We start from the raw sequence: 55153 nt of genomic DNA, 5'->3' as shown, positions 1-55153 counted from the left end.
GCCGCCGTCGAGCACCTCGTCGAGCAGGGCGCTGACCTCACGCCCACCTCCATCAGCTCGATGACCGCGATCGTCGCCGGTGTCATCGAGGAGACCGTCCGCACCCTCTTCGGCGACTCCTTCGACTGGGGTCACGGGCGCACCGGCCGTGTGCTCTACGCGACCCGAGAGTCGATGCGTGTCCGCCCCGCACCCATCCTGGTGCCGCTTCACGACCACGCCGGCAACCAGGTCGGCACCCGGCCGGGTACGCGAGCCGAGTGGGACGACTGGCGTGCCCGCATCGTCGGCCTCACCGCTGCGAAGGCTCGCACAGCGCTCTCCGTCGCCGACGGATCACTCGCCTCCGCGGTCCCCGACCCGATCAGCGTGTTCGCGTCGGAGCTGACCACGCCCGAGTTTCAGTCCGTCGGCGCCGTCGCCTGATCAGCCTGACCGAGAGAAGAGAGCACTCCTATGGCCTTCGAGCCCGCAGTCCAGCAGCAGATCGTCATCGCCGCGGCTACCGTCGCCGGCCCGAACGCGAACGACGGGGAGGTGAAGGCGCACGCCGAGCGCATCGCCGGCTACTGCATGGAGGGCAGCATCGTGATGCAGGCGTTCGCCGCTCTCGACCAGCGCGAGCAGAACACGAGTCAGGTCAAGAGCTTCCCCGCGACCATCCTCGGCGTTGACCGTGAGGTCACCTCCACCCGCGGCGTCGTCTTCCTGAAGACCCGTCCCAGCGACTACCACCCGAACGGGCAGGAGTTCTCGCGCACCGAGCGGACCGACAGCGAATCCGGCCGCCAGATGGCGCTGATGTTCCAGCGGCTCATCGGCCACAAGGTCTTCGTGACGGTGGCGGTGGAACGGGGAAACGGTGCCAACACGCGCGTGATCCGTTCCGTTGAGGACAAGGGCATCGATCCGGAGTACAACACCGCCGACCCGCGCTTCGTCTTCGACTACAACTCGCTCGACCACTGGATGCGCGCGAAGCTCGCCACCCAGCAGCAGCCCCAGCAGCCCCAGCCGCAGCCCGTCGCCGTGCCGGCGCAGCAGCCGCAGCAGCAGCAGTGGCAGCAGCAGCAGCCGGTCGCCATCCCAGTGCAGCAGTCGCAGCAGCCGCAGCAGCAGCAGTGGCTGCAGGCCCCGAGCTGACTCAGCGCGACGTCATCGTCGCAGCCCCGCGGCCACACCTCGGGTGGCGCGCACCGGTTCGATTCCGGCGCGGGGCGCGGACGGCCAACGCCGTCTTCCTCGTCCGCTCTCAAGCGGCTGCCACGCCGAGCGACCGGCTGTTTCGTCAGTCGTCGCAGGGTGCCTAGCGGACGCTCTTGCAAGTCATCCGGAAAGGAAATCGTGACCCACACCGATCTCAAGCCGCCCCCGCTGAGGGGCCGACGGGCTCAGCGAATCGCAGTAGCGATCGCGGCACCGATCGTCGTGCTCGGGCTGATCGCCGCATCGCCGGCTCAGGCCTTCGAGACACGAGCGTCGAAGGGCACCGACAACGGTGCTGGCGGGTTCGCCAGCACGTTCATCGGTGACGACGGCGCCCTCGCGGACTGCATCCAGCCCGGCAACCCGGACCCCTACAACCCGGGCGAGTTCGTCGCTGGCGCCCGCAACATCACCGTCCCCGGCAACCAGTGGGGCGGACCGGTGACGCTGACGGACAAGCAGCAGGCCCAGATCAACGCCATCAACTCGCTGCACAACCCCGGCCTCGCCGACGGCGGCGCCGAAGCACGCGCGCAGCGCGCCGCAGCGGCCATCGTCATCAAGAACGTCGTGAGCACGCAGTGGGAGTACAACGTGCTCCATTCCGCCGGCTACAACGGCGGCGCCAACGACGTGGGCGAGATGGCCCGCTGGGCGTCGTACACCGGCGGTGCCACGTTCGCTGACCGGGTGAAGGAGCTGGCGAACCAGTACTGGGCAGAAGCGCAGTCGGTGCAGGTCGGCTCCAACGGGGTCGACGGCAACCCGGGCACCCTCACCGGCTCGTTCGAGATCGATCCGAACAACAACTACGACGGCAAGATCAAGCTGGAGACCACGGGTGATACCGACGGCACCTGGTCGGTCGCCCTGGAGAACGGCAAGTTCAAGGACACCGGCGACGCCTCCGGGTCGTTCGCGGCGAACGGGTCGAGCTCCCTCGAGAAGCCGGTCATCGGCGTGCCGCCGTCGCCGGGCGCCCAGTACAAGATCAAGGCGAACTTCAGCTACACCGCCCCGGGGAAGCCGGGAGCGGACGGGTGGAAGCCGCTGCTGAACCTCACCCGGTCCGTCGACGGCACCCAGTGGGTCGCGAGCGGGACGGGGCGAGAGACCTCCGTCGGTCGCCCGGCTTCGGCCCGCGGCAGCGTCTCCGACCCCGCCAACCGCGCGTCCGTGTTCTCGCCGGAGGCGGTGACGAAGTCGGACGCGAAGTACTACGTCTCCGGCGACCGGCCGAGCGACAACATCCGCGTGCAGCTGGGCAAGAACGCCGACGGCACCACCAACCAGTGGCCCCGCTCGAGCAAGGGCGACTACGCGCCGATCACCCTGAACGGCACGCTCTACGGGCCGATGACGAAGAAGCCGGAGCAGTCGTCCTCGATCCCCGCGGGCGCGAGGATCGCCGGCACCGGCACCGTCACCGTCGGCGGCAGCTCGACTGACCCCACCAGCCAGAGCGTCAAGATCACCTCCGACAAGCCGCTCGCCGACGACCAGGAGCAGGCCTCCGGCTACTACACCTGGGTCGTGACCATCGACGGCAAGCAGCAGGCGGCGGCCGTGCGCCCGTGGCTCGACGGCGGCGAGGCGTACAAGTACGTCAGCGACTTCGGCATCGCCGACGAGTCGTTCACCAGCCCGCCGAAGGTCCAGACGAAGGCTCGCACGACCACCGGCATCTCCACGGAGATCGACGGCACTCAGGTGCCGACGACCGGGCTCGGCCTCAAGGTCAAGGACACGATCACGGTCTCCGGGGTCGCGGACAAGGCGTCCGGGTTCTACCTGGTGAACCGCTACTACACCTTCGCCGACACGATCGGCGCGAACGGCGACCTGGTCGCACCCACGCAGCCGCTCTGCGACGCTTCGACCCTCACCTACACCAGCAAGCAGGTGCCGATCGACGGCCCCGGCGAGTACGAGACCAGCATGAACTCCGACCACGTCGGGGTGGGAACCTGGGTCACCTCGCTGTACAGCCCCGACGGCAAGGAGCTCACGCGGGGATCCTGCGAGGATCGCTCCGAGTGGGCGGCCGTGAAGCAGCTGCTCGTGCAGACGAAGGCAAGCGAGCCGTCCAACGGCAAGGCCACCGACGAGGCGACTCTCTGGGGCACCGTCCCGGCGGGCTCGCAGATCGCGTCGAACCTGTACGAGCAGATCGGTGAGGTCACCGACTCCGACAAGCACCTCGCGACCGCCGGGCCGATCGGCCTGAACGAGGGCCTCGTGAACGGTGTCGTCGTGACGCTGCCGACGGTCTCCTACAAGATCAGCCCCGAGGCCGATGCCGTGTACTTCGTCGAGGTGGTCTACGACCTCGACGGCAACGTGATCGCGCAGGGCAAGCGCGGAGTGGAGTCGGAGACGATCCGGCTCACCCCGCCCACCCCGCCCGTCACCCCTCCGACCGGAGCAGGACGCAACGCGGCCGGCAACGGGGGCAACGGCGCAGCGGCCAACGTCCCGATCGTGAGCGGCTAGGCCCACGAACAGGTAATGCCCCGACCCCCACGGGTCGGGGCATTACTCGTACCCACCGACATCCGGGCCATAGGGCAAAGCGGAGGGGCGGCGACCGGCCGCCCCGCCTCCACGGAAGCGAGATCACCATGACCACTGAGCACACCGACGTCCCGCAGCCAGCCGACTCCTCTGCCGAGCAGAGCGCGCCCGCAGCGCGCATCAGCAGGATCCTGCAGTCACGGCCGAGTCGTCGCACGAAGATCGTCGCGGCCGCAGCCTGCGGCGTCGTCATCGTGAGCGCGGCAAGCTTCGGCGGAGTGCAGCTGGCGAAAGCCGACGCGCACGCGCGCCTGTACACCGCGCTCGCATCGGACGCTGCGGCACATCGGACGGCCACGAAGGCAGCGGCCTCCGCGGCGGCCGAACGCGCGGGCCTGGGGAAGACCGTCGAAGCGTGGACACCTCAGACGGGAGCGCTGGAAAGCATCGTCGGGAAGGACGCCGCGTCCGCCGTCGTCGCAGCGCTTGACGCCGCGCGAGACCCGCAGGAGATCGCAGCGGTGCCGACGATGAAGTCGCCGGACGCCGAGACGATCTCCGAGCTCCGTCTGGCTGCCGCGGCAGCGGACACCGACCGCCAGGTGCTGACCAAGCTCGCGCGCCGGATCTCCGCGCAGGACTCCTCCTTCGAGCGGCTCGAGGAGAAGCTGCAGGCGGCCATCGACGCAGCGAAGGCGGCCGTCTCGGACACCGTATCGGCGACGGCTGAGGCGCACCCGGCCGCGAGCGACGAAGCCAAGGCGGAGTTTGCCCGCGCGGCGGACGCCGCGTCGAAGGACTTCACCCCCGACAGCGTCGCAGCACTCGCGGGAGCGCGGACCGCGCTGGCGAACAGCCACGAGGAGGCTCAGCGCGCTGCCGAGGCCGAAGCAGCCGCCGCGGCTCCGGGAGCACCGGCGGGTCAATCCGCCTCTGGAAGCGCGGGGGCTGGCCGTACGACCGCTTCGGGCAAGGCGCCTGCCAACGCACCGTCGCGCGGAGGGTCGGGCGCGGGCGCGACTGGTGGCTCGAAGCCGGCGCCTTCTGGCGGCTCCGGCGGCACGGCGCCCGCAGGCGGATCCGGCGGCGGTGGTGGGGCGGGTTCCGGGGGCTCCGGGTCTGGGGGTGGCGCTGCGCCGTGCTCGGTGACGGTGGTGCCGGTGAAGTCGGGGGCGCCTTCCGGGCCCGGCACGAGTGGCTCTCAGTCCGGCACGGTCGGCGGCTGCAGCGGCCCGGTGACGGTCCGGCCGGGGATCCCGTCGAACGCGAGTGCGACGGTGTCGTCGTCAGGAGCGAACTGGACGGTCAACTGGAGCGTCCCCCTCCCCTCGGGCTGGGACTGAACGCGCCAGCTGGCGCACGGTGCATAGGACAGATCATGACCATCAACGAGACCGCCAAGCCCACGACCCGCAAGAAGCGCGCGCCGAAGGCCGCTGCGACACTCAAGGTAGACACGACTCGGAACGCGGACGCCGCCGAGGTCGCTGAGCTCGCCTGCAACATCGTCAGTGAGCTCCGGCCGGCCGATCGCGTTGCGGTACTCCTCGCGATGTCCGAGGCGTTCAAGGAGGCCGCGGACGACGCGAAGCAGGACACCCTGAACCTCGCCGAGCTCGCCGGCGCCAAATCGTTCCGGACGCCGCTCGGGACGATCAGTGTCACGCAGAAGGACGCTCCCATCCGGGTCAATGACGCGAAGCTGCTCGAGCACATGCGCAAGCATCACCCCGACGCGGTGGAGACCGTCGAGCAGGTCGTGCCGTGGAAGGGCAAGGCCCTTATCGGTCGACTGGCGGCGATCGACGGGAAGGTCTACGACACGCTGGACCTGCCGAAGGGCACTGAGTACACCGTCGTCGACGGGACGGTCGTGCGCGCTGACGGGCAGGTCGTCGAGCCGGTCGACTTCGCGGAGGTCGGTGCGCAGCCGGACCCGTACGTGTCGTGGCCGGCGTCGATCGAGAAGAAGTCCGCGCAGGGCGCCGTCCGGTCGTGGGTGCGGAACGAGCTGGCCTCGCTCACTTCGCGTGCCATCGAGGCCAGCAAGTGAGGCAGGGCAAGCGCGTGCGTCCTCTGCCCGCGGAGGCAAAGCTGCTGCGTGCCGCCTCGATCTCCCCCGACCGGTTCTTGGTCGCCGTTGCCGCGATCGCGCTCGTCGCGACGATCATGACCGCGTCCTACATCTTCAGCTTCGCGACCATCACGGAGGCCGGCGAGTGGACCGGTGCTCCCGAATGGGCGTACCCGCTCGCGGCCGTCTTCATCGATGGGCCGATCATCGCGTACACCGTGACGTACTCGATCTGGCGGTTCCGGGGAGAGAGCCCGACGCGGTCTCTGGTCTTCCTCTACGTCTTCACCAGCATCTCGACCGTCGTGAACGTTGCCCACTCGCTCGCGTTCAACGAGTACGCCTTCGGACGCCCGGAGACCTACTTCGGATCCGTGATCGCTGCGGCAGCACCGCTCGGCGCCCTCCTTGCGAGCGAAGAGGTCATCCGGCTCGTGCTGCGTCGCCCGCCGGAACGTCAGGCCGGCAGCCCGACGCTCGACGACGGCGTGCCCCCGAGCGCCGAGCTGCCGGCGCCGCCGGTCGCAGTCGATACCGCGTTCGACGCGCCGCCGCCGCCGAGCGCGGAGCGCCCCTGCGCCGCGGTAGCCGAAGAAGACCGCCTCCTGCCAGGCGATGCGGACGCGCCGTTCGATCCTGACCACGACCTCGTGCCCGACGAGACGTCGACCGCCGTGGAGGAGTCGGTCTGGTCCGAGCTGAGCTTCGACGACGTCCCCGTTCTCGACGTCGCGCCAGAACGCCAGGTGCACGCATGAGCTGCGCCGGCCGAATCCCCGCGGACATCCAGGGAACCGCCGACGCGATCGGGATCGTGGAGATCGCGCTCGGGACGAAGTACGCCGTCCCCGTCGCGGTCGCTCACGACGCACTGCACCGGTGGTATCGAGACGGCTGGGGAACCAGCCCGGCGCTCCTGGACATCCAGGATCGCTACCTTGGCCGCTTCGACGACATGGAAGGGCTCACACGTCGGATCGCCGAGCACGGCCAGACCGAGCCCGTCGACTTCGACCGATGGCCGTTCAACGCGATCGACTGGTCCGTCGCGAGCCGCCATGCCAACGAGTCGATCCTGGGCGGGCTGGTCGTCGAAGTGGGCGACCACCAGTGGTTCAACCGGGCGGGCGTCGCTCAGCGCTGAAGCGGCTCTGGGCGGGCGGCGGCGCGAACGCCCTCGAGCACCTTGCCGAGCGCCTTGGCGTACTTGCGCGCCTGCCGTTGCGACATGCTCACACCGGTGTTGGTGCGGACGTCCTGTGCGATCCGATCGACGCCGGGGGCTTGACCGTCCAGGGCCGAGATGCTGATCCACGCGTGCGCGTACGTCAGCAGCCCAACTTCGCCTGGTTCCGCGGCGAGGACGGCGCGCATCAAGTAGCGGGCGTACGTGACGAAGCCGAGCTCGCCCGGAACGGTCTCCTCAGCGACGATGAGGATGTCGCCTTCGGCACCGGCGCTGACGGCTGCGTCGAGCCGCGGATTCGCGACGATGATGTCGTGGTACCGCTGGGCGACGGCGTCCGTCAGCGCTGCGCGGCGCGCGATCCGCGCGAGGTCGTCAGGCTCGCCTGGGAACTGCTGGCGGAACTCAGCGGTCACCAGAGCGAACCAGAGCAGCCCTGTCATCTCGCGGTAGTCGGTGATGATCGTGTCGACGATGCTGGAGAGCGCGAACGTCGCCTCCACGGCCGCTTCGAGGCGATCGTCGTGATCGTCGCGCCGCATCGACTGACGCGCGATGCCCGCCTCCGCGGCAGCGCCCTCCCAGTCGGAGAAGAGCGCGCCCCCGGCCCTGTACAGCCCGGTCTCGTCGTCGACGAGGCGGGATCCTTCTCGCTCCTCTGCCGAGCCCGACTCGACGTGCGCTGCTCCGAAAATCTCTTCCTTGAGCGGTTCTCCGTCTCCGATGACACGCTCGACCTGGGCACGGGCGCGCTGGTAGGCCGCGGTACGCCGGAGCAGGCCCGTCACGCCGGACAGCCCCGTGTCGGCGCCCCGCGAGACGTGCCGGTGCACGGCGCGGACGCCGACCTGGTGGACCACGCCGACCGGGTTCGACGCTTCGAGGGACGGCAGCTCGAACAGCCACCGGAATATGGCTGCTTCGCAGATGGCGCCGAGTTCTTCGGCGGTGTCGGAACGGCCGCCGGCGTCCCTCGAGTACCGCCAGCACCACCGCGCGATGTCGCCCCCGCCTCGCAGGACCGCGACGAGCCGACCGATCGCGCGAGACCGCTCCGGCGTTGCGGGCTCGGACTCGAAGATGCTGGCCAGGAGCGGGTCGACCACGCGCCGGTCTGCCATCTACGCTCCTTGGTTCGGTCGTGGCGCGAGCGGGAATCCGGGCCAAGGTTCGTCGCCCTCGCCGGTCAAACGCCGACGCCTGCTGCGTGTGACGTCGGCGAAGGAGAGGAGCCGGGCTCGAGTCGCCTTGCGGTGGAACAGCCAGGTCAGTTTCACATCCTGAGGTGAAGTATCCCTGGCACCGGTGACGTCGAGCATGAGGGCGACGTCTCTCGCGGCCGCGGCGGGGTCGTGACCTGGCTCTTCGGCGAGCAGGTCGACGAGCGGGAGCGGCAGCAGCGCCTCGTTGCCGGGTTCCGCGGCCATCGCGACGACGGTGGCGGGCTCGAGGATGCCCTCCGCGACCAGCAGGAGGGTCTGTGCACGCCGACGCGCCCCAGCGGGGACTGCACGACTCACCGGCGGCCTTGCGTCGCGGTGGGTGCGCAAGCCTCCGCGGCCGCAGCGTGGAACTCGTCGCGGCCGATGTGCTGGTGGTCGCCGACGTCCAGCTGCCACGCGAGCCACAGCTCGTCCGGGTCCTGGAGCCCGACCCGGCGCTGATACCCGGCGACGACGTCGACGGTGTCGATCTGCTCAAACGCCAGGTCCGAACGCTGGTCCGGCACCTGTAGCTGGGGGGCGTCCTCATCGGCGTCCGGCATCGCGTGTGTCGGTACGAGCGAGCTGACGCGCAGCCGGGCTGTCAGGGCCTCGCGCACGCGTCGGATGCCGAGCGCTTCGGTGCCGCTGATGCCGATCTCTCGGCAGCGCTCCAGCACCTCTTCGGGCGTCGCGTCGGGGCGCAAGGTTGCGGCGACACGACGGATGCGAGGACCGAGCGAGGAGTCACCGATCGCGGAACGGATGCGGCCGTCGGCTTGCCGTCGCACGTTCGTTTCGAGGTAGGTCGTCAGCGGCACTCGGGCGACCGCCGACGCGTCGGAGGCGTACTTCCGGAGGAGGTTGCGGGTCAGCGGGGGGATGGACCGTCCCTCCTCGATCTGTCCGTAGAGCATGCTGACGGCGAGGCGGTCGATGGTGAGCCCGTCGACGACGCTGTTCTGGAACTGCGGATCGCTGTACAGCGTGATCGCGCCGGAGCTGCCGAGCTCGGTGCCGATCGACATGCTCACCAGGTGCAGCTGACGGCGCACGAAGGGTTCCAGCGCGTCCAGCATCGCCCATTCGGCGAGCTCACCGTCACCGACGACCGCGGACAGCGAGTCCGCGGCGACGGGTGCAAGAGCACCGTCCGGCCAGTCGCCAGTGACGACGACTTCCCCTGAGTGGGAGACGGTGAGCTCGGCGATCCGCGTGGTTTCCGATTGCTCCCGCTCGGCGGTACGCCACGAGATCGGCGTGCTGACGCCTCGGAGCACGCGCACCACCTCGCCGCCGCCCCAGATGATGCGTGACTCGACCCGGACGCCGTCGACCGTCACTGTGCCCCACAGGGGCAGCAGGACGGCAGCTTCTCGGCGCCCGAGCTCGTTTCCGTGATCGTGCTCGGCCGCGGCAGCCGCGATCGACCAGCTCAGCCGCGAAATCCAGGAGCGCATCAGTCGACGGTCGGGGCACCCTCCGCTGCTCGTGTCGACGGTGGACCGGCGCGTCATCGGCTCATCCAGCCGAACAGTCCGCGACGGCGCGACTGCCGACGGTCGTCGTCGGGTCGAGGGGCGAAGCGCTCCTGCCCGGTGACGGCGTGCAGCACGTGCCGGATGACCGGCCCCACCTCGGGGAGGTCGGTTCGGAAATCTCCGGTGTTGGTTGCCTGCCGGTAGGCCGGCTGGGTGAGGATCGCGCCGGCGAACATGCCGTTGGTCTGCAGCGCGCGCTCCGCTTCCTCGCGCGCCTCGGCCGGGAACTCCTTGAAGTCGCGCCCGACTACGAGAACACGAGATCGCGGCACGCCGTCGCGACCGACGAGCTCGTCGAGGCGTTCGAACAGATTGTCGGCGCTCGTGGCCTTCGAGTCGTAAACCCCGACGAGCCATCCGCCATCGCGGAGGCGTGGGATGAGCACCTCCGTGAAGATGTCGGACTGAGTCGACTCGAGGATCTGCGTATCGACCACCACGAGGTCGGCAAGGCCGAGCGCATGGTCGATGGCCTGCCCGTAGGCGGAGGCGGTGGTGCTCTCCGCTGCATCCGCGGGCGGACCGAAGATGGTCGCGAACGATAGCGGCGCGGCACCGGACGCGGCCCTGTAGGGGCTGTACTGCTCCGGCCGCACCAGGCCTGCGGAGGCAACGCCGGTGCGGACGACGTCAAAGACGGTGGGCACCGTTCCCTCGGGGATGCGCATGCGCTTGTGCACGTCGGGCTGGCCACGGTTCGCGTCGACGATCACGGCCTTGAGGCCGGCCTCGGAGGCGACCTTGACGGTGTCGATCGACGTCGAGGTCTTGCCGACGCCACCGGATCCGGCGATCACGACGACGAGCGTCCCACGGCGGGGGCCGAGGCCCGGCATGACCGCGGTCGGCGTCGCGGCCGGAACGCTCGACACGGTCGGAGCGGCGGGGACGACCGGCACGGTCGCCGGCACGGCCGCGGTAGGCCTGGAAAGGTCCGGGCTGTTCGCCGGTCCGGCCGCCGATGTCGCTGAGGGCGGCGTGGGCGGCGTGGGCTGCGGCGCGACGGGATGAAGGGCGGGCGCAGCGGGATCGGTCGGCACCGGCTCGGGCGCGATCACCGGTTGCGGCGTTGGCGCTGCCGGAACGTTGACGACGGGCACCATCGGCTGCCGCTGTGCCACGGGAGTGGGCTGCGCCTGCGGCTCGGTCGACTGGGGCGAGAGGAGGTCGCGGAGGAAGTCCGGCAGATCATCGTCCGGCCCCCGCTCGGAGCCCGTCTCCTCAGCAGCCGGGGTCGCGGCCGCTGGCGCCCCGGTCTCTTCAGACGGCGAGCTCGCGGCCAGCTCGTGCGTCTGCTCAAGTGCCCGCTTCGCTTCTTCGTCTGCCGCCGCCCAGGACTCAGCAAGTCGAGCGTCCTCGGCGGCGGCTGCCGCGACTCGAGCGGCCGCCGCCGCCGCCTGCTCTGACCCCTCACCGTCCGGCGCCGGAACCGCGACGGCCGCTGACTGCACCGGAAGCGGCGTGGGAAGCAGAACCGGGACCGGGACGGGCGCCACGGGTTCCGGCTCGGCCGAAGCGATCACGATGTCCGCGGCTGGGACCGCTGCTGCTTGAAACCCAGCGGCGAGCATGATATCGCGGATTGTCGCCGGCACCTGGACCACGACGGTCCGCGGGCCGACAGCTGAGGAGAGGGCGGCGTGTTGAGGACGCGTCGCGACGACGACGGTGTGCGTTCGCGTCGACAGCGACCGCAGGTAGAGGTCGAAGCCGTCAGCGTCGGCGTCCGAGAGGTCGGCGATCACGGGGGTTGCTGGTGCGGTCTGCAGCTCGGCGTTGATGGCGGCCGCTGCCGCACGGAAGTCCGGTCCGTGCACGGTGCGGAATCCGTTGTCGGCGAGAGCCTTGGCGAGCTCGGCGCTGCCGAGGACGGCGATGGTCGGTGGGGTGGTCACGATCTGTCCTTGATGTCGGTGGGGTCAGACAGGTGCTGGCTCAGGGGGTGATGGTCACGACCGTGCCGAGCGGCAGGGCGTTGATGGCTGCGACCGCGTCGTGATCGAGTCGGAGGCAGCCGTGGCTGACCGCACCAGATCGGACGTCGTTGTAGTGCGCAGCGATCACCCCTCCATCGCCCCCGGCCACCGGAGTGTCTTCGGTAGCTGCGTGCAGCGATGTCAGTTGGATCGGTTCGTCGCCGGTGCCCTGCTTCGGATCGACGTACCGAGCCTCCAAGTAGCCGGACACGGCGCTCGGCGTCGGGTTCTGCGCGGTTCCGATCGCGACGGGGAAGCTCTGTTCGGATCCGTCCTCGGCGACGGTCGCCAGCGTGCGGTTCGTCAGGTCGACTTCTACGCGCGAACGCACCTCATGCGTGTCGACGATCTGCTTTGACTGCACCCACGCCGCGCTCTGCGCCGGCGCGTCGCCGCCTCGTTGACTCGGCAGGGCGACCCGCGCGGGGGTCAGGATCTTCGACCACGCTCCACGGGTGTCGACCACCGTGATCACGGCGGGCTTGCCGAGGAAGTCTGTGCTGTCCAGGCGAGCGACGGCCCTCTTGCGGTCGGCGCCATAGAGCGGAACGGATGATCGGATCGTGCCGACGGAGACGGCCTCGGTCACGGTGCTGCTGAACGGCATGAGGCCGGGCACGACTGCCTTGTAGTCCGCTACGGGCAGCGCCAAGACGTCGGCGATGGTCTCCGCCGCGCGCTGCTGTGATGCGCTGTTCACGGATGCGGTCGGTGCCGGCCCGTCAGCTTGCGAGACGACGACCACAGCGGTGACGCCGAGACCGACGACGAGCGCCGAGCAGGTGAGCGTGGCGATGAGCTTCGTGCGCCGGCGGCTCCGGCTGGTCGTTGGGGACTGGGTCATGATGTGCTCCTCTGCATCTGCAGGTCGGTGAAGAAGGTGGCGCTGTCGAACGGCACGAGCGGCGCGTCCGCGTCGCCCCAGTCGGGGCTGACGGACCACACGGCGATGCGCACGCCGGGCACAACGAGCTCCCATGGGTGCGCGAGGGCCGAGTCCGGTTCGGCGTACCGCACGCGCGGGAAGAGGTCGGTGATCCGCGCGTCGTCTTCGTACGTCCCGGCTGCGCTCAGTGCGTCGCAGATGGCCCGGGTGAGCTTGTCGAGATCAGGCTTCGTGTCCGGCATGATGCGGCGCCGCTTCGGGGCGCGTTTCGGCTTCGCGACGTAGAACTCAGCGGCGATCACGACGGGCCCGGAGATGGGCGTCCAGGGCCTGAGGTTCGCGGCGGCCTGCGTCTGCATCGCGACGTGGCGTACGCGCTCCCGCCACGGTTTCAGGGCTGGGTTGTCGGACACCAGCTGCGTGTAGGACTGCCCTTTCCGCGGAACGGGCTTCATCGATCCTTGCGGAATCGGGTCGCCGTACACCTCGAGGACTACGGCCGGAGCGTGGGACGGCATGCGCGCCGCGCCGCTCGTTGCGCTGAGGGGCCGCTGCTCAATGGTCATGTCTCTCTCTATGCAACGCACGACGCAAGCTGCGACGCGGTGCACTGGGTCACTCTCCGTGCCCGCTGCGGCAGCTTCGAGTGTCGAAGTGGCGCGCGGCGCCTTGGACTACTGGCCGTATACCGGATCGGCCCTTGCGCCGTTTGCCGCGGGTTCGCCGCTTTCGCCGATACGGTCACGCCGCTGTCGGGGTCTCCGACCTTCTTGGCGATGAGGGGCGAGTACCGGGCGGTGCGGATCCGGCTCCGGGGTGCCGAGGCGAAGGAGCGCTACCTCGGGTTCGTCGGCGGCCTTCCCGGGTGTCTGCACGGCGACGCCGGTACTGCCGCGGCTTTCGCAGGGTCTTCGCGTTCGCGCCCCCGCAAAAGCGGCAGACGGAGCGGCCGGCAATCTCCGGCAGGGGTCACCGGCCCGAGTCGACGCGAAGCACCGCCCCGTGCCCTCCGGACTGGGGATGTAGACGATGCACTGCGGCGGTGGAGACTTCGCAGACACGTCGTGCTTGAGCCAGACGCGGGGACGACCAGGTGGGGAGGGCCGATGCCACTGCGCAAGCACGCCGCGCAGATGCGGGACATGTACGCCAACGAGATCGTCGCTGTCCTCTATGCAGGCGGGACGCCGACGCGCCAGCAGATCGAGGCTTGGGCGAGGTACAACGCCGCAGCACAGAGCGAGAACCCGGGGGCGGTCCTCGGCTCAGCATCCACTACTGGGGACTGACGCCAAGCTGTGAGCGTGAACCGACGACCGCTACAGAGCGCGGTCCTCGTCGGGGTCATGCTCGTCGGGGCGCTTCCGGTTGAGTCGTGGGCGGATGGCGGCGGCGATGACCACGAGCACGACTAACGCGCCAGCGAGGACGACGCCGGTCACGCGTTAGGCCCCTCGACGTCTCGCTTGCGTCGTCGTGCGCTGGTGAAGTCGTAGCCGAGCACCAGCGCGCCGCCCATGACCGCCAACATGGGGACGACCACGTTGTCGTCATGCGCGAGGCCGACGATGGCCAGCACGAGGCCGAGGATCACAGCGATAGAACCCGTGATTAGGCTCCTCGTGAAGAGGGCGCGACGCGCCGGCGTCTGCTCGCCGGGGACGTCGTCGTTGTGCAGCTCCACGAGCCGAACGTAGGACGCGCACGCCGCGGTGTCCGCCGACCTGCTGCGTCTCTCAGGAGCGGCCGGGCAGCCGATCCGGCTCAGGATCGACCCAGCATGATGATGCGGACGCATCGGCCTCGCAGCGAACCCGAATCGTCGGGAGGGCGATGCGCCCTAACCCTCCCGCAGGCGACTAGGCGCCCCCGTGTAGACCGTTCGACGCCGAGCGGCCTGCCGACTGCCCGATGCGGCAACCGGACAGCGTCGATACAGTCCCGTCATGAGCGACGACGGCCGACCGGGCGACGACGAGAAGCCTCGCCCCGCTCAGCGAGCGCAGTGGCTTTTCGGCAGACCGACAGTCGGATGGTCCATCGCCGGCAGCGCGGTCGGCGTGATCTGGGCGCTCGTGGCACTCCTCAATCACCACGGGCTGCTCGGCGTCATCGCAGCGCTCTACCTAGCGGTATCCCTCGCGCGACTGATCTACGCACTGCGCATCCGACACCGACGCTCCCGCGACTAGGCCTCCATGGGGTCGTGCACGGGCATGGGGTCAGTGCTGTCCGACCGTCACTCCACCCGGGTTCGCTTGAGCTCCTCGTAAGCACGGCGAAGGCGCTTCATGCACATCACCACGACTGCGAGCAGGTGAGCTGCCACGAGGACGAGGGCGGCTGCTACCACCGGCTCGGTCGGCACGAGCACGCCCTTCGCGTCGTGCGACTGTGTCGCAGCGATAACGAGAGCAGCGGCGGTCAGTGCGAACGAGACCAGGACGGCGTAGACGACGTTGGAGAATAGCTCGTCGATGAGCACCGGGAGCCGAGCCTGTCCCTGGACTCGTGGGTCGTGAACGAGGCTCTGCCGGAGCTGAAACACGTAGACCACGACGCCGAAGAGGAAGCCGGATAGCACCGAGGCGCCGCCGACGATTGCTGAGGCGTCGTTCACCCGACCGCTGAAAACAAACGTAGTGGCGGCAAGGGCAACTGGAGCACCGAGCTGCAGTGCGATCGCCTTCCACAAGTAACGGCCGTTCGCCGCGTTGCGGAGGGTTGCGAAGTGTGGGCGGATCAGTCCGTTGGTGCGGCGTGCGGCTCCAGTCTCACTGCTAGAGCGTCCGACGACCACTGTCCTTCCCGCCACTTGTCTTCCCATGTCAAACCCATGCCCTCGTAGTAGTCCTTCGCCTCGCTCTGAGCCTGGCGAAGGAACTCGGTGTCGGTGATTGCCGGGGAGCCGTCCTCGTTGAGAACGACGCGAAGGGACGGCACCTTCTCTTGCTCGAGCTTGAAGGTCTTCTCGCGCCCGTCCCGCCTGACGGTGACGATAGTCTCGTCCACCGACCTTTCGGAACCGAAGCCGATGAACTGCGACGTCGAGATCTTCCGCTTCCGAAGAGCGTCCCAGAACCACCTGGGAAGCATCCTGTCCTTGCCCTGGGGGACGACAGTGTGCTGCAACTGACCGATCGGCTGTGCCACCGCGCCGAGCTCATCGGCGATGTCGGGCACGAAGCCGTAGGAGACCGCGGTGACTGAGAGCAGATCCGCCGCCTCCGCCCACACGGCTGCCTCGAGGACCGTGTCTACGTCGAACATGAAAGTCCCGTGAGCAGCAGCCATTGAGCGCTTGAAGAGGTCGATCAGTTGCGTACCCGCACCGCCGGATCCTTGCCGTTCGACTGCGAAGACACCGGTCGTCGAGCCCGGTGGCACGGTGAACGCAAGCCTCGTCCTGACAGTCGCCGACTCAGACGTCGTGCGCCGGTGAGAGGTTTCGTGAGTCTCGACGTTAATCGTCTGTCCGGACTCGCCGTAGTACCCCGACTCCGCCACGATCAACACGGTCTGGCCGTACGTTGCGACTCGTTCAATCCGGAGGTAGCGGCTCTTGCGGTCATCCCGGAGCACGTCACGGTTCAACTCAACGAACAGTCCGTGGAAGGACTCAAGCGCGCCCACGCCGTCGATGTCGTCCAGAACGCCGAAGTTCTGCTTTCGGTTCCTCCCGGGCCGGCATCGGAAGGTCTCGAGTCCTAGCGTTCGACGTGGCACAGCGTTCCTCTCCGGCCCGAGCTTCGGGTCTCGAAGAAGATAACTCATCCTCAGGAGCTTCCAGGACACCTGAAGCAGCAAGTCAAGGTGCGGGGGCGCAGACGGTCGACGGGTTCGTGGATAGTGCGGCGGCCTTCGAGGGAGCGGAGGGTGCGGGTGTGCTCGCGGTACCCGACGACCTGCCACGCCTCACGTCGGCAGGTGACGGTGGAGCCGGCGGGGAACCGCACGGCTACCGGCGGGAATGCGATGACGCGACGAGCGCGAGCAGGAGGAAGCCGACCAGGACCACGAACCTGGTGCCGGGGCTCAGCGACGATGCCGTCCCGCCTATCCGCCCTGGATGAGCAGTTCCGAGCCGGTGATGCTCGCCAGGGCCTCGAGGTAGGTTCGCTCAGTGCTCGGGTCGAGGATCGTGACCGCGGCGCCCGTGGGCAGAGCGGTTGCGGTGTAGGGCGCGTAGCTGGTCGCCAGCAGGAGCAGCGGGGTCTGCTCGTCGCGCCATTCAGCGATCGCCACCGCCCGGTCCTTCTCCGTGAACATGGCTGTCAGCTCGTCTTCTGAGAACTTCCGGCCTGCCGCCGTCGCGTCGGCGGCCGCGATCGCCTGGGCGCCAGCGGCGTGTTCAGCCAGGGAGTCCAGGCGCGCGATCAGCGCCTCGTCGCTGTCGAGCGTCGGTCCGTCCGGATCGATCGCGATGGGGTACCCGTCGATGACCGCCGCGGTGATCTCGGTGAGGGTGTCGGCGAAGACCGCGGAGCCGTCCGAGCGGACGAATGCGCAGTGGAACGGCTCGCCCTCGTTCTTCGTGGGGACGAGCGCGGAGTCGGGTTCGGTGCTGATGAGGGCCATGAGGGTGTCCTTCTGGTTCCGGGGGTTCGTGTGTTCCTATGCAGCGTCGGTGAGCGTTCAGCGCGCGGAGGCGGCTTCGGCGTTGCGACGAGCGCGTTGAGCGGCGGCCTCTTCGACGGCGGCATCGTGCGCTGCCGCGGCGGCACCAGAGAGCCCGCGGACGTTCGGCGTACCGCCACCGGTACCCGCGGCACTTCGTCCGCGAGACGGCGGCGGCGGGGTGTCGAGGTCGTCCTCGCGGGTGGGATCGAAGCGCGCGATGTCTGCCGGGCTCGGTTCCTGGCTGTCCGTGGTCGGGACCCGCAGCTCCTCGAGGGCCGACTTGAGGGCGTCGACGGGCGCGTAGTAGCCCTTGTACACAGCGGATGCCTGCCCGCCGAGCTCGGCGCACCCGACGCCGCGGGCGGCCCCGGCGTCCTCAGCGATGTGCTGCGGGACCAGCGGCACCCGGTCTTCGCTGGAGAACGCTTGCGCACGCTGCGTCTTCGTCTGGTTCGAACCCTGCAGCAACACGTGGTTGATCAGCGCCTTCACGCTCGGCCCGATACCGGTGTTGTTGTTCGTCACCTGCGACGCGAGCAGCACGTGCATGCCCATCGCGCGCTGCTCTCGCATGACGCGCTGCAGCACATCCTCGATCGAGACGCGCACGAGGTTCGACATGATCTTGCGCTGCACAACCGGATTGTCCTTCGGGACGCCGGCGGGGAGACGCTCGGTCACGATGAGGCCGGAGAGCTCGTCGACGACGATGAGGATCGGCTTGTACCGCTCCCCCGGTCCCAGGTCGCGCCAGCCGAGAACACCGTGCTCCTCGTTGTAGCGCGCTCGGCGCTTGCCTTCCTCGTAGCAGAGCTCGAGGGCTGCCAGCGCTGCCAGGTCGGACTCGCAGCCCCACCCTCCGGGCCGGACCCAGGGCTTGATCCAGGTGAAGTCGTTCTTTTTGTCCGGGATGTCGACGATGACTAGTTCCCCGCCGGCGGCTTTCCAATCCGTGATGACGTCGTTGATGACGACGCTCTTGCCGCCGCCTTGAATGCCGGCGACCATCGCCATCTGCCCTGCGGTCCAGTCGATACCGACTTCGCTCAGCGTGTCCTCGCCGGGCGGAGGGAGCGCCACGCCGAACGGGGAGAACTCCGTCGTCATGGTCGACAGCCGCGGGACCGGGAAGGCCACGGTGTTCGGGAACGTCGGCAGCTCCCCCGGGATGATCGACGCGCTCCCTGCTCGCGCGTCGGTCCGCAGGTACCAGCCGGGCCGGCCGATGATCGCGGTGGCGACTTCTTCGAGAGAGGCGTTGTGCTTGCTCGGCTGGTAGCTGCCGGGAAGCTCGACGTCGAAGCCGCCGTCAGGGCGGTCTGCGACCTGAACCTCCCACGGCTTCACGCGGAGCGCAGTCGAGACGGCGCCCCTGCAGCGGCGAGCGGGGTCGCTCAGCCGGCTGAGGGTCGCGGTGCCGAGGTACGGGTCAAACTGCGTCATCACGAACCCGCGATGCTGCGGATCGGATTCGAGGCGCGAGGCGACCTTCTCGCCGTCTGCTGGCTTCGTCCCGCGTTCGAGCCCGACTCGGTAGGAGTCGCTGCTGTCGTCACGCAGCACTTCCGTGACCGCTGCCTGGCGGACGAGGGTGAGGTTCCCCGTCGTCGGGTCGAAGGACTGAACGGCCCACCCCGTGCCGTGCATCGGTTCGATCGCTTCGAGCACCTTCGTGCGATGCTCGTCGCGAGTGGGGTCGAAGCCACGTCCGGGTTCCAGGGTGAGCCGTTCAATCGCCATGTCTCACACCCTGCGACGACCGCGGTCCTCGCTGACGGTTCGTGCGGCGAGGGCGCCCTGCAGCAGCAGCTTGGCCCAGAGCTCGGATCGCTCGAGCGATCGCAGTGTCAGGATGTGGTCGTCGTTGAACACCGTCCACAGGTCGATGAGAGCGCTCGGCACGTCCGGGCCCTGTCGGACAACGTCGCCGCGACGTGCACGGGCGCAGGCGTTGAGTGACTCCATCACAACCTCGGGGCGGCGCGAGATCACCTCCTGAAGCACCTCGGCGACCTCGGCGCACAATCCTGAAGCGTCCAACTGCGGCAGGCCGAACGACTCAGCCGCGACCGCGGATTCGGCGATGAGGCGTTGCGGGCTCCCCGCAGGAGCGGCTCGGAGCGCCTTCGCCCGAGCGACGAGGATCCGGGAGACCTCGTTCCCGCGCGATGGGCAGCTCACCGCCTCGACGTCGAAGTGCACCAGCGGCGCAGCCGCGGGGTGGCCCGCCGCAGCTGCCGCCTCGAGGTCATCGATGGCGCCGGGGCGGGATCCGGCGACGCGAGATGCGATCTTGCCGGCGCCGTTCGGGCCTTCGAGGAACTTCCTCGCCCAGCCGACGATGCTCGTGCCGCTCGACGCGGCTCGGATCAGGCTGAGGCCGCCGTCCTCGACCGGACGCAGCACCTGCCACTCGAGCATCTCGGACAGTCGGCAGGCAGCGTCTTCGATGACGGTGTCCCGATGGAAGCGGCGGTGTGGGGACAGCGCGCGCTCGATGAGCGCGAGGTCCGGGTCGGAGAGGAGGTGGAAGATCCTGCGGCGGGCGAGGAAGACTGGGTGGGACTGATCGGCGACGACGGGTTCCATCCGGAATCCGGTCCCGAAGCTCGACCAGTCCTTCAGAATCTCGTCGACCGGGAAGGCGTCGATGCCGTCGTTGGCGATGAGGGCGAGAGCAGCGGTGTCGGTGATCTGCTCGTCGATTGCGGAGGCGATGTCGATCTTGGTGGAGACGGTCTGCCTGGTGAGTCGGTGGTACAGGTGCGTCATGCAAGGGGTGTGACCCGTGAGCCGAGATGTCTCGTGCATCCGGACACATATCGTTGGTCGCAGAGGAAAGCGCCCCTGCTCGCGACGCACCGACTACGTCACGAGCAGGGGCGCTCGGGGCCCCGGACGCCGCGCACCGACTACGCCGCGTCCGGGACGTTCAGGGCGCCGTCACGAGCGGAGGAGGCGCCGGAGCACGAGCGGGCTCGCCACCGCCTCGGATGCGTCGGCAGCGGCGATGCGCTTCTGCTCTTCGCGCGCGCGGATCTGCTCCGGCGCGGTGCCCGAGAGTTCAAGGAAGGCTTCGGGCAGGACGACCTCGACCGGCGCAAACCGGTTGTCGATGTCGGTGTAGTACACGATCGCGCCACGTTCCACGACGCGGGCGCCACCAGGCGCGCGGTGCCAACGCGCGCCCATGTAGTGCTCGGTACCGCGCTTGGCCATGATGCGTTCGACGACATCGGGGCTCTGGATACCGGCAAACTCGGCGCCCGCCTTCGCCTCGTCCTCGTCGCTGATCAGACCGTTCAGATGGCGACTCGTGTAGTTGCCGAGGCCCGACTCGAGCGGCCCGGACGGCGTCTGGTTGTAGATGGCGAGGAGCACGTCCTTCTGCCGCGCGAGACGCCCACTCGCTTCGAGTTCGTCCTGAGCGCTGTGCTCGGCCATCCACGCTTCGTCGAGGTGCAGCACCCCAGAACGACCGGAGAGCGCCATCACGGACCCGCGCACCATCATCCGCACGAGCGCGGTCGAGATCCGGACGCCCGGTTCGGCGCGCTCGATGTCGAAGCCGCGTTTCTGCTGAGGCAGCTGCATGGAGGCGCTGCCGACCTTGATGTAGGTCAGCCCGTCGAACCCGTGGAGGCTGGCCTCACCGGGTTCGCTGCCGATGAGGGTTCTCGCCATGACGTACGTGTCCAGGAACTGCCAGATCGGCCCGACGAGCTTGCTGGACACAACCCCGGCCTCCTCGGCCATGCGGAGCGCCTGCCCCGTGGCGCGGGCGCCGTTGCGCACGCCCCACATGATCGCGTTGGTGACGCTGGTCATCGCGCGGTCACGTCGGTCGTGAGATTCCCAGGGGTTGACGCTCCGCAGGAGCGAGCTCGCCAGCGCGACTCCGGTGTTGCTGTCGGGCACGATGCGAACTGGGTCGAGTCCGCCGTCGACGCCGATCACGGTGTCCATGGAGTACTCGCGGTACTGGTCGGCCGGCAGCGTGCGGAAGACCGGCGACATGTCCGAACCCTCCTTCAGGTCCACGACGAACTGCGGGACGCCGAGCATCCCCCACTGGTAGGCGGTGAACTGCAGCACCTGCGTCTTGCCCGAGCCGGTCGCAGCGCTCATCGCGAGGATCGGCAGCGTGTCGGAGTCGGACGCCGCCGTCGACGAGATGTAGGCGGGCTGGCGGTCGCGTTCGGTGAATCCGAGGAGAGCGAGTCGACCTCGGGAGTCGCCGACGGCGGAGAGGTCGGGGATGCCCGCGTGCGCGACGAGGGTGGCAGGCACGTCGTGCAGGTGCGGGTTCGCGCGGACCTGGGAGCACAGCATCGAGTCGATCCACGCCCCGGTCTGGCGGTCCTGCATCGGGTTCAGGACGAGGTTGCCGCCGAGGGTGGAGACGTCGTCGATCTGGCCCTCGAACGCGATGGTGACCGTCGTGTCGACGAGGGTCGGGGGCGCGGTGTTCTTCGCCACCCCGTAGCTGTCCTCCATCTCCTGGACGCTGCGCTGCATCTCGTCGTGCTCGGCTCGGGTGCGGCCCTTCTGCTGCGACTGCTCCTCGAGCGCGTTCTCGATGGTGCGTCGCTGCTTCGCGAGCTCCTTGCGTGTCACGCGGGGCGGTTCGATGAGACCGCGGATCGAGATCATCCGGGCGCCAGCGTCGAGCAGGCCGCATGCCCAGCGTGCGTGCTCGCTGGCGATGGACTCGAACCCCATGTCGAAATCTTCGACCGCGGCGAACGTGACGTCGGCCCGGTTGGTGCGCCCGTTCCAAGCGTCCGCGTCCGGCCATCCAGCGCAGCTGTCGAACTGTCCGCCGGTGACCCGGTGGACTTCCTTCATGTTCCGGAAGAAGTGCAGGTGGTCGGTGTGGGGAACGTACGGCGTCGCGGCGGATCGGCCGCCGTTCCACCAGGCGTTCGCCCATCGGTAGTCCTCGGAAGTGATGGGCGGGAGCCCGGATCGGTTCAGCGCTTCGTCGACGAGCCGGAAGTCGGCGTCGAAGTCCGTGATCGGCGCTTCCGACTCGAGGAAGGTGTCGGCGACGGAGTCAAGGAGCGTGCGCCACGAGCCGGCCTGAACGCTCGCCTTCAGCCGTACGCCGAAGAGCGCGATCCGTCGCGGTACGACGACGTCCCGGAAGTGCTGGTTGAGGTACGCCGCGGCGGAGCCCTCAGCGGCTTGGAACGGGGTGGGTACGTCGATGAGCTTGATCTGGAACTCCCGGTAGGAGCGCTTCGCGGTACTTCGCGAGCGGGCGACGCCGAGGCGAGTGAGCTCGCTCATCTCATAGAACGCGCGCTCGAGCGACGCGCCGGCGAGGACTGAGTCGCGCGGATCCCGGGTGTCTCGTATGGGCTGCATCGGGATCGAGCGGAACGCCCACAGCGCGCCGCCTTCTCCGGGCACGCGGCCGCGGCTGAGGGGGCGGCGGGAGCGGGTCTCCCAGATGGGCCGGTTGGGCAGGTTCTGCGCGCGTGGCATCAGCGGTCACTCCCGTCGTCGGAGGCCGGCGTTGTGTTACGGGCGCCGGCAGGTTCCTGGTTGTTCGTCGCGAGGGCTGCGCTGATCGCGTTGCTGTACGGCTTCAGCGCAGGGCCGGCGCCGGGGCCGCCCCAGGCCACGACACGTGGCGACGCGGTGTTCGCGGCGGCGATGAGGACGTCGTAGCTGACGACGGTCCGGGCGCTGTCGTCAGCGTTGCCACCCCACCGGGGCGTGAAGGTGACTCGCGCGATGAGGGTGGCCGGGTCGTCGTCGGCGCTTCCGTCGGCTGCGGGCTTCGCGGCGGCTGCGGTCACCTTCACGTCCGACGCGTCGGCGCCGCGCAGCGGCAGGTAGGCGTGCTTCTTGCTCGGGTCGCCGACGACGAGGCGCAGCGCGTCCGGGTCGTTCCCGGTGAACGCTTCCGCCCAGGCGCGGACCGAACTGCCGACCGCGTCGTTCGGCGTCACGCTCGGCCAGCCCGACCAGGTCTGGGCGCTCGAGGCGGCGCCGTCCTGCAGGCTTGACGTGGTCGGCAGGAGGGTCGGCGTCCCCGTCACGCTGGCGATGCCGGCTCGACTGATGCGCACCTCGACGCTCGATGAGTACAGCGTCGTGGTCTTCTCGTCCGTGACGGCGAGCGTGAACTGGTCGACCTCCGTCGTGGTCCCGCTGTCGTCGCCGGTGGTGCCCCGCTTCGTGGTCGCTGCGGCCTTCGGCAACGTTCGGTAGCCGTCCCAGCTGAGAAGTCGCGCCCCTGGCAGCGGTGCGGGCTTGCTCCCCAGCCAGGCCTGCATCGCGGCTGTCGCGGCGGCTTTGCCGGGCGAGGAGTTCGCGTCGGTGGAAGAGGCCTTGGCGGGTGCCGGGGCTGCCTTCTCGGCGGTGAGGTTCCCGACCAGCGAGAGGAGGATGAGCGGTGCGAAGACGAAGATCGCAGCCTTCAAGAGCCGGCGCTGCGCCTTCCGCCGGAAGGCGGAGTAGCGGACCACCGGTGCTGCTCGGTTCTCGGTGAGGCGGTCCTCGTCGGCAGCTCCGTCCGCGCCCCAGGCGCCGTTGTTCTTCTGCTTAGACATGTGGCCTCCTAGGCGTCCCACGGTGATGGCGTCGAAGCGGCCGCTCGGGCGGACGGCCCGCTTTCTGCGTGCGGCACGGTCTGACCCCAGGGCGCGCTGCGGACTGCTTCGATGCCGCCGCGAGCTTCGATGCGGCTTCGTGCGGTGGCTGCGACCACAGCATCTCCGTCCGTGCTCAGGGCGATCAGGGTGTCGCCACTGATCGCGGGGTCCGCCGCGAGGGCCGCTCGGATGGTCGGATTCGGGCTCGTGAGGAGGGAGCGGAGACAATCTGAGCACCGCAGCTCGCCGTCGGTGACCGGATTGCGGCAGGGGTGCCAGACGTCGTGGTCGCGACCGACCGGGAGGTGCCGGCCCTCCGGGATCTCGGCGCCGACGAAGCGCCAGGAGCGGCAGCGGGTGGGCATCAGGGTCTACTTCCGGAGGATGGCCCGGACGCGCTCCGTGGCCCGGAGCACCTCTGGAGCCTTCCCCAGCGCGGCACGAGCGATGCCCTTCGCGATGTCCGAGGTCTTGGGGGCCGCGCGGCCTTCGACGACGGCGAGCTCTCGGAGGAGCTCCCAGACTCGGCGGGCCTCGGCGCTGTCGAGCGCCATGACGGTCGACATCGCTTCGAAGGCGTCGGGAGCCGATGCGATCAGGTCGACCCGATCGAGCAGCCGCAGGTCGGCGCGCGCGGTGGTGGTGACGAAGACGGCGATGTCCGCAGCGTCGGCCTTCACGCCGCCGCCAACGACCAGCGCTGCGGCCGCAAGATCGGAGGACGGTTCTTGGGTGAGCCGCTGGTACTTTTCGATGCTCCGTCGGGCGACGAGGCGGGCGTTCACTGACCGAGCGCGTCCGCCGCGGCCGGCTTCGGCCTCGTCGTCGGCGCCCTCGCCAGGAAGCGCTTCTGCGCGTTCGGTCGGTTCGTCGCGGTCGCGTGCCCGCTCGAGGTCCTCGTCAAACACGGGCTCGAAGGTCTCGAGGTCGGCTGCGGTGTCGGTGGTCATGTCGTCTCCAGGGTGCGTGGCGCCTGCTGTCCAGCGCTTCCCTGAACACCCTGCGACGACTGCCGTCCGTCGCCGACTGGCACCTTCGAACCAGGCTTTCTCTGGCCGAGCCACATGGCCCTGAACAAACCTGGTCACCTCGGATCGGCGTCAGCTCGCGGATCGGCCTTCTACTAACCAGATAACCAACTTTCTTCTGAAGAAATGTATGTATATATGTATAGGCGCGAGTTGGCGTCCATCCATACGGGCGCATGGATGGACGGATACTCTGTCGCGCAATGCGTGTAGAAGGCATATGGGTGCGCGGAGAAGCCTGGTTTCCTGGTCTGAGCGGGAAACCCCAGTTCAGAAGCGCGAGTGCACCTCGGCGGTGATTTTGGCCAGCCAGAACATTCCCTGGTCCTCCAGTCGCTGAAAGCAACGAAGTCTCGGCGTCGTGTGCGCCGGCGGGTGGCCGGTGCATAGAGACAGTCGTGACCACGACGACCAGATCCGTACCGACGCCGATCGAGTTCCTCAGCGCGTACGTGCGCGAAGCGACAGGCCTTGACGACGCAGCACCTCGCGAAGGACAGGAGCTCGCTTTCGGCGCAGCCGTCGAAGCGCTGCAGGCGCGCGCCCACTTCGTCGGAGCACTGCCCACCGGATCCGGGAAGTCCGCCATCGGCCTCGCCGCCGCTGCGCTCCGGTTCTTCGAGGCAGGCGAGCGGACCGTGATCAGCACCGAATCACTCTCACTGCTGCAGCAGATCGTGCAGAAGGACGGTCCGACGATGTCCCGAGCGTGCGAAGCCCTCGGACTGCCGCCCCTGCGAGTCGCCGCACACATGGGGATCGGCAACTACCTCGACCCCAGGCAGCTGTTCAGCACCGCGAACCTGCTCGCCGGCAGCGAGGCAGTGTGGGACACCGCCGAGCTTCGCGAAGGCGTCGCCGCGGCCACCGCCGTGCCGTCGGCAATCAACAGCTCGCAGGTGTGCCTCGAGCGCCTGGTCGCGCTGGTGTCGTGGGGCCTTGACCAGTACGACGACGACGACGCTGCCGGAACCCGACACGAGTTCGACGGCGATCACACCGGAGACGAATGGGCCCTCGTCAGTGCGGGCTCGGCTAATCAGGCGTCGAAGGACGACGACACCCCCTACGTGCCGAAGGCGCTCCTCGCCCGTGCAGCGTCGTGCGACGCGGACGTCGTCGTGACCAACCACACGCTCCTGGCCCTCCAGGCCACCACAGGCCGCCCCATCGTTAACGGCAGCATGAGCTGCGGAGTGTTCGACAACATCATCATCGACGAGGCGCACGCCCTCGCGCCGGAGGTGCGCAAGCGCGGCGCAGCGGAAGTCTCCGGCCGCCTCCTCCACAGCCTGATCCGAGCCGTCGAACGCGTTGCCGACGGACCGGCTGTGACTTCGTGGAGCAGCGGCGGGGCGATCCTCGCCGATCGACTCGAGCAGAGCATCGCGTCGCAGCTCGACCGCGGCGGGAAGCCGCTCCGGATGGGCGAGCTCGACGATCCACTAGCGGCAGTCGGCGACCACCTCGACGCCTGGGTCGGCCAGGTGAAGGGCCTGGTGCGCAACGCATCGCAGTCTCCGCACACGGCGACGGCGATGGGCGCCATCCGGGCGCTGGAACGAGCCGAGGAGCTGCGGGAGGCCTGCGATGCTGTCCGCGAGCACCGGGTTGGTCGAGCACGCTGGGTGCAGGCTGATGAGCGCCCGCAGGCTTCCGTCCGCTGGAGCAGCGCGCAGGCGTCCCCCGTGGATGTGTCCGGCATGATCCGGCGCAACCTCCTCGTCGGGCCCTCCGAAGTCGGCGAGGAGCCTCCGGCACTCGGGGTGATCTTCATGTCCGCGACGCTGCCGGACAACTTTCAGTTCGAGGTCGGCGCGAACGTGCCCGCGATCGAGTACCCCTCGCCGTTCGCAGTGGCTTATCAGTCGTCGGCGCTCTACATCCCCGCGGTCGTCAGCACGAATCACGCACGGGAGGTCCCCCGCCTCACCAGCGAGCGATGGGGCAAGCGCAAGTTCGACACGCAGATGCACACGACGTGGGCGGCTGAGCAGATCAACGACCTCGTGGAGCGCAACAACGGGTCGGCTCTGATCCTCGCCGCGACGTCCGCCGCGGGGCGCGTGTACGCAGAGGCGCTCCGTGGTTCGCTGCCGACCGACGTCGACGTCTTCTCGCAGTGGGACGGAGCCACATCGGCTGCGCTACTGCAGCGCTGGCGGGAGAACACCTCCAGCGTCCTTGTCGGCACGCGAAGCCTGATGACCGGTGTCGACGCGCCAGGAGAGACCTGCTCCCTCGTCATCCTCGACCGGATCCCCCGGTCCCCGTCGAACCCATCGGACGATGCCCGCGCGGAGGCTGCAATGGCACGTCTGCAGTGCGACAAGTGGACCGCCGACCGGCTGATCTACGCCGCAGACGCGGCCCTGCTCGAGAAGCAGGCCGTCGGGCGGATGATCCGGTCAGCGTCCGACTCCGGCATGGTCGCTGTCCTCGACCCGAGGCTCGTCCGCACGCAGGTAGGAGCGGCGAACGGTATCGCCTACCCCGAGCCGACGCGGCAGGTCTACGCCAAGCCGCTGCGCGCGTTCTCCCGCCTGATCCTCGACCTCGACGAGGCGTGCGAGTGGCTGAGCGCACGTCGGGCCGGGCTTCGGAGCGAGCAGAGCGATGCCGCCTGACGCAGCAGTGACAGCGCGGTGCATAGAAGCAAGCATGACCCAGCTGCGCACGGCACCGTCCGAGTTCATCAGCGTCGAGGCCGTCCGGCCCGGGCGACTCACGCCGAACGATCGGCTCATCCGGCTCGCCGACGCACGCCGCGAAGCACTGACCAGCACCAGCGCCTCTCGGCTGGTGCGGCTACTCGAGATCCACGCTGATGGCATCGTGCAGGCAGTCCTGGACAGCCCCGCGTGCGACGACGAGGCGTTCGCCGCGGCCGCCCGCGTAGCTGCAGGGGCGCCGATGCTCGAACGAGCCGTGGAAGCCGCACGCCGAGTCAGGGCAGTCCGGGGGCGTCACCCCGCCTCGCTCACCGCCGAGGAGGCCGTTGCGGCGGCAAGCGACCGATCCCGTGCGTCGCTGGACCTGCGGATTATCCACCAGCGCTTCCGCCGGCGACTGACCGTTGGGATGGCGCTTGTCGGCAACCCGAACACGCCAGAGGACGTCGTGCATCGCCTCGAACGGGAAGGCGCGCCGATGGTGCGTCGGGCTGCTCGTCGACGCATCGACGGGGCCCGGACAGGCATCGACCTGGGCGCCGCTGAGTCCGCCCGACGAGGGGGCCTCCTGTGACGCCCGTCGCGCCGACGCAGGTTGCTGCGTTCACGACCGCTGCCCATTGGAACGACTTCTGGGCGAAGACGACGGAGAACGCGCCTCCGACAGTTCGTAGCGACGACGACATCAGCATTGGCTCGATCTCGCACCCGATCAGGGGCGAGATCCCCGTCGTGTCCGTTTGGTGCTACCTCCCCAAGCGGATTGACCGCGACGCGCTGGTTCGCAACGAGCGCGTCGAGCGCGCTCTGGCCTGCCGCGTTGGCGCAAGCGCGCTGGCTGTGACGCCCGGGAGCCGCAAGGACGTGATCCTCATTCGCTTCGTTCCCGGAGAAGCAGCGTGAAGGCGCTGGAGGCCCGTTCTACGATCGCGGCCGCGGCCGCAGCGCTCCCGCCGTCGATCGACGCCGCCGCCCCGGCTGCCGTCGATCGACTGAGCGAGGCGATTGCAGCCGGCCGGACGGCAGGCCTTCATGACTCGCACATGTACACGCTCATGGTCGCCGTGCTCGGCGTCCGGACCGCCTCCGAACTGCGCTCAGCCGGCTTGCTGTCGGGGTGACGCCGCGCTGAGCCGCGCGATCTCCGCGTCGACTTGACGCTGGTGGCGCTCCAGGATGATCCGCTCAGCCTGGCGCCGCAGATCGGCGCAGGTGCCGATCGCGGCGGTGTTCTGTGCACGGCCGCGTCGTGCGGCGATTTCCGCTCGCAGTGATTCCGACGCGGCGACGTTGACCCAACCGCGGCGTTCCCGTCCTCCGCGCGGCCACGACTCGATCTGCGCGCTGTCGGCGGCCGGAGACTTCCGGACCACGCGCAGAATGCCGTCGAGTTCGAGGGAGTCAAGCGTCGACCGCACGACCCGCTCGAGATCGTGCTCTGGGACACCTCGGCGCTGCAACAGCCGCTTCGCGGTGCTGACGGTGAGGACGGTTCGCCCGTCGCGTGACGCGGCGGTCAGCACCGCACGCGTGTCGATCGTCTGAGTGCTGGCCACGGTCTCTTCTATGCACCTCCCTGTCGGCCGCCGTGAAATACTGCGCTGATGCGTCAGTCCGTCTCGTCGCGAAGCGACGGTCAGCTCGCGCCTCGTGCTGCAGAGGAGCTGATCGCGCGGCTCCGCGCTGAAGCCGACGAGCACGCCGCTCACGCTCGTTCGGGCCGGACCGTTGAGCTCTACGCTGCAGACTTCCGGGCGTTCCGCTCCTGGTGCCAGCTCGTTGGTGAGCGGCCTTTGCCCGCATCTTCGGACACCGTCTCGGTGTACCTCACGCACCTGGCGTCGCTGGTGCGTGGCGACGGTGAAGCTCGGTTCAAGCCGTCGAGCATCGCACGCAAGGTCGCAGCGATCGCTGCGGTGCACCGTGACGCCGGCTACGCGTCGCCTACGGCCGATGACCGAGTGCGGCGAGTGATGGCAGGCATCCGGCGGTCGGGCGATGCCACGGTGCGGCGCATGCGTCCGGTCTTCACGGACGACGTGCGGGGCATCGTCGAGGCCATGCCCCACCACGTCTGGCCGGCGGGCGTCAAGGCGGCTCGTGACGCGGCAGCGTTCCTCATCGGGTTCGGTGCTGCGCTCCGACGAAGCAGCATCGTGTCGCTCGATGTCGGCGACCTGCAGCTCGTCGACTACGGGTTGGAGGTCCACCTCCGCCGTTCAAAGACCGACCAGGCGGGCGTCGGCGCGACGCTTCCGGTCCCGACCGGTACGCACATTGCCACGTGCGCGGCGTGCGCGTGGGTGCGTTGGTCCAGGATCCTCGAGGCGCTCGAGCGCGGCTGTGATCCGCTGGCGCTCGTCGTGACGACGTCGCCAGCGGCTGAGTGGGATGCGCGAGGTCACTGGTGCACGACGATTGCGCCTGGGAAGCCGGCGAAGTCGGCGCCGGCGTTCCGTCCGCTGACAGCCAGTGGCTCGGTCCTCGACCGCCGCCTCAGCGGGGACGCGATCTACCGAGCAGTGAAGACGCGCAGCAAGTCGGTTGATCTGAATCCGGTGCTCTACGGGGCGCATTCGCTGCGCGCCGGCTTCGTGACGCAGGCTCGCAGGAACGGTGCCAGCCGACGCCAGGTGCGGCTCCAGGCGCAGCTCGCGACCGATTCGATGATCGATGTCTACGACCGCGAGTACAACCCCCTCGCGGGAGGCAACGCAGTGACCATGCTCGGGCTGTGAGCGGCCGCGCACGCGACCGGCACCTGTTCGTCCGCTGGTGCGACGCGACAGGACGCGACCCGTTTCGGATCGCCGCGGCGGACCTGGAGGAGTTCTTCCGGCAGGTCCCGGCGCGCGGATCGACCGTCCGGCTGCGCCGTGCTGCAGCGCAGCCAGCGCTCACACCATCGGCGCCCACGCGACGACTTGAGCTGACGGTTCCCGCGATCGGCGCCGCCGCTCGCGCACCTGTGCGCGCGGTACGGGACCACGTCGTGCTGCGCCTGCTGGCGGAAGGCTGCAGCCGACCCTCGGTGGCCGCCTTCGGTATCGAGCCGGGCTCGTTGGCGCCACATGCTGTCTCGGGACACGGAAGCGCTGACCGATGCCTCCGGTGCGCGATGTCCGCTTGGGCGACGACCGCGCAGCCGCTTCTTCTCGGCCACCGCTCCGCGGCGCGTCGCGCGGCGACCGAGGTGCGCGACCTGATTCGAAGCGGGGATCACGTGTGCACGAGGGAACCGCCGGCCGTCCCGATCTCGGCCATCGACCGTCACGGATGGGCCGTGCCAGGCCGACTCAGCGTGCGATCGATCTCGCGCATCGTGGCGTCGAACCGGAGCAACGCCCGCCCGGACGCCCCGATCGAGCGACGAGCGGCGCAGCCTGCAGATCCCGCAGACCTCAGTGATGGCTTCGCTGCCGCGGAGGCGGCGATGGGCGAGCTCGAGGAGCGGATGGCTGCCTTGCAGGCAGAACTTCGGGATCTCTCTGGCGACCTGGACGGCTATCGGTAGCGGCCGCGCCCCGCGCCGGCACGGCCGCAGGCACAGTTCGGACGTGCGATGGTCAAAGGCAGTCCGAGCAACGGTCGCGGAGGAACCTCGGTTCTGGCTGCCGATCGCCTTCCTCCTCGTGGGCGTCGCGCTCCTCATCGTCGCGCTGCTGTCGCTCCGCGACAGCGGGACAGCGTTCGGGTGGGGCGGCTTCTCTTCAGGGTTCCTGACCGCTGGCCTCGTAGATCTGTTCGGCCTGCTGGAGAGCCGTCGACGGCGCCTCGACGTCGACCGCCGCCTTGCTCCCGTACAGCGCGTGATCGTGCAGCACCTGCAGCTGCAGCGGCGTGACCTGTTGGAGTCCGTCTCCGTCCTCTTCGACCTGGACGGGGACCCGCCCTCGTGGCTCGAGCGGTTGCGTAACGATGAGGTGGACATGGTGCCGCATGAGCCGGCCCCGATCTTCCCGCCACAGAACCGCGGCGCACGCGCTTTCGTCCTCTTGACCGAGGCGCAGGAGCGGCAGGCCCGCCTCGAAGCGCTGTCCGCGCACGGGCTCCTGACCGAGCAGGTCGCCGCGCTGGCGGAGCTGGTCGACCGTGGGCAGTGGCGCGCCGTCGTGTCGGCCCTCTACGCGACGCCGGGTCTGCCGATGACGGGCGCCGGACCTTCGGCCGCGCAGGTCGTAGAGGCTCTGATCGCGCTCGAGATTCCGGTCGACTGAGCGACCGGCGGGTCGCCGTAACGATTGACCCACGCATCGTGCTTCCTGCGATGTCGGGAGGGCGCTACCTCGAGCTCGTCAAAAGCTGACGGCGTCGTCGGATCGGCCTGGCAGCCGCGTGACGCCGAATGGGGCGACGCCGTCGCGTGCTCGCCAGACGTCGTCAACGATCATCGCTGCAGCGTCGGCGGCGTTCTGCAGCAGCGCCTGAGCTCTGACGAGCGCGACGTCCGCAGGCTCACCGTCCGGTCCTGCTACTCCGTGCGTCTGCAGGGACTGACGCAGGCCGTTACCGATGCCCCGCAGCGAGTCCGACATGCGAAGCAGCGTCTCGGCGACCTTCGAGAGGAGCATCGTCGCTTCCGGCGGCGATACCGAGCGACCGTCGCTGGTCGAGTGAGCGAGGGCGGACATCGCCCCGGCTGCCCGGCGAGCGTGCGCGTTGCGGATCGAGAGGGCCTCGTCTGCCATGTCAGGTTCCATCCTCGCCATGGTGTCATGCCTCCGCCGCGTCGCACCGTGCGCGGTTGACCTGACCGGTGCGATGCATAGGTACAGGTGCCGGTGTCGATACAGACTCCGGCCGCGGCCCCGGCTATCTGCGATCGGCTGCGTTACCGACACCAGCAGGAGCGCCTCGTGAGCACCCCATCCCCGTTCCCATCCGGACCTCGGCCAGACCAGACGCCGCGTCGCGACGCCCGGCCCGACCAGAGCACTGCCCCTGCCCCTGCCGAACCTCAGGGGCCGACCGACCCGTGGGCGACTCCCGCGCCGGTGTCGCAGCAGTCGTGGCCCGCTCCACCGGCACTGCACCCAGCCCAGGACTCGACGGCACCTTCGGCTCCGGTGATGCAGGACCCGTGGCCGGCTCCGCCCGGGCAGTACTCCCCCGCGGCAGCGTGGGCTACGGCGCCCACGGGGCTACCGCAGCCTGCGCCCCGTGCGTACGCGCAGTCCTACCCGCCGTACACGCCGCCGAACCGCACGAAGCACGTCTGGCAGATCCTCGCTCTCGCCGGCGCGATCCTGCTCGTCGTCGTGGGAAGCGCCTTCGGCTGGGCGGCCATCGGCGCGAGCGCGGCGGACCGCGCGCAGCAGGCGGAGATCCGCGACGCCGTGGAGAAGATCAAGGGCGAGCGGCAGCTGCCAATCGCCGTAGACAAGGTCACGACGTGGACCTCGGTCCGCGCGGAGCACGACGCGGTGCACTTCTACTACGACGTCGACGCCTCCTTCGACTCCTCGGACGTGACGTCCAGCACGATCCACACGTCCCTCCGCTCTCCCGCGTGTTCCCTGAGCGCGGAGCAGGAGGTGCTCGAGGACGGCATCGAGTTGCGCTTCACCTACCGGTTCAATGACGCCGACCGGCGGGTCACCACCACCTTCGATCAGGACGACTGCCGGTGATCGCCGTCGGTTGGCGCTGCCTCGAACTCCCGGCCACAGCGCCGATCGGCGGGCCACGGCGGTCCGGTGGTGCTCGCGTCACCCCCTGATCTGCAGACCTCGATAAGTGACAGTTATCGGAAGAGCGCTAGGCCGATCTGCTCCCGAAAAACCCCACTTATTACATGTGTTATGTTTAGAATATCTCGACGATCACGGCGGCGTACCGGTGGAACTCGGCGAACCGCGGCACGTCCCACATCGTCGCCCGAGATCGCTCCGCAGCTTCCTTTGGCAGCGGGCGGCCGTCGGACGGGTTCCACTCGTCGGTCTGCAGCGCCCGGGCGACGCCCTTCGCCTGCGTGTGGTTGGTGCAGCTCGGCGACGCCCAGAGAATCTTCGTCCGCGGGTAGCGGCGCGGGTCCACCTGCGACAAGTCGGCGATGTCGTGGTCGACGCCCGGGTGGTTCAGCTCGTGCGTGCTGATCGCGACGTCCCAGTGGTTCGCGGCCATCCGGATCCGCACGCCCGGGATCTTCGCGGCACCGCTGGAGGACCCGCCGGCGCCGCAGAACAGGTCGGTGACGGTGAGCTCGCCGGTCATCGCCGTGTCTCGCTCTCGTCGTTGCCGGCCGACGGGGGCGTCCAGCCGGCGTCGAGCTGCGCGTAGGCGGCGAGCTCATCGGCCGTCAGCAGGATCGCCCGGCCGGCACGCTCCTCCTCCGCGCGGAAGTCGGCGATCACTGCTGCAGCGTGTTCGATGACTCGTGCACGTTCGCGCGCCTCTTCGATGGTCATCACTCGTTCGCCTCGACGTCGTCCGGGTGCTTCCAGCCCTGCGGGGTCGCGACGTACGCGGCGGTCATCTGCCGGGCGTAGGACCCATCTCCGTCTCCGGTGACCTCGTAGTTGCCGCTGGTTCGCGAAACCGTGTAGCCGCGTGCGCGCCAGCGTTCAGCTGCTGCCGCTTCGAAGGCTTCGGCCGAAATCAGGTGCCTCGCACCAGCGGGTGACGCCTTCCTCGGCCTAAGGGGCTTCCACGCCTTCCAGTTCGGGTCGTGGTGCTCTGTGAGGAACGCGTCGAGGCGGGGGTCACCGGTGTTCGGTGTGTACGGGGCGGTCGCGGCGGTCTTCGAGGCGCGCGGCTTCGGCGACGGCCGGACACCGAGGCGTTGGTAGAGCGCCGTCCGGTCGGGCTCGCTGAGCTGGCCGATGAGGGCGGCGATGGTATCGACGTCGAAGCCGAAGTCAATCTCGGCCGCGGTGTGCGGCTCGGCGGTGGTTAGCATGCGTACCTCTCGAGATGTGGGCGATCCGTGGGCACTTGTTCCTATGCACCGGGGCCAGCGGGGCGCGCCCGAACTGCATCGCCGGACGGCGGCAGCGCGGTCAGTTCGTCGACGGCAAACCCCCAGTCGTCCGCTTCGCCGTCGAGGATGACGCGGTACTCGGCCAGCCGCCCGGGGAGGACGGCAACGACGGTGCCTGCCCGACCCGACCACGTCACCCGCACGCGGGCGCCGGGCTCATGCCGCGTCATCAGGAGCTTCCCCGGCTGGACGCTGCCGCTCGGCCTCGCGGAGGGCTGCGTACTGTCGGGTCGCGCTGCCGAGGGCGAAGCCCGCGAACGCGATCGTGACCAGCCGCGGCCAGGACGACGAGTCAGCGGCCCACGCTGTCCCCATCGCAACGAGCGCTGCGATCGATGCGACCGCTGTGACGGCGGCCAGCCCAAGAGCTGCTGTCGCGGCGACAGGGGCCCCGGGGCGGTACAGAGCGGTCAGGTGCACGGCGATCGCCACGAGCGCGAGGACGGCCGCCGTCGGGGCGAGGATCGCCATCCCGGGCTGGCCGATCATCCAGCTCGCGACGGCCAGTGCGACCGTTGCTCCGACGACGATGCGGTCGGCTTCCGGCCGGACGTCGGGTACGGAGGTACGGAGTCTGCATGTGGCCACGGGTATCTCCTGTCTGGTTCTGCGGCACGCGCCGGTACCTGTTCCTATGCACCGCGAGCCGGCGCGTCAGCCCGAGAAGACACGTCCGAGGATCGACGAGCGCACGCCGATGCGGACCTGCTCGGGGAGAGGTTGGACGGTGGTACCCATGGCGGCAGCCATTCCCGCGAGGACGTCGTCGGCTTCGCGCTCGGCTGCGGCGCTCGCGCTTGACCCGAGGTCGCCGTCCTGACCGTCGTGCCGTTGCAGCATCCGCCGGCGGTACGCCGCTTGCAGTTCGGATGCGTCGGTCCCCTCGGGCAGAGTCGGCAGGCGTCGACGGCGTTGCATAGGAACGGGTATGAGTACGCACCCCAGCAAGAGCACGCACCCCAGCAACACGACGCACTGCACCTGCGGTGCAAGCCGCGAAGGCACGGCACGGGAGGTCGTCGACGATCTCCGCCCGAGAGCGTCTCCCGAGATGTCCGATCCGGACCTCGAGCCCATGCTCACGATGGACGAGGTGTGCGAGCTGCTCCGCACGTCGAAGAGCACGATCTACTCGATGCGCTCCGAGGGACGCGGGCCGGTCGGAGTCAAAATCGGTCGGCGCGTCCTTTTCCGGCCATCCGACATCCGGCGCTTCTGCGAACGGAACGAGAGCGGCAACCGCAGTTGAGCGTCGAGAAGACGGCAGCAGGCTCGTACAGGGTTCGGATCTACCACCGCGGAAAGCAGGTCACCAGCCGAACCTTCCAGCGCAAGAAGGAAGCTGAGGCCTGGGAGCTCAGCCAACGAGCGCTTCTCGCAAGCGGCGCTTGGACCAACCCGAGGAACGGTGATGTACCTCTCGGCGAGGTCATCCAGGAGTTCCTCGAGGAGCGACGGGGCTTGGTCTCGCAGCACACCTTCGACACGGACGAGGCGAACCTGCGGCTACACGTTCCGACGGCCATGAAGCGGCGCCCGCTCGCGAGCCTGAATCGCCAGGTCCTTCGTCGATTCGTCAACGAGCTGACGCGGACGAAGAAGTACGGCACCGCGAAACGAATCCGTGAGTCGCTCAGCGCCGTACTCGCGTACGCGGTACAGATGGAGTACTTGCCGCACAACCCGATCACCGAGGTGCGACTGGAGCGGGGCGACGGCACGGAGGACCGGGAGATCCGGCCGTTCTCCGACGACGAGTTCGCCACGATGCTCGAAGCACAGCGGAGCGTCAACCGGCCCTACGCCGACATCGTCGAATTCCTCCGTGAGACCGGGCTCCGGTGGGGCGAGATGAAGGCGCTGCGCGTTGCCGACGTGCGCTCGGCACCCTTCCCGGCCGTCTTCGTTTCACGATCGAAGAGCGACGGCTACCCCGAGAAGCAGACCAAGGGCCGCCGATCCCGTACGGTCCCGCTGCTCGGACGCGCTGCGGACATCGTCAGCGCGCGCGCCGCGGGAACGGCCCCCGACGCGTTCCTCTTCCGCGCCCCAGGCGGCGGCGAGCTCAGCGGCCCGAACTTCACGCGCGACGTGCACTGGGCGGCAACCGCCGGCACCCACCGTCTCCACGACCTTCGGCACACAGCGGCCACCAGCTGGCTCCGGGACGGCATCGACGTCAAGACGATCTCGGTCTGGCTCGGCCACTCGACGACCCAGCAGACCGTCAACCGGTACTCGCACTGGATGTCGTCCGACAGCGACCTCGCTGCTGTCGCGAAGGCGCTCGACGCGCGTCGCTCACGAACCACAGACCGCTGAAGATCGGGATCAGCGCTGGACCGACGTGAGACCCGCGGCGAGGGCCGGCCAGCCGCGGCGGACCTGGTCCCGCGCCTCCGGCCCGCAGGCACTTCCGGCGGGGCTTACGTGTGCTCGCGTTCCTGAGCGAAGCGCGGGGCCGATTCGGGCGCTGAGCCGCAGATCGAGAGCTCCTCGGTGTCGCCCCGCCGCCTAGGCACGACGCCATGGAGGTCGCTCGCGGTCCCGGGCTCCTCAACAGACCCGTCGACGACGGCGGCTACACCGCGGACGAGCGCGCCCGTCTGTCGAACGCGCGAAGCGCGCCTGCCGGCGAGCCGCTGCTCCTTGCGCGACGGTGCCCGCCAGTCGTTACGTCGCGTCGGCCATGAGCTTGTCGAGCGCTGCTTCGTACTTGGGTCGGTCCGCTTCCGGCGTGCGAGCCGCGTTGTACGACAGGACGATGTCGCCCTGCATGTACGCGCCGTACTGCTCCATCTGCTTGAACTGCTCGGCGGAGGTGAACTTCCCGATGCTGAGGTTGTCCGTAGTCACCCACTCGGAGCACTTGTACGCACCGTCCGGGCCGCACTGGTTCGCCGTGTTGTCGCGACTGTTCGCCGCCGGGAGGCCTGCAGCCTGGAACGCGGCGACGACATCGGATGCCTCGAAGGAGGTCGTCTCGAGCCCTGCCGCTGTCGCCGCGGTCGTCGACGGGGCGGCGCTCGGGGTCTAGGACGCGGCGAGGGTGAGGACGACGGCGCCGGCGGTGACGATCGGCGCGACAAAGCGAAGGAGAGCAGACAGGGGTGGCCCTTCGGGTGGGTCGTGGACGCGAGGGATCCGCGCACCCTCAGTATCGCGGACTCACAGGTTCCCCGAAGACCGCACAGGTCTGGCGCGCATGTACGTCGTCCGCTGAGGCGAAAGGTCGCGCAGGGGCCACTCGGCCAGGTCGACAGTGTTCTGCAGTTGGCAGCCGCTTGCTCTCCTCGGTCGTTGCCTGGCAACGGGGCCGATCGGGGTACCGTCACCGGTGATGCTCCCGAAACCTGGTCGCTCCATCTCGCTCGCGTCGGACGCTGCTGACGCGGAGCATCTGCTGTCGGTGACTCGCGGGTTGGCGCGGATGACGAACCGGACGGCCGAGCGCATCCGGGTATTCCGGGGGGGGCGGTGTGGTTTCTGTGGGAGCGGCCTCGGTTGCCGAAGCCGCTCGTCCGGTCGAAATACCCGACGACGTACCCGTGAACTCCTGCGGCGGCCGCGAGGCACCAGGAGGGTCTTCGAGACGGACTGGTGTTCGAGCATCTGGAGCCGCGGGTGCTCCTGATGGCGGACCTGCTCGAACGCGCGGACGAGTGGAGCCCGGAGACGTTCGCAGCCGAGTTGCACCGACGCGCCGGCGCGGCCGTGGTGACGGTCGAGGACGACCGGTTGTTGACCGCATCCGGACTCGGTAGAACGATGCCGGCCACGAGCGCCGGACCGTGGGCCAGGTACGTTGCAGCCGGCATCGACGTCTCGACGTTCCAGCCGCTCGCTCCGACCACACCACCCGAATGAGACATGGAGTCGCGCCGGCGCCGATCGCCAGGCGACGGACTCCGGTTCGTGACCGTCGCAAGCAGCCCGAGGCGCGGCGTCGGCACCGCGGGCTCACGATGCATGCTCGGTCGCAGCCGCGGCGTCGCGAGGGCTTCTGGATTGGTCACCGGCAGCTCACCGGCAGCGACGCTCCGAGGCCCTCGCGCGCCCACCTTTGGTCGGCGCCTGAAAAGGCTCTGACCTGGGCTTTCTCCTGTGGGCCCTGCCGGGATCGAACCGACGACATCCACGGTGTAAACGTGGCGCTCTACCAGCTGAGCTAAAGGCCCCTGGAGTCGATCCTAGACGCTCGGTGGGAACACCCTGTCCACGGTCCTGCGGTGATCGGGGCGGTGTTCCTCGTCGTGGCCACGGCTGACGAGCAACGCCGCCGCCGGGCGGCGCCCGGTCCACGCGCCCGCTGACGTCGGCGACGGTCGGCCGCGAGCACGATCGCGACCGGTCCGGAGCGCGAGCCGCGCTCCGGACCGACGACCCCGCCGCGGGGCGCTCAGCCGAACCGCTCGACGAGCTCCCGCTTGAGCACCTTCCCGCTCGGCCCCAGGGGCAGGGCGTCCACCACGTGCACGACCCGCGGGTACTTGTACACGGCGATCTCGTCGGCGACGAAGCGGATCAGCTCCTCCGAGGTCACCTCGGCGCCCTGACGGAGCACGACCGCCGCGGCGACCTCCTGCCCGTGCACCTCGTGCGGGATCCCGAACACGGCGGCCATCGTGACGTCCGGGTGGGCGGCGAGGACCTCCTCCACCTGCCGGGGGTACACGTTGTAGCCGTTGCGGATGATCATGTCCTTCGTGCGGTCGACGATGGTGAGGTACCCGTCGTCGTCCTTCCGCCCGAGGTCGCCCGTGCGGAACCACCCGTCGACGATCGCCTCGGCCGTGGCCTCGGGTCGGTTCAGGTAGCCGTTCATCAGGTTGTGGCCGCGGATCACCAGCTCGCCGATCTCGCCGCGCGGCAGCAGGACGGTGCGGTCGGTGACCTCGGGGTCGGCGATCTCGATGTCGACACCCCAGATCGGCGTCCCGATGGTGCCCGGGCGCGGGGTGGCCCCGACGTGGTTGAACGACGCCACCGGCGAGGTCTCCGTGAGCCCGTACCCCTCGTGGACCGGCGCGTCGAACACCTGCTGGAACCGTTCGAGCACGGCGAGCGGCAGCGATGCCCCGCCGGAGATCGCGTACCGCAGGTGCGGTCGAGCCTCGGACCGGGTCGCGGCGTCGAGCAGCGCGATGTACATCGTCGGGACGCCCATGAAGATCGCCGTGTCGTGCTCGACCATGGCCGCGAGTGCGGCGTCGCCGTCGAACCTCGGCAGCATGACGATCGTCGCGCCGGCGCGGAACCCGGTGTTCATGGTGCAGGTCTGCCCGAAGGTGTGGAAGAGCGGCAGCGCACCGAGCAGGACGTCACCCCGACGCATGTCGAAGGTCGTGAGCAGGCACGTGTTGACCTGTTCGAGCAGGGCGAAGTGGGAGCCCTCGGCGCCCTTCGGCTTCCCGGTCGTCCCGCTCGTGTACAGGATCGTGGCGGTGTCGAACGGGTGGCGCGGGACGTAGGTGTCGAGCGGTTCGCTCGTCGCGGCGACGGTCTCGAGTCGGTCCGGAGCGCCCTCGGCGTCCGCCGGGGCGAGCACGCTGAGCACGTCGACGCCGGCGGCTGCCGCCCCGGCGCCACCCTCGCCGAGCAGGGGGGCCGCGCAGACGAGCAGTCGGGCGTCGCTGTCGCGGAGCACGAACTCGATCTCCCCGCGCTTGAGCAGCGCGTGCACCGGCACGACCACCGCGCCGAGCGCGAGGACGGCGTAGTAGACGCGCGGGAAGTCGGCGACGTTCGGCACGAGCATCGCGACGCGGTCGCCCTCACGCACACCGCGCGCGCGGAGGCCGCCGGCGTAGGCGAGGGTCTGCTGCCACAGCTCGGCGTACGTGGTCCGCTGGTCCCCCACGACGACCGCGACGTCGTCCGGGAACCGCGCCGCGGACTCGGCGAGGATCGCGGCGACGGAGGCGGTGGCCTGGGTCGTCCGGGCGCCGTGTGCGGCGCCGGGTGCGGGGTGGCTGCTGGTGGTGGTGCTGGTCATGCCGGCCTTCCGTCTCCCGTGACGAGTTCTCCTCACGGAGCCTACGGCGCTCGGGCCTCCTCGGTCCGGACGCGCGATCTCCGGCGCGCCCCGGCGACCGCGTGTCTGGACGTCGGCTGCACGCAGTGCGCGCAGCGGCTGTGGGCTTGCGCTCACAGCAGGATCGTGTTCAATCGAGACGTCGTGGTGCGGGTCAGGCACCACGGCACGGGCGGCCGGTCTGTGTTCGGGTCACGGATCGGCCGCCGCACCCGGTCCTCGTCCGTGCGTCGGGACGAGACCGCTGCGGGACGAGCCGCTCCGCGGCAGTGAGCCGGTGCGTGCCGGACGGGAGGCCCGTGCCCGACCCGCCTCGCGCCTCCCGTCCGACGCGTGGTCCGGTCGTGAGCGTCGCGACCGGTGACACGGGTCGCCGACCCTCGTCACGTACCCCGCTGCTCCCCGCGCGCCCGGACCGGCTCGGTACTGTCGGGCGGACGAGGTGAGGAGGCTGCGATGACCGAGGACGGCACGCACGGGACGTCCGGGTACTGGTACCCGGACCGGCCGGCGAGGACCGGTGTCGAACTGCTCACCGCGATGCGGCGCTACCGCGCCGCCGAGGTCGCGATGCGCGAGCGCAAGCGCCGGTCGATGGGGATGAACGCGACCGACATGGAGGCGGTCCGCTTCCTGCTGCGCGCCGCGGAGCAGGGCCGCGCGGTGCGGCCGGGCGACCTGACCGCGCACCTGGGGATCACGTCGGCGTCGACCACGGCCGTCGTCAAGCGGCTCGTCTCCAGCGGGCACGCCGAACGCCGGCCGGACCCGGCGGACGGCCGCGGCGCCCTGCTGGTCGCGACCGTGCACAGCGACGACGAGGTCCGGTCCGAACTCACCGACGTGCACGACCGGATGATCGCCGCGGCGGACCGGCTGTCGCCGCAGACGGTGGTCGAGATGCAGGCGTTCTTCGCCGAGGTGATCGACGCGATGGGCGCCGACTCACCCGCGGACGAGGCCGACGGCGCCGCCCGCCCGGGTGCGATGGCCGATATGCGTACGCATCCACTTCGGTAGTTAGACAAACTAGAGAAATCGGAGCAAGCTGGCCCCAGTCGCCGATCGGCGGCGACCCACAGCACGGGAAGGGCCGGCCATGAGCACCATCGACGCGACGCACTCGCAGTTCTCCGAGGTCCGGGAGGCAGCCCGTGGACGGGTCCTCGCCACCCTGGCGACCAGCCTCGGCATCGTCGCCGTGACCGTCGCCACCGCTGCCGTCACCGTCGTCACCCTCGGGGCGTGAGCACGGTGCGCACCGCGAACGACCTCCGCGAACTCCAGCGCCACCCCCACGAGTGGCACCGCCGCGGCCTGCGGCACCCCGACGAGATCGACGCCCTCGTGCACCACCGCACGCACGGCGACGTCCCGCCCGAGCCGACCTACGGCGACTTCTTCCGCGTCGCCTGAGCCCGTCCCACCGATCGGAGCTCCGGGAACTGGTCGTCCCGCCACTCCCCCTCGACCGACACACCGCCCGACGCCGCGGACTCCTCTCGCTCGCGGAGCTCGACCCGTCGGATCTTGCCCGAGATCGTCTTCGGTAGCTGCCCGAACTCGACCCGGCGGACCCGGGCGTACGCCGGGAGCGCGACCCGTGCGTGCTCGAGCACCGCACGAGCGGTCTCGGCCGTCGGCTCCCACCCGGCCGCGAGCGTGACGTAGGCCTTCACGACGTTCAGCCGTGCGTCGTCCGGTGCGGGGACGACGGCGCTCTCGGCCACGGCGTCGTGCTGCAGCAGGGCGCTCTCGACCTCGAACGGCGACACCTTGTAGTCGGAGGACTTGAAGACGTCGTCGGTCCGGCCGATGAAGGTCAGCTGCCCGTCCGCGTCGCGGACCGCGATGTCGCCGGTGTGGAAGAAGCCGTCTCGCATCGCGTCGGCGGTGCGCTCCGGGTCGCCGAGGTACCCGGCCATCAGGTTCGTCGGCCGCTCGGTCAGGTCGAGGCAGACCTCGCCCTCGTCCCCGACGCGCCCGGACAGCGGGTCGAGCAGCGTCACGGCCACCCCGGGCAGCGGACGACCCATCGCCCCGGGTGTCACCGCCCCACCGGGCACGTTGCCGATGATCGCCGTCGTCTCGGTCTGGCCGTAGCCGTCGCGGATCGTCAGGCCCCAGGCCGCCTGGACACGGGCGATCACCTCGGGGTTGAGCGGCTCGCCCGCGGACACCACCTCGCGCAGCGCGCGCGGCCTCGGTCCGAGGTCGGACTGCAGGAGCATCCGCCAGGCGGTCGGCGGCGCGCAGAACGTGTCGACGCCGGCCTCGTCGAGCTGCGCGAGGAGCCCGGCCGGGTCGAAGCGCGGCGTGTCGTACACGAAGACGGTCGCCTCGGCGATCCACGGCGCGAAGAAGCAGCTCCAGGCGTGCTTGCCCCACCCGGGTGAACTGATGGCCAGGTGCACGTCGCCGGGCCGGAGTCCGAGCCAGTGCATCGTGCTGAGGTGGCCGACCGGGTACGACGCCTGCGTGTGCACGACCATCTTCGGCCGCGAGGTGGTGCCCGACGTGAAGTACACCAGGCAGGGGTCGTCGGTGCTCGTGGTGACCACGGGCCGCACCTCGTCCGCCGGCGCCGGGGTACCGAGGTCGTCCGGGTAGGACGTCCAACCGTCGACCGCTCCCCCGACCACGATGCGCGACGGAGCACCCGTCACCCCGTCGAACTTCGGCGTCTCCCCGTGGTTCGTGACGACGTGCGCGACGCCGCCGCGGTCGATGCGGTCCTGCAGGTCGGCGGTGTCGAGCATGGTCGAGGTCGGCAGGATGACCGCGCCGAGCTTCATCACCGCCAGCATCGTCTCCCACAGCTCGAGCTGGTTGCCGAGCATCAGGAGCACGTGGTCGCCCTTCCGGACCCCGAGCCGGTCCAGGCGGACCGCGAGCCGGTCGGAGCGGGCGGCCATCTCGGCGTACGTCGTGCGCGAGCCGCCGTCCTCGTCGACGATCCACAGCGCCACGCGGTCGTTCCCACGGGCGACCACGTCGAACCAGTCGGTCGCCCAGTTGAAGGTCCGACCGAGGTCGGGCCAGCGGAACGCACGTCGGGCGGCCTCGGCACGCTCGGTGTCGTGCTCGTCGAGGACCGCGAGCAGTTCGTCACGGGCGGCGCGGTACACGGCGGTCGGGTTCAGGGAGGACACCGGTCGATCATGCCCCACCGGGCACCCCGCGCGCTCGCAGCGGACGGTCGTCCGTCGCGGGTAGCGTCGTCCTCGTGGACGGTGTCGGTGTGGTGGACGAGTCCGGGCGGCTGCGGCTCCTCGGCAGCGCCGTGGCCGGCGCGGCCTTCGGCGTGGTGCTCGCGGTGCTCGTCGCGTCGTCCTGGCTGACGACCACGACGGCGCTGCTCGTCGGGGTCGGTGTGCCCGCGGGGATCGCCGGTGCGGCCATCGGCGTCCGGACGCAGCTGCGGGCCTGGCGAGCCGCCGGCGGCTACGAGCGATCGGCGGCCGTGCAGCGATGGGTCGCGGAACAGCGTGTGCCGCCGGGGGTCACGGCCGACGAGTGGGTCCCGGCGCTGCAGGCGCAGGCCGACCGCGAGGGCGCCGGTTGGGGCAAGATCGTCCTCTGCGTGCTCTGGACCGCGATGACGCTCTCGATGGCGGACCAGCACGGCCCGCTCCTGACGGGGTTGCTCGTCGCGCTCTGGGTCGGGATCGGCGCGTGGTCCGCGCTCTGGGTCGTCCCCCGCGCCCGCGCCGCACGGGCACTGCTCCGTCGCGGGGTCGCGACCGAGCCGTACCCGACGGAGTCCCGACCGACCGAGTCCTGAGCCGGCCCTGCGCCCCGGGGATCGTCACGGGACGTCCGCGGCTGCCGTGACTACGCTCGTCCGCATGCAGAGTCGCACCCTCGGCCGCACCGGCCGCTCCGTGTCCGTCGTCGGCCTCGGCACCTGGCAGTTCGGCGGTGACTGGGGTCCCGTCAGCGAGCAGGACGCCGCCGCCGTGATGGACACCTCGGTCGAGTCCGGCGTCACCCTCTTCGACACCGCCGACGTGTACGGCGACGGTCGCAGCGAGCAGCTCATCGGGGCATGGCGACAGGCCAACCCCGACGTGCCGCTCACCGTGACGACCAAGATGGGTCGACGCGCCGACCAGGTCCCCGCGAACTACGTCGCGGCCAACTTCCGCGAGTGGGTCGACCGCTCCCGGCGCAACCTCCGGCAGGACACCCTCGACCTCGTGCAGCTGCACTGCCCGCCGACCGCGGTCTTCGAGGACGACGCCGTGTACGACGCCCTCGACGCCCTCGTCGCCGACGGGTCGGTCGCCGCGTACGGCGTCTCCGTCGAGACCGCGGACCAGGCGCTCACCGCGATCGCCCGCCCGCACGTCGCGAGCGTGCAGGTCATCCTCAACGCGTTCCGGCTCAAGCCGCTGGACCGCGTGCTGCCGGCCGCACGAGAGGCAGGGGTCGGGATCCTCGCGCGCGTGCCGTTGGCATCGGGACTGCTCTCCGGGAAGTACACGACCGAGACCACGTTCAGCGAGGGCGACCACCGCAACTACAACCGTCACGGCGAGGCCTTCGACCAGGGCGAGACGTTCAGCGGCGTCGACTTCGCGGACGGCGTGCAGGCCGCCCGGGCGTTCGCGGCGGCGCTGCCCGAGGGCATCTCGGTCCCGCAGGCGGCGCTCGCGTGGATCGTCGCGCAGGACGGCGTCACCGCCGCCATCCCGGGCGCCAGGAACCCCGAGCAGGCCCGCTCGAACGCCGGAGCACCGGACCTGGTCGACGGCGGCGCACTCGACCTCGGCGCCCTCGACAGCACGGTGCACGAGCTCTACGACCGGTGGTTCCGCGCCACCGTGCACGACCGGTGGTGAGCCGCCGGCCCGGCACGCGAACCGGCCGGGCCCCGCGGACGGGCGGTGCGCGGACGGCGCCCCGGAGCGTCGTCGTCACGCTCGTCGCGGCGCTGGCCGTCCTCCTGCTCGCCCTCTGCACGGCGCCGGCGGCGGGGACGACCCGCACCGCGCCTCCCTGGCCGGCACCGACCGACCTGCAGACGCGCGCCGAAGCGGCGGGCCTGCGGAACGTCTGGGGCGAACCGCTCGCCGAGCACGTGCACACGCACCTGACGATCCTGGACGGCTCGACACCGGTGACGGTCCCGGGCGACGTCGGGCACTCGTCGCGGGAGCGGTTCGCCGCCGAGCTCCACACCCACGACACCTCCGGCATCCTGCACGTCGAGTCGCCGACCCGGCAGACGTTCACACTCGGGCAGTTCTTCGACGAGTGGGACGTCTCGCTCGGCGCGGGGCACGTCGGCGGGCTGCACGGGGAGCTGACGACCTGGGTCGACGGACACCGGTACCTCGGCAACCCGCGGTCGATCGCGTTGACGAACCGTCGCGAGGTCGTGCTCGTCGTCACCACGATCGGCGAGGTGCCGCACCTGCCGGCGCCGTTCGACTGGCCGCCGCAGTACCGCTGACGGGGGTCGGCACCGGGGTCGGGGGCGGCTCGCGGCCACGCGGCGACGCGGCGACGCGGCGACGACGTGGTGCCACCGCGTGGCTGCGAGCCGTACGCTGCACCCGTGACGACGATCCGGACCGGTACCGACCTCGCGGCGGTCGAGGACGTCGTCGCGGGCATCGCCGCACACGGCGAGCGCTACCTGTCGCGGGTGTTCACCGACCGCGAGCGCGCCGACTGCGGTGACGACCCCGAGCGTCTGGCCGCCCGCTTCGCCGGCAAGGAGGCCGTGCTGAAGCTGCTGCGACCCGCGCCGGGCGACGCGGTCCCCCCGACGGACGTCGCGGTGGTGCTGGACGCCGCCGGCGCCCCGGTCGTCGAGCTCTCCGGCCGCGCCGCCGAGCTCGCCGCGGCGGTCGGCTGCGGACCGGTCGCGGTGTCGTTGTCACACGAACGGGGGCTGGCGCTGGCGACCGCCGTGGCGCTTTCCCGACGCTGACCGACCCGGTCCCGCGTTCCTTGCGGCGCACGTGCGGGATCACGCACGTGCACGGCGGTTTTCCGGGCCCGCATGCTCCCTATCGTTGCTCGCATGCACCAGGACCCGACCTCCGCACCCGCCCCCGTCGCCCTCGCCGCGCCCGGCGCCGAGCAGGCCGTCCGACGGGCCCTCGCCGACCACGGACACCTCACCGTCGACGCGTCCGACATCGCCTCGATCGCCGACCTGTACGCGCTCGGCCTGACCTCGCACGCCACCGTGAACGTGATGCTCGCGGTGGAGAACGAGCTCGACGTGGAGTTCCCCGACGCCGTGCTGCACCGCTCGACCTTCGCCACGATCGAGTCGATCGCGGCCGCCGCGGAGGCAGCAGCGTGAGCACCCCCGTCCTGGACGACCCGTCGGTCCCCGTCGGCCCGGACACGACCGGAGCGACCACGCCCGTCGACCGCTTCGCCCTCCGCGCCGCACTCGTCGCCGAGGTCGCCGCCCGGCACGCCGACGAGGTCGACCGCGACGCCCGTCCGCCCCGCGAGGCGATCGCGGCGATGAAGGAGCACGGCCTCCTGGCGGCCGCCGTCCCGACCGCACTCGGTGGCGAGGGAGCCACCCTCGCCGAGCTCTCGACGATCGCCACGGCCCTCGGGCGGGCGTGCGCCGCGACCGGGATGGTCTTCGCGATGCACCACGGACAGGCGATGGCGCTCTGGCGGCACGGCGGCGTCGGCCTCGGTGTCACCGCGATGACCGAGGCCGTCCTGGCCGGAGCGCTCGTGGCGTCCTCGACGACCGAGAAGGGCATCGGTGGCGACGCGCGCCGGAGCACCTGCGCCATCGAGGTCTCCACCGCTGGTCGCATCCACCTGCACAAGGAGGCGCCCGTCATCTCCTACGCGACCGAGGCCGACGCGGTGTTCGTCACCGCCCGTCGCGACCCCGACGCCGCGCCCTCGGACCAGCGTCTCGTCGTCTGCCTGCCCGAGGACACGACCCTCACGCAGACCTCGACCTGGGACACCCTCGGTCTCCGCGGCACCTGCAGCAACGGCTGGGTGCTCGACGCCGACACCCACGAGGACCGGGTGCTCCGCGACGACTACGCGACGATCTCGGCGCAGACGGGCCTGCCGGTCTCGCACGTGCTGTGGGCGTCGGTCTGGACCGGCATCGCCGCCGGCGCCGCCGAACGCGCCCGGCAGGCCGTGCGGAAGCAGGCGCGGGCCGCGGTCGGGACGACCCCGCCGGGAGCCCTCCGGCTCGCCGAGCTCCTGGTGGAGCTGCAGACCCTCGCGGACGCGGTCCGCCACGCCGCGGAGCGCTTCGACCGGTCCGCCGACGACGCGACGGTGCTCGGCTCCCCCGCGTACGCACTCGCCGCCAACGCCCTGAAGATCGCCGCATCGGAGCGGGTCGTCGACATCGTGACGACCGCGATGCGCATCGTCGGCATCGCCGGGTTCGCCGCGACCGGGCCGCTGAGCATCGCCCGACACCTCCGGGACGCCCACGGAGCCGCCGTCATGGTGAGCAACGACCGGCTCCTGCAGAACGACGCCGCACTGGCACTCATGAGCGGAGCACTCCTGTGACCATCACCGACCACACCACCACGTCCGACCTCGACGCCGCGCGCGCCGACCTGCGCGGACGTCTGCTCACCGACCGGGTCCTCGTCGACCTCGGCTCCCCCGGGCTCTACGGCCGCACCGGCGTCTTCGAGCGCGTGTACGGCGCGGTCGACGCCGCCGTCGTGCGGAGCCAGGCCGACCTCGACGCCGAGGTCCTGCGCTTCCCGCCGGTCGAGCCGCTCGCCGCGTTCGAGCGGACGGACTACATCGCGTCGTTCCCGGACCTCGCCGCGTCGATCTCCGGCTTCACCGGCGACGACCGGACGCACCGCGCACTGCTGGCCGCCCGGGGTCGCGGCGAGCGCTGGGAGTCGTTCCTCGAGCCCGCCGACCTCATGCTGACCCCGGCCGTCTGCCACCCGCTGTACGGGCTGATCGGCGACACGGTGCCGGCCGGTGGTCGGACGTTCGACATCGTCGGCGACTCGTTCCGCCGCGAGCCCTCGCTCGACCCGATGCGCCTGCAGGCCTTCCACATGCACGAGTTCGTGCACGTCGGCACCCCCGAGTCGGCGAAGGCGCACCGCGACGGCCGCACCCCGGGCATGCGCGCCCTGCTCGAGTCCTTCGGCCTGGCGATCGACGTCGTCCCGGCGAACGACCCGTTCTTCGGTCGTGTCGGCCAGATGCTCGCCCGGAACCAGGTCGAGCAGTCGCTGAAGTACGAGTTCGTCACCCCCGTGTACGGGCCCGAGCACGAGGCGACGGCGATCTCGTCGGCGAACCTGCACGAGGACCACTTCGGCACGTCGTTCGGTCTCCGCACCGCCGACGGCGAGGTGGCCCACAGCGCCTGCACCGCGTTCGGCCTCGAGCGCATCACGATCGCCCTGTTCGCCGCGCACGGCACCGACCCGGACCGCTGGACGACCGACGTCCGCGCCGCCCTGGCGCTGTGACCACCCACCACGGCTGGTCGGGGTCGCCCGCGCTGCGCCTCGCCGTGCAGCTCCCGCCGACCGCACGCGCCGGCGTGGTCCTCTGCCCGCCGCTCGGGCAGGAGGGCGTCATCGCCTACCGCACGCTGCGGCTGCTGGCGGACGGCCTGGAGGCCCGTGGCGTGGCCTCGGTGCGCTACGACCCGTCCGGACGTGGGGACTCCGCGGACGACGGCGACCCCGACGCGCAGGTGCGGTCCGCTCGCGCCGCCGCGGCGGTGCTGCGCCGGTCGGGGGTCGAGCGCATCGCGTTCGTGGGTCTCGCCTCGGCAGCCCTGGTCGCGGCCGCCGCCGTCGGTGACGACGACGCCCTGGTCGTCTGGGACGCCCCGGCGTCCGGACGTGCCTGGCTGCGACGGCAGCGGGCGCTCGCGACGATCACGATCGGCCCCGACCGGATCGTGGACGGGGTCGAGTCGCTCGTGGGCATCGACCTCGGACCCGCCGAGACCGCCGTCGTCGGCGCCCTGGCGTACGCGCCACGCTCCGCGACGACGGTCGCCGTCGTCCGCCCTGGTGCCGTCCCGCCGCGCGGACTCGGCCCGGTCGAGGTCCTCGAGGTGGACGGCACCGCCGAGCTCCTCGACGGCACGAGCATCGACGCCCGGATCCCGGCGGACGCCGTCGACGCCGTGGTCGGTCGGCTGGACGCCTGGGCACCCGCCACCGCTGCTCCGACGACCCCGCCCGCGCTCGACGAGGTGCTGGACGTCGACGACCGCGTGTCCGAGCGGGTGCTCCGCATCGGCCCGGACGGGCTCTTCGCCGTCGAGACCGTGTCCTCCGCCCAGGACGAGGACGCCCCGGTGGTGCTGCTCCACAACGGCGGCGCCGAGCACCGGACCGGCGCCGTCGACTACCAGGTCGCCCTCGCGCGGACGCTGGCCCGTGACGGCGCCCGCGTCGTGCGCGTCGACCGGCGGGGTACCGGGGAGAGCTCGGACGTGCGCGCCGACGAGGACGCCTTCCTGTTCGCGCAGGAGTGGGTCGACGACCAGCACGAGGTGGTCGCGGCGTTGCGGGTCCCCTCCGAGCGGCTCGCCATCGTCGGCATGTGCGCCGGTGCGTGGCTCGCCGGCCGCGCGGTCGACGAGCACCCGCGGCTCGTGGTGGAGATCAGTCCGAACGACTACCGCCGCACGCCCGCAGCTCCGGGCTCGTACGCCGGGTCCGCGCAGGCGGTGGCCGACGCATCCCGGCTCCGTCGCGCGCTCCGCGCTCCCTACAACCGCCTCGTCCCGGCGCGGGTCCGCGACGCGATCGCCCGCCGCGGGGCGCTCGGTGGCGTCGTCGGCCACCTCGGCCCGATCGTCGAGCACGGCACTGACGTCGTCGTGGTCGCGGCGCCGGAGGACATCGAACGCTTCGAGCGGTACGGCGGCCGTCGCGCCGTCCGCCGCTGGGGTGCGAAGGTCTCGGTCGTGGAGGTCCCGGACGGCGACCACGCGCTGTTCTCGCCGGCGATGCGACGCGCGGTGGTGACCGAGGTGCGGTCCCGCATCGCGGAGACGTTCCCCGCCTGGGCAGTGGCGGGCTGAGCAGGGCCGCGCTCGCACGGCCGCGCTGGGGGCGCGGCGCCGTCGGACGACCGCTGCGGAACGGCCCGACCCGTCAGGCCGGTGCGGAGGTGAGTCCGAGGAACGCCGCCACGGCACCGGGGTGCTCGACGTGTGCGAAGTGCCCGCAGTCGTCGAGCACGGCCGTCCGGGCTCCCGGCACCAGGCCGCGCAGGTCGTCGAGGTCGGACACCCGGGCGAAGACGTCCCCGCGGCCGAGCACCGCAGTCACCGGGCAGCCGACCGAGCGCCAGCGGTCGACGTCGTAGCCGGCGGCGTCCCGGGCGGCAGCCGTGAAGCGCTCGGGCCGGAACTCGTCGACGAAGGCGTCGAGGACACTCGGGTCCAGTCGACGGACGTGCGCGAACACGGGTGCGGCGACGAGCGGCAGGAGTCCGACGCGGGCGGTGCCACGGAGGATCGCCCTCGCCCGACGACCCGTCACGAGGAGCCCGGCCCGCAGCAGCGTGAACGCGGGGAGGGACGCGAGCGCACGCCAGGGTCGGCCGGAGGCCCGCACGGTCGCGATCGTCGTGCCCGACACGAGCCCGAGCGACCCGACGCGCTCGGGAGCGACCACGGCGAGGTGGAGCGCGACGAACGCGCCCATCGAGTGCCCGACGACGTCGACCGACCCCACGGCGAGGGCGTCGAGGACCTCCAGCAGCACGCGGACGCCGTCGTCCACGGTGAACGGCCCCTCGGGCGCCGGCGAGGACCCCCACCCGGGCAGGTCGACGAGCACGAGACCCCGCGCGCCGACACCACCGGCGGCGGCCAGCAACGGCGTCCAGGTCGTCCACGACCCCGCCACGCCGTGGAGCAGCAGCACCGGGTCGGCACCGGGACGGTGGTGCACCACCACGGGCCCGCTCCTGGTGGGCACCGTGGTGCTCCGGAGCGACCACGCGGCGGCCGCGTCGGTCACCGGCCAGGGTGCGTAGGGGCTCGCGGGGACGGTCAGGCGACCGGGACCGGCGCGGTGCACGCGGCGAGACGGTCGAGCGCCTCGCGGTACTCGGCGACGTCGCGCTGCAGCCCGGGCTCGGTGATGATCGACGCCTTGATGCGACCGTGCACGTCGATGACGAACGTCGCGCGGGTCGCGAAGCCCTTCTTGTCGAGGAACACGCCGTACTCCTTCGACACCGCGCCGTGCGGCCAGAAGTCGGCGAGCAGCTCGAAGTCGTAGCCGTGCGTCTCGGCGAACGAGCGGAGCGTGGCCTTCGAGTCGACGGAGATGCCGATCAGCTCGACCCGCTGGTCCTCGAACATCGCGATGTTGTCCTGCAGGGTGCAGAGCTCGTTCGTGCAGCCGGACGAGAACGCCAGCGGGAAGAAGACGAGGGCGACCGGGCGGACGCCACGGAAGTCGCTGAGGCGGACGTGCTCGCCGAACTGGTTCGGGAGCTCGAAGTCCGGCGCGAGGGAGCCGATCTCCAGGGCCATCGGTGCGCTGCTTCTTCCTCGGGCGTGGGGTGTGCCCGTGTCGCGTGCGCACGTGCGGGTCGTCCGTGCACGATCGGCAATCGTACGCCGACCGCACCAGGACGCAAGTACCACCTGCACGACACCATCAGCGAAGGCGTCGGTCGTGGGGCCTAAGGTGGTGTGGGCTCCGACCGGTCGTGACCCGACCATCGGTGGCCCCCATGTCCACCACCACGAGAACGAACGAGGTCAAGGGTGACGGTGAACGACCAGGACCCGCGCAGCACCGCAGGGACCGACCAGGACCCGGAGGAGACCGCAGAGTGGCGTGAGTCGCTCGACGGACTCGTCGCGACGCACGGCCACCAGCGGGCCCGCGAGATCATGCAGAGCCTGCTGAAGCGCTCGAACGAGCTGCACCTCGGCGTGCCGATGGTCCCGACGACCGACTACGTCAACACGATCGCGCCCGAGGACGAGCCGGAGTTCCCCGGTGACGAGGAACTCGAGCGCCGCTACCGCCGGTGGATCCGGTGGAACGCCGCGATCACGGTGCACCGCGCCCAGCGCCCCGGCGTCGCGGTCGGTGGGCACATCTCGACGTACGCGTCGAGCGCCGCGATGTACGAGGTCGGCTACAACCACTTCTTCCGCGCGCAGGACCACCCGTCCGGCGGTGACCAGGTCTTCTTCCAGGGCCACGCCTCCCCCGGCATGTACGCCCGCGCCTACATGGAGGGCCGCCTCAGCGAGGACCAGCTCGACGGCTTCCGCCAGGAGAAGTCGCACGCGGGCGGTGGACTGTCGTCCTACCCGCACCCGCGCCTCATGCCGCACTTCTGGCAGTTCCCGACCGTGTCGATGGGCATCGGCCCGATCAACGCGATCTACCAGGCCCAGCAGGCCAAGTACCTGTCCAACCGCGGCATCAAGGACGCCTCCGACCAGCAGGTCTGGGCGTTCCTCGGCGACGGCGAGATGGACGAGGTCGAGTCGCGCGGGCAGCTGCAGGTCGCGGCGAACGACGGGCTCGACAACCTGAACTTCGTCATCAACTGCAACCTCCAGCGCCTCGACGGACCCGTCCGCGGCAACGGCAAGATCATCCAGGAGCTCGAGGCGTTCTTCCGCGGCGCGGGCTGGAACGTCATCAAGGTCGTCTGGGGCCGCGAGTGGGACGACCTGCTCGCCCGCGACACCGAGGGCGCGCTCCTCAACCTGATGAACGCGACGCCGGACGGCGACTACCAGACCTACAAGGCCGAGAACGGCGCCTACGTCCGCGAGAACTTCTTCGGGCGCGACCCGAAGGCGCTCGAGCTCGTCGAGGGCTACACGGACGACCAGATCTGGAACCTCAAGCGCGGCGGGCACGACTACCGCAAGGTCTACGCCGCGTTCAAGGCCGCGACCGAGCACGAGGGCCAGCCGACGGTCATCCTGGCGAAGACGGTCAAGGGCTACGGCCTCGGCCCGAGCTTCGAGGGGCGCAACGCGACCCACCAGATGAAGAAGCTCACGCTCGACAACCTCAAGCAGTTCCGCGACGAGATGCGCATCCCGATCTCCGACGCACAGCTCGACGAGGACCCCTACACCCCGCCGTACTACCACCCCGGTCACGACGACGAGGCGATCCAGTACATGCACGAGCGTCGCCGCGAGCTCGGCGGGTACGTGCCGGAGCGTCGGACGAAGTACACGCAGTTCACGCTGCCGGAGGAGTCGAAGTACCAGGTCGTGAAGAAGGGCTCCGGCAAGCAGGAGGTCGCCACGACCATGGCGTTCGCCCGCCTGCTGAAGGACCTGCTCCGCTCCCCGGACTTCGGCAACCGCGTGGTGCCGATCATCCCGGACGAGGCGCGCACGTTCGGCATGGACGCGTACTTCCCGACCGCGAAGATCTACAACCCGAACGGCCAGCACTACACGTCGGTCGACCGCGAGCTGCTCCTGGCCTACAAGGAGAGCCCGCAGGGCCAGATCATCCACGTCGGCATCAACGAGGCGGGCGCCCTCGCGGCCTTCACCGCCGTCGGGTCCTCGTACTCGACGCAGGGCGAACCGCTCATCCCGGTCTACGTCTTCTACTCGCAGTTCGGGTTCCAGCGCACCGGCGACGCGATCTGGGCCGCCGGTGACCAGATGGTCCGCGGCTTCATGATCGGTGCCACCGCAGGGCGCACCACGCTGACCGGCGAGGGCCTGCAGCACGCCGACGGTCACTCGCCGCTCCTCGCGGCGACGAACCCGGCGGTCGTGTCCTACGACCCGGCCTACGGCTACGAGATCGGGCACATCGTCCGGTCCGGCCTCGAGCGCATGTACGGGACGAACGAGGACGGCTCGCCGTCCCACGACGACCCGAACGTCATGTACTACCTGACGGTCTACAACGAGCCGCTCGTGCAGCCCGCCGAGCCCGAGGGCGTCGACGTCGAGGGCATCGTCAAGGGCATGTACCTGCTCAAGCCGAGCGAGCACGACGGCCCGAAGGCCCAGCTGCTCGCGTCCGGCGTCGCGGTGCCGTGGATCCTCGAGGCGCAGCAGCTCCTCGCCGAGGACTGGGGCGTGTCCGCCGACGTCTGGAGCGTCACGAGCTGGGGCGAGCTCACCCGTGACGGTCTCGACGCCGAGCAGCAGGCGTTCCTCAACCCGAACGAGCAGCCGCGCACCCCGTACGTGACCGAGCGCCTGCTCGGCACCGAGGGGCCGGTCGTGGCGGTGAGCGACTTCATGCACGCCGTGCAGGAGCAGATCCGTCCGTTCGTCCCGACCGACTACGCGACGCTCGGTGCCGACGGCTTCGGCTTCTCGGACACCCGTCCGGCGGCACGCCGCTTCTTCCACATCGACGGTCCGTCCGTCGTGGTGCGGACGCTGCAGCAGCTCGCGAAGCAGGGCAAGGTCGACCACGCCGTCGTCCAGCAGGCGATCGACAAGTACCGCCTGCACGACGTCAACGCCGGCACGACCGGCAGCGCGGGCGGAGAGGCCTGATCCGCCGGTGAGCACACCCCGCACCGACGCTGCCGTGGGCCAGGAGAGGGACCGCGAACGCGCGCTCTCCTGGCTCCGGCAGGTGTCGGGCGAACTCTCGACCGCCACGATCAAGCGGCTCGAGGACACCCTG

The 55153-nt window shown here is 70.3% G+C and carries 61 protein-coding genes and 1 tRNA gene (2 of these 62 cut by a window edge); 33 read left to right on the top strand and 29 right to left on the bottom strand.

The window, feature by feature from the left end; translation table 11 throughout:
- The 7 genes from PIJ49_RS02135 to PIJ49_RS02105 form a co-directional block, all read left to right on the top strand.
- Positions 1–426: the end of a RecB family exonuclease gene (locus PIJ49_RS02135; RefSeq protein WP_271825506.1), read on the top strand. It extends 1317 nt beyond the left edge of the window; only the last 426 of its 1743 coding nucleotides appear in the window; the start codon falls outside the window, past its left edge; it ends in the stop codon at positions 424–426.
- A gap of 30 nt (positions 427–456) precedes the next feature.
- Positions 457–1143, top strand: coding sequence for a hypothetical protein (locus tag PIJ49_RS02130; RefSeq protein ID WP_271825504.1), 687 nt, complete (start codon positions 457–459; stop codon positions 1141–1143).
- A 201-nt stretch (positions 1144–1344) separates the two neighbouring features.
- Entirely contained in the window at positions 1345–3699 is a 2355-nt protein-coding gene (locus PIJ49_RS02125) for a hypothetical protein (RefSeq protein ID WP_271825502.1), read from the top strand.
- Between the two features lie 128 nt (positions 3700–3827).
- Complete coding sequence (locus tag PIJ49_RS02120; protein ID WP_271825500.1) at positions 3828–5063, top strand: hypothetical protein; 1236 nt, start codon at positions 3828–3830, stop codon at positions 5061–5063.
- A gap of 35 nt (positions 5064–5098) precedes the next feature.
- Entirely contained in the window at positions 5099–5773 is a 675-nt protein-coding gene (locus PIJ49_RS02115) for a hypothetical protein (protein WP_271825498.1), read from the top strand.
- Positions 5716–6552 carry a DUF2637 domain-containing protein gene (locus PIJ49_RS02110; protein WP_271825496.1) on the top strand — a complete coding sequence of 279 codons (837 nt, stop codon included), beginning with the start codon at positions 5716–5718 and terminating at the stop codon, positions 6550–6552. The genes PIJ49_RS02115 and PIJ49_RS02110 overlap by 58 nt, the downstream gene beginning before the upstream one ends.
- The gene (locus PIJ49_RS02105) at positions 6549–6938 is read left to right on the top strand and encodes a hypothetical protein (RefSeq protein ID WP_271825494.1); all 390 of its coding nucleotides are present in this window, start codon (positions 6549–6551) and stop codon (positions 6936–6938) included. The genes PIJ49_RS02110 and PIJ49_RS02105 overlap by 4 nt, the downstream gene beginning before the upstream one ends.
- Here the strand turns inward: PIJ49_RS02105 and PIJ49_RS02100 are convergent.
- From PIJ49_RS02100 to PIJ49_RS02075, 6 genes are all read right to left on the bottom strand, one after another.
- Positions 6929–8101 carry a hypothetical protein gene (locus PIJ49_RS02100; RefSeq protein ID WP_271825492.1) on the bottom strand — a complete coding sequence of 391 codons (1173 nt, stop codon included), beginning with the start codon at positions 8099–8101 and terminating at the stop codon, positions 6929–6931. The genes PIJ49_RS02105 and PIJ49_RS02100 overlap by 10 nt on opposite strands.
- Positions 8102–8407: a hypothetical protein gene (locus PIJ49_RS02095; protein ID WP_271825490.1), complete on the bottom strand. Its 306-nt coding sequence runs from the start codon at positions 8405–8407 to the stop codon at positions 8102–8104. It abuts the gene before it with no gap.
- Positions 8408–8496: 89 nt separating this feature from the next.
- Entirely contained in the window at positions 8497–9642 is a 1146-nt protein-coding gene (locus PIJ49_RS02090) for a hypothetical protein (protein ID WP_271825488.1), read from the bottom strand.
- Between the two features lie 53 nt (positions 9643–9695).
- Positions 9696–11618, bottom strand: a complete 1923-nt coding sequence (locus tag PIJ49_RS02085) for a hypothetical protein (RefSeq protein WP_271825486.1) — start codon at positions 11616–11618, stop codon at positions 9696–9698.
- Positions 11619–11658: 40 nt separating this feature from the next.
- Positions 11659–12444 (bottom strand): L,D-transpeptidase, encoded by a 786-nt coding sequence (locus tag PIJ49_RS02080; RefSeq protein ID WP_271825483.1) that lies wholly within the window; start codon positions 12442–12444, stop codon positions 11659–11661.
- A 95-nt stretch (positions 12445–12539) separates the two neighbouring features.
- The gene (locus tag PIJ49_RS02075) at positions 12540–13151 is read right to left on the bottom strand and encodes a RusA family crossover junction endodeoxyribonuclease (RefSeq protein ID WP_271825480.1); all 612 of its coding nucleotides are present in this window, start codon (positions 13149–13151) and stop codon (positions 12540–12542) included.
- 576 nt (positions 13152–13727) lie between these two features.
- Between PIJ49_RS02075 and PIJ49_RS02070 the strand changes: the two genes are divergently transcribed.
- Complete coding sequence (locus PIJ49_RS02070; protein ID WP_271825479.1) at positions 13728–13874, top strand: hypothetical protein; 147 nt, start codon at positions 13728–13730, stop codon at positions 13872–13874.
- A 30-nt stretch (positions 13875–13904) separates the two neighbouring features.
- On the opposite strand, the gene PIJ49_RS02065 is transcribed toward PIJ49_RS02070, so the two are convergent.
- Together PIJ49_RS02065 and PIJ49_RS02060 are read right to left on the bottom strand one after the other, a co-directional pair.
- Positions 13905–14027: a hypothetical protein gene (locus PIJ49_RS02065; RefSeq protein ID WP_271825478.1), complete on the bottom strand. Its 123-nt coding sequence runs from the start codon at positions 14025–14027 to the stop codon at positions 13905–13907.
- A complete protein-coding gene (locus PIJ49_RS02060; protein ID WP_271825476.1) occupies positions 14024–14269 on the bottom strand; it encodes a hypothetical protein in 246 nt (81 codons plus the stop codon). The genes PIJ49_RS02065 and PIJ49_RS02060 overlap by 4 nt, the downstream gene beginning before the upstream one ends.
- A gap of 262 nt (positions 14270–14531) precedes the next feature.
- On the opposite strand from PIJ49_RS02060, the gene PIJ49_RS02055 reads away from it, so the two are divergent.
- The gene (locus PIJ49_RS02055) at positions 14532–14777 is read left to right on the top strand and encodes a hypothetical protein (RefSeq protein WP_271825473.1); all 246 of its coding nucleotides are present in this window, start codon (positions 14532–14534) and stop codon (positions 14775–14777) included.
- A 47-nt stretch (positions 14778–14824) separates the two neighbouring features.
- Here PIJ49_RS02055 and PIJ49_RS02050 read toward each other — a convergent pair whose 3' ends face one another.
- The 8 genes from PIJ49_RS02050 to PIJ49_RS02015 all read right to left on the bottom strand — a co-directional run bounded on the left by PIJ49_RS02050 (position 14825) and on the right by PIJ49_RS02015 (position 24760).
- Positions 14825–15205 (bottom strand): hypothetical protein, encoded by a 381-nt coding sequence (locus tag PIJ49_RS02050; protein WP_271825472.1) that lies wholly within the window; start codon positions 15203–15205, stop codon positions 14825–14827.
- Between the two features lie 122 nt (positions 15206–15327).
- Positions 15328–16380, bottom strand: a complete 1053-nt coding sequence (locus tag PIJ49_RS02045) for a hypothetical protein (RefSeq protein WP_271825471.1) — start codon at positions 16378–16380, stop codon at positions 15328–15330.
- Positions 16381–16641: 261 nt separating this feature from the next.
- The gene (locus tag PIJ49_RS02040; RefSeq protein ID WP_271825470.1) at positions 16642–17163 is read right to left on the bottom strand and encodes a hypothetical protein; all 522 of its coding nucleotides are present in this window, start codon (positions 17161–17163) and stop codon (positions 16642–16644) included.
- Positions 17164–17220: 57 nt separating this feature from the next.
- Positions 17221–18945, bottom strand: a complete 1725-nt coding sequence (locus PIJ49_RS02035; protein WP_271825469.1) for a cell division protein FtsK — start codon at positions 18943–18945, stop codon at positions 17221–17223.
- 3 nt (positions 18946–18948) lie between these two features.
- Positions 18949–19977: a hypothetical protein gene (locus PIJ49_RS02030; protein WP_271825468.1), complete on the bottom strand. Its 1029-nt coding sequence runs from the start codon at positions 19975–19977 to the stop codon at positions 18949–18951.
- Between the two features lie 171 nt (positions 19978–20148).
- Positions 20149–22497 carry an ATP-binding protein gene (locus PIJ49_RS02025; RefSeq protein ID WP_271825466.1) on the bottom strand — a complete coding sequence of 783 codons (2349 nt, stop codon included), beginning with the start codon at positions 22495–22497 and terminating at the stop codon, positions 20149–20151.
- A gap of 197 nt (positions 22498–22694) precedes the next feature.
- A complete protein-coding gene (locus tag PIJ49_RS02020) occupies positions 22695–23768 on the bottom strand; it encodes a hypothetical protein (RefSeq protein WP_271825465.1) in 1074 nt (357 codons plus the stop codon).
- A 413-nt stretch (positions 23769–24181) separates the two neighbouring features.
- Positions 24182–24760, bottom strand: a complete 579-nt coding sequence (locus PIJ49_RS02015) for a hypothetical protein (RefSeq protein WP_271825462.1) — start codon at positions 24758–24760, stop codon at positions 24182–24184.
- 830 nt (positions 24761–25590) lie between these two features.
- Between PIJ49_RS02015 and PIJ49_RS02010 the strand changes: the two genes are divergently transcribed.
- From PIJ49_RS02010 to PIJ49_RS01995, 4 genes are read left to right on the top strand one after another with little or no spacing between them, the layout of a single operon-like run.
- Positions 25591–27465: an ATP-dependent DNA helicase gene (locus PIJ49_RS02010; protein WP_271825460.1), complete on the top strand. Its 1875-nt coding sequence runs from the start codon at positions 25591–25593 to the stop codon at positions 27463–27465.
- Between the two features lie 34 nt (positions 27466–27499).
- Entirely contained in the window at positions 27500–28084 is a 585-nt protein-coding gene (locus PIJ49_RS02005) for a hypothetical protein (RefSeq protein WP_271825458.1), read from the top strand.
- A complete protein-coding gene (locus PIJ49_RS02000; protein WP_271825457.1) occupies positions 28081–28413 on the top strand; it encodes a hypothetical protein in 333 nt (110 codons plus the stop codon). Before PIJ49_RS02005 ends, PIJ49_RS02000 begins: the two co-directional genes overlap by 4 nt.
- A complete protein-coding gene (locus PIJ49_RS01995) occupies positions 28410–28631 on the top strand; it encodes a hypothetical protein (RefSeq protein WP_271825456.1) in 222 nt (73 codons plus the stop codon). The genes PIJ49_RS02000 and PIJ49_RS01995 overlap by 4 nt, the downstream gene beginning before the upstream one ends.
- On the opposite strand, the gene PIJ49_RS01990 is transcribed toward PIJ49_RS01995, so the two are convergent.
- On the bottom strand, positions 28608–29066 hold the full coding sequence (locus PIJ49_RS01990; RefSeq protein WP_271825453.1) for a BAR domain-containing protein: 459 nt from the start codon (positions 29064–29066) through the stop codon (positions 28608–28610). The two genes, PIJ49_RS01995 and PIJ49_RS01990, sit on opposite strands and share 24 nt — an antisense overlap.
- 48 nt (positions 29067–29114) lie before the next feature.
- Between PIJ49_RS01990 and PIJ49_RS01985 the strand changes: the two genes are divergently transcribed.
- From PIJ49_RS01985 to PIJ49_RS01975, 3 genes are read left to right on the top strand one after another with little or no spacing between them, the layout of a single operon-like run.
- On the top strand, positions 29115–30248 hold the full coding sequence (locus PIJ49_RS01985; protein ID WP_271825452.1) for a site-specific integrase: 1134 nt from the start codon (positions 29115–29117) through the stop codon (positions 30246–30248).
- Positions 30245–31024, top strand: coding sequence for a hypothetical protein (locus PIJ49_RS01980; protein ID WP_271825451.1), 780 nt, complete (start codon positions 30245–30247; stop codon positions 31022–31024). Before PIJ49_RS01985 ends, PIJ49_RS01980 begins: the two co-directional genes overlap by 4 nt.
- 43 nt (positions 31025–31067) lie before the next feature.
- Positions 31068–31727, top strand: coding sequence for a hypothetical protein (locus tag PIJ49_RS01975; RefSeq protein WP_271825450.1), 660 nt, complete (start codon positions 31068–31070; stop codon positions 31725–31727).
- Between the two features lie 78 nt (positions 31728–31805).
- Here PIJ49_RS01975 and PIJ49_RS01970 read toward each other — a convergent pair whose 3' ends face one another.
- Complete coding sequence (locus PIJ49_RS01970; protein WP_271825449.1) at positions 31806–32198, bottom strand: hypothetical protein; 393 nt, start codon at positions 32196–32198, stop codon at positions 31806–31808.
- Positions 32199–32579: 381 nt separating this feature from the next.
- Here PIJ49_RS01970 and PIJ49_RS01965 point away from each other — a divergent pair, with 381 nt between their 5' ends.
- The gene (locus tag PIJ49_RS01965; RefSeq protein ID WP_271825446.1) at positions 32580–33140 is read left to right on the top strand and encodes a hypothetical protein; all 561 of its coding nucleotides are present in this window, start codon (positions 32580–32582) and stop codon (positions 33138–33140) included.
- 175 nt (positions 33141–33315) lie between these two features.
- On the opposite strand, the gene PIJ49_RS01960 is transcribed toward PIJ49_RS01965, so the two are convergent.
- The 5 genes from PIJ49_RS01960 to PIJ49_RS01940 form a co-directional block, all read right to left on the bottom strand.
- A complete protein-coding gene (locus tag PIJ49_RS01960) occupies positions 33316–33723 on the bottom strand; it encodes a DNA cytosine methyltransferase (RefSeq protein WP_271825445.1) in 408 nt (135 codons plus the stop codon).
- Positions 33720–33917, bottom strand: coding sequence for a hypothetical protein (locus tag PIJ49_RS01955; protein WP_271825443.1), 198 nt, complete (start codon positions 33915–33917; stop codon positions 33720–33722). The genes PIJ49_RS01960 and PIJ49_RS01955 overlap by 4 nt, the downstream gene beginning before the upstream one ends.
- A complete protein-coding gene (locus tag PIJ49_RS01950; protein ID WP_271825441.1) occupies positions 33917–34408 on the bottom strand; it encodes a hypothetical protein in 492 nt (163 codons plus the stop codon). Before PIJ49_RS01950 ends, PIJ49_RS01955 begins: the two co-directional genes overlap by 1 nt.
- 237 nt (positions 34409–34645) lie before the next feature.
- Positions 34646–35077, bottom strand: a complete 432-nt coding sequence (locus tag PIJ49_RS01945) for a hypothetical protein (RefSeq protein WP_271825440.1) — start codon at positions 35075–35077, stop codon at positions 34646–34648.
- Positions 35078–35143: 66 nt separating this feature from the next.
- Positions 35144–35329 (bottom strand): hypothetical protein, encoded by a 186-nt coding sequence (locus PIJ49_RS01940; protein ID WP_271825439.1) that lies wholly within the window; start codon positions 35327–35329, stop codon positions 35144–35146.
- Between the two features lie 88 nt (positions 35330–35417).
- Here PIJ49_RS01940 and PIJ49_RS01935 point away from each other — a divergent pair, with 88 nt between their 5' ends.
- Positions 35418–35738 (top strand): helix-turn-helix transcriptional regulator, encoded by a 321-nt coding sequence (locus PIJ49_RS01935; RefSeq protein WP_271825436.1) that lies wholly within the window; start codon positions 35418–35420, stop codon positions 35736–35738.
- Positions 35735–36811, top strand: coding sequence for a tyrosine-type recombinase/integrase (locus tag PIJ49_RS01930; protein WP_271825433.1), 1077 nt, complete (start codon positions 35735–35737; stop codon positions 36809–36811). The genes PIJ49_RS01935 and PIJ49_RS01930 overlap by 4 nt, the downstream gene beginning before the upstream one ends.
- A 351-nt stretch (positions 36812–37162) precedes the next feature.
- Here PIJ49_RS01930 and PIJ49_RS01925 read toward each other — a convergent pair whose 3' ends face one another.
- On the bottom strand, positions 37163–37345 hold the full coding sequence (locus PIJ49_RS01925) for a hypothetical protein (protein WP_271825431.1): 183 nt from the start codon (positions 37343–37345) through the stop codon (positions 37163–37165).
- Positions 37346–38089: 744 nt separating this feature from the next.
- Here PIJ49_RS01925 and PIJ49_RS01920 point away from each other — a divergent pair.
- The gene (locus PIJ49_RS01920; RefSeq protein WP_271825428.1) at positions 38090–38356 is read left to right on the top strand and encodes a hypothetical protein; all 267 of its coding nucleotides are present in this window, start codon (positions 38090–38092) and stop codon (positions 38354–38356) included.
- 238 nt (positions 38357–38594) lie between these two features.
- Here the strand turns inward: PIJ49_RS01920 and PIJ49_RS01915 are convergent.
- Positions 38595–38667 (bottom strand) — tRNA-Val (locus PIJ49_RS01915).
- Between the two features lie 221 nt (positions 38668–38888).
- Positions 38889–40484, bottom strand: a complete 1596-nt coding sequence (locus PIJ49_RS01910; protein ID WP_271825425.1) for a long-chain-fatty-acid--CoA ligase — start codon at positions 40482–40484, stop codon at positions 38889–38891.
- Positions 40485–40979: 495 nt separating this feature from the next.
- Between PIJ49_RS01910 and PIJ49_RS01905 the strand changes: the two genes are divergently transcribed.
- The 3 genes from PIJ49_RS01905 to PIJ49_RS01895 all read left to right on the top strand — a co-directional run bounded on the left by PIJ49_RS01905 (position 40980) and on the right by PIJ49_RS01895 (position 41939).
- On the top strand, positions 40980–41543 hold the full coding sequence (locus PIJ49_RS01905; RefSeq protein ID WP_271825423.1) for a MarR family winged helix-turn-helix transcriptional regulator: 564 nt from the start codon (positions 40980–40982) through the stop codon (positions 41541–41543).
- Positions 41544–41622: 79 nt separating this feature from the next.
- The gene (locus PIJ49_RS01900; RefSeq protein ID WP_158407746.1) at positions 41623–41772 is read left to right on the top strand and encodes a hypothetical protein; all 150 of its coding nucleotides are present in this window, start codon (positions 41623–41625) and stop codon (positions 41770–41772) included.
- On the top strand, positions 41769–41939 hold the full coding sequence (locus PIJ49_RS01895; RefSeq protein ID WP_158407745.1) for a hypothetical protein: 171 nt from the start codon (positions 41769–41771) through the stop codon (positions 41937–41939). Before PIJ49_RS01900 ends, PIJ49_RS01895 begins: the two co-directional genes overlap by 4 nt.
- On the opposite strand, the gene PIJ49_RS01890 is transcribed toward PIJ49_RS01895, so the two are convergent.
- Complete coding sequence (locus PIJ49_RS01890) at positions 41912–43666, bottom strand: AMP-binding protein (protein ID WP_271825653.1); 1755 nt, start codon at positions 43664–43666, stop codon at positions 41912–41914. The genes PIJ49_RS01895 and PIJ49_RS01890 overlap by 28 nt on opposite strands.
- A gap of 83 nt (positions 43667–43749) precedes the next feature.
- On the opposite strand from PIJ49_RS01890, the gene PIJ49_RS01885 reads away from it, so the two are divergent.
- The 8 genes from PIJ49_RS01885 to PIJ49_RS01850 all read left to right on the top strand — a co-directional run bounded on the left by PIJ49_RS01885 (position 43750) and on the right by PIJ49_RS01850 (position 50571).
- The gene (locus tag PIJ49_RS01885) at positions 43750–44307 is read left to right on the top strand and encodes a hypothetical protein (RefSeq protein ID WP_271825420.1); all 558 of its coding nucleotides are present in this window, start codon (positions 43750–43752) and stop codon (positions 44305–44307) included.
- A gap of 64 nt (positions 44308–44371) precedes the next feature.
- Positions 44372–45367 carry an aldo/keto reductase gene (locus PIJ49_RS01880; RefSeq protein WP_271825419.1) on the top strand — a complete coding sequence of 332 codons (996 nt, stop codon included), beginning with the start codon at positions 44372–44374 and terminating at the stop codon, positions 45365–45367.
- Entirely contained in the window at positions 45364–45981 is a 618-nt protein-coding gene (locus tag PIJ49_RS01875) for a hypothetical protein (RefSeq protein ID WP_158407744.1), read from the top strand. Before PIJ49_RS01880 ends, PIJ49_RS01875 begins: the two co-directional genes overlap by 4 nt.
- Positions 45982–46086: 105 nt before the next feature.
- Positions 46087–46464: a holo-ACP synthase gene (locus PIJ49_RS01870; protein WP_081984813.1), complete on the top strand. Its 378-nt coding sequence runs from the start codon at positions 46087–46089 to the stop codon at positions 46462–46464.
- 93 nt (positions 46465–46557) lie between these two features.
- Complete coding sequence (locus tag PIJ49_RS01865; RefSeq protein WP_209682965.1) at positions 46558–46845, top strand: acyl carrier protein; 288 nt, start codon at positions 46558–46560, stop codon at positions 46843–46845.
- Complete coding sequence (locus PIJ49_RS01860; RefSeq protein WP_271825415.1) at positions 46842–48056, top strand: acyl-CoA dehydrogenase family protein; 1215 nt, start codon at positions 46842–46844, stop codon at positions 48054–48056. The genes PIJ49_RS01865 and PIJ49_RS01860 overlap by 4 nt, the downstream gene beginning before the upstream one ends.
- Positions 48053–48994, top strand: coding sequence for an amino acid--[acyl-carrier-protein] ligase (locus PIJ49_RS01855; protein ID WP_209682971.1), 942 nt, complete (start codon positions 48053–48055; stop codon positions 48992–48994). The genes PIJ49_RS01860 and PIJ49_RS01855 overlap by 4 nt, the downstream gene beginning before the upstream one ends.
- Positions 48991–50571, top strand: a complete 1581-nt coding sequence (locus PIJ49_RS01850) for an alpha/beta hydrolase (RefSeq protein ID WP_271825414.1) — start codon at positions 48991–48993, stop codon at positions 50569–50571. The genes PIJ49_RS01855 and PIJ49_RS01850 overlap by 4 nt, the downstream gene beginning before the upstream one ends.
- 73 nt (positions 50572–50644) lie before the next feature.
- On the opposite strand, the gene PIJ49_RS01845 is transcribed toward PIJ49_RS01850, so the two are convergent.
- Positions 50645–51517 (bottom strand): alpha/beta fold hydrolase, encoded by an 873-nt coding sequence (locus PIJ49_RS01845; RefSeq protein WP_271825411.1) that lies wholly within the window; start codon positions 51515–51517, stop codon positions 50645–50647.
- Between the two features lie 32 nt (positions 51518–51549).
- The gene (locus PIJ49_RS01840; protein ID WP_066653934.1) at positions 51550–52038 is read right to left on the bottom strand and encodes a peroxiredoxin; all 489 of its coding nucleotides are present in this window, start codon (positions 52036–52038) and stop codon (positions 51550–51552) included.
- A gap of 237 nt (positions 52039–52275) precedes the next feature.
- Here PIJ49_RS01840 and aceE point away from each other — a divergent pair, with 237 nt between their 5' ends.
- Positions 52276–55020 carry a pyruvate dehydrogenase (acetyl-transferring), homodimeric type gene (aceE, locus tag PIJ49_RS01835; protein WP_271825409.1) on the top strand — a complete coding sequence of 915 codons (2745 nt, stop codon included), beginning with the start codon at positions 52276–52278 and terminating at the stop codon, positions 55018–55020.
- 7 nt (positions 55021–55027) lie between these two features.
- Positions 55028–55153, top strand: the start of a protein-coding gene (locus tag PIJ49_RS01830) for a PucR family transcriptional regulator (protein WP_066653930.1). Its footprint extends 1104 nt past the window's final position; 126 of the gene's 1230 nt are visible here — the first part of the coding sequence; its start codon is at positions 55028–55030; its stop codon lies off the right edge, out of view.

The organism is Curtobacterium uvaldense (assembly GCF_028307415.1).
GTDB lineage: Bacteria > Actinomycetota > Actinomycetes > Actinomycetales > Microbacteriaceae > Curtobacterium.
This window is presented reverse-complemented; position numbering and strand designations above follow the sequence as displayed.

What these genes read in the sequence shown, in the direction of transcription:
- PIJ49_RS02040 (WP_271825470.1), bottom strand. Translation starts at nt 17,163, where the DNA reads ATGGCCCTCATCAGCACCGAACCCGACTCCGCGCTCGTCCCCACGAAG.
- PIJ49_RS02070 (WP_271825479.1), top strand. Translation starts at nt 13,728, where the DNA reads ATGTACGCCAACGAGATCGTCGCTGTCCTCTATGCAGGCGGGACGCCG.
- PIJ49_RS01910 (WP_271825425.1), bottom strand. Translation starts at nt 40,484, where the DNA reads ATGACCAGCACCACCACCAGCAGCCACCCCGCACCCGGCGCCGCACAC.
- PIJ49_RS01965 (WP_271825446.1), top strand. Translation starts at nt 32,580, where the DNA reads ATGCAGGACCCGTGGCCGGCTCCGCCCGGGCAGTACTCCCCCGCGGCA.
- PIJ49_RS01905 (WP_271825423.1), top strand. Translation starts at nt 40,980, where the DNA reads ATGACCGAGGACGGCACGCACGGGACGTCCGGGTACTGGTACCCGGAC.
- PIJ49_RS01950 (WP_271825441.1), bottom strand. Translation starts at nt 34,408, where the DNA reads ATGCTAACCACCGCCGAGCCGCACACCGCGGCCGAGATTGACTTCGGC.
- PIJ49_RS02075 (WP_271825480.1), bottom strand. Translation starts at nt 13,151, where the DNA reads ATGACCATTGAGCAGCGGCCCCTCAGCGCAACGAGCGGCGCGGCGCGC.
- PIJ49_RS02035 (WP_271825469.1), bottom strand. Translation starts at nt 18,945, where the DNA reads ATGGCGATTGAACGGCTCACCCTGGAACCCGGACGTGGCTTCGACCCC.
- PIJ49_RS01935 (WP_271825436.1), top strand. Translation starts at nt 35,418, where the DNA reads ATGAGTACGCACCCCAGCAAGAGCACGCACCCCAGCAACACGACGCAC.
- PIJ49_RS02010 (WP_271825460.1), top strand. Translation starts at nt 25,591, where the DNA reads ATGGGGATCGGCAACTACCTCGACCCCAGGCAGCTGTTCAGCACCGCG.
- PIJ49_RS01955 (WP_271825443.1), bottom strand. Translation starts at nt 33,917, where the DNA reads ATGACCATCGAAGAGGCGCGCGAACGTGCACGAGTCATCGAACACGCT.
- PIJ49_RS02095 (WP_271825490.1), bottom strand. Translation starts at nt 8,407, where the DNA reads ATGGCCGCGGAACCCGGCAACGAGGCGCTGCTGCCGCTCCCGCTCGTC.
- PIJ49_RS02030 (WP_271825468.1), bottom strand. Translation starts at nt 19,977, where the DNA reads ATGACGCACCTGTACCACCGACTCACCAGGCAGACCGTCTCCACCAAG.
- PIJ49_RS01985 (WP_271825452.1), top strand. Translation starts at nt 29,115, where the DNA reads ATGCGTCAGTCCGTCTCGTCGCGAAGCGACGGTCAGCTCGCGCCTCGT.
- PIJ49_RS02120 (WP_271825500.1), top strand. Translation starts at nt 3,828, where the DNA reads ATGACCACTGAGCACACCGACGTCCCGCAGCCAGCCGACTCCTCTGCC.
- PIJ49_RS01970 (WP_271825449.1), bottom strand. Translation starts at nt 32,198, where the DNA reads ATGGCAGACGAGGCCCTCTCGATCCGCAACGCGCACGCTCGCCGGGCA.
- PIJ49_RS02055 (WP_271825473.1), top strand. Translation starts at nt 14,532, where the DNA reads ATGAGCGACGACGGCCGACCGGGCGACGACGAGAAGCCTCGCCCCGCT.
- PIJ49_RS01840 (WP_066653934.1), bottom strand. Translation starts at nt 52,038, where the DNA reads ATGGCCCTGGAGATCGGCTCCCTCGCGCCGGACTTCGAGCTCCCGAAC.
- PIJ49_RS01900 (WP_158407746.1), top strand. Translation starts at nt 41,623, where the DNA reads ATGAGCACCATCGACGCGACGCACTCGCAGTTCTCCGAGGTCCGGGAG.
- PIJ49_RS02025 (WP_271825466.1), bottom strand. Translation starts at nt 22,497, where the DNA reads ATGAGCGAGCTCACTCGCCTCGGCGTCGCCCGCTCGCGAAGTACCGCG.
- PIJ49_RS01960 (WP_271825445.1), bottom strand. Translation starts at nt 33,723, where the DNA reads ATGACCGGCGAGCTCACCGTCACCGACCTGTTCTGCGGCGCCGGCGGG.
- PIJ49_RS02105 (WP_271825494.1), top strand. Translation starts at nt 6,549, where the DNA reads ATGAGCTGCGCCGGCCGAATCCCCGCGGACATCCAGGGAACCGCCGAC.
- PIJ49_RS01880 (WP_271825419.1), top strand. Translation starts at nt 44,372, where the DNA reads ATGCAGAGTCGCACCCTCGGCCGCACCGGCCGCTCCGTGTCCGTCGTC.
- PIJ49_RS02130 (WP_271825504.1), top strand. Translation starts at nt 457, where the DNA reads ATGGCCTTCGAGCCCGCAGTCCAGCAGCAGATCGTCATCGCCGCGGCT.
- PIJ49_RS01865 (WP_209682965.1), top strand. Translation starts at nt 46,558, where the DNA reads ATGCACCAGGACCCGACCTCCGCACCCGCCCCCGTCGCCCTCGCCGCG.
- PIJ49_RS02005 (WP_271825458.1), top strand. Translation starts at nt 27,500, where the DNA reads ATGACCCAGCTGCGCACGGCACCGTCCGAGTTCATCAGCGTCGAGGCC.
- PIJ49_RS02100 (WP_271825492.1), bottom strand. Translation starts at nt 8,101, where the DNA reads ATGGCAGACCGGCGCGTGGTCGACCCGCTCCTGGCCAGCATCTTCGAG.
- PIJ49_RS01940 (WP_271825439.1), bottom strand. Translation starts at nt 35,329, where the DNA reads ATGCTGCAACGGCACGACGGTCAGGACGGCGACCTCGGGTCAAGCGCG.
- PIJ49_RS02020 (WP_271825465.1), bottom strand. Translation starts at nt 23,768, where the DNA reads ATGTCTAAGCAGAAGAACAACGGCGCCTGGGGCGCGGACGGAGCTGCC.
- PIJ49_RS02015 (WP_271825462.1), bottom strand. Translation starts at nt 24,760, where the DNA reads ATGACCACCGACACCGCAGCCGACCTCGAGACCTTCGAGCCCGTGTTT.
- PIJ49_RS02090 (WP_271825488.1), bottom strand. Translation starts at nt 9,642, where the DNA reads ATGCGCTCCTGGATTTCGCGGCTGAGCTGGTCGATCGCGGCTGCCGCG.
- PIJ49_RS02115 (WP_271825498.1), top strand. Translation starts at nt 5,099, where the DNA reads ATGACCATCAACGAGACCGCCAAGCCCACGACCCGCAAGAAGCGCGCG.